This window comes from Streptomyces sp. NPDC059787, from assembly GCF_042732315.1.
Taxonomy (GTDB): domain Bacteria; phylum Actinomycetota; class Actinomycetes; order Streptomycetales; family Streptomycetaceae; genus Streptomyces; species Streptomyces atrovirens.
Map to the genome: position 1 here is coordinate 303,333 of NZ_JBHWHX010000002.1, position 55,915 is coordinate 359,247.

A 55,915-nucleotide genomic window follows, 5' to 3' on the forward strand; every position below is an offset into this window, starting at 1 on the left:
GTGTCGGTCGGCTGGTCATGTCAGCCGGTCGTGTCGGTCGGCTGGTCATGTCAGCCGGTCGTGTCGGTCGGCTGGTCATGTCAGCCGGTCGTGTCGGACGGCCGGTCATGTCAGCCGGTCGTGTCGGGTGGTCGGTCGTGTCGGACGGCCGGTTGCGTCAGGTGGTCGTGTCGTTCCGACGGCCGCTCAGGATGGCAGGGGGACCGGAGCACGGCGGTCAGTCACCGGTGCCGAAGTCGGTCCAGCCGGTGTCGTCGCCACCGCCACCACCGATGGCGGGTGCTCCGTGGCGGGCGGTGTCCGGCGCCCGCCGTCTCAGCGCGAAGAGTCCGGGCTCACCGGGCTCCTCGTGGGGCAGGCGGAGGACGGCGGCCGCCTCGTCGGCGTCCACGAGGTCGGCGAGGGCCGCCACCGTGCCCGGATCGCTCAGCCACAGCTGTCCCCCGGGTGCGGCCCGCAGGAACGCGGGGACCTCCTGCCAGTAGGCCTCACGCTGCCAGTCCCGGTTGACGCCCAGCAGGTTGCCGCAGGCCACTCGGTGATCCTCCCGGTCCTGCGGGCGGACGACGACCGCCCCGGAGCTCGTCGGCGCCAGGGTGTGGCCGATGAGGCCGGTCAGGACATCGGACACCGGCGCGTCCCCCTCGGCGGCGACCGAGATGCGCGCCCGGTGCAGCCGCCCGGTGTAACGCCGTGCGGCCGCCTCGTACAGAGCGTGTGCCTCCCGGGCGAAGGGGTCGCCCGGTACGGGGGTCCCGTATATGGGGTCGGGCGGCCCCGGCACCGCGAGCGTCCCGAACGCCTGCGCCCTCATCGTCAGGCCCTCGGCGAGTCCGGCGGGGGCGGAGCACGGTTCGAGACACACGCTGACCACCGTCCGCCGCGGTTCCGCGGCCAGCTGGGCCCATACCCGGTCCCAGGAGGGGTCGTGGGCGTCGAACCGGGAGACCGCGGTCGCGATGCGTTCCGCTCCCCAGAACCGGGTCAGGGTCCGGCAGGTGATGCGTTTGCGGATCTCGGCGATCGCACCCGGCCCCGGTACGAACGGGGCGAGCAGACGCTCGATCTCCGCGGTGTCCTCGATCCGGGTCCCCGTCACGTGCGCCGGGAACCGCGCCAGAGCGGGAAGCCCGTCCCGCGCGGCCCGGACCGCGGCCGCCGCGTCGGCGCCGTACCACTGGGCGATGACGACGGTGTCGATCCGCCCGCTCGCCGGATCGCCGATGAAGCGCAGGTCCCAGCGGGCGGTGGTGCGGTCCGTCCAGAGGGCCGCGAGCCAGGTCCGCTCGGCGGCGACCCGGTCCGCCCTGCGCCGGGCTTCGGAGAACTCCGGGTAGAGGCCCCCGGGCAGCGGGGCGGGACTCAGGGAGAAGGCGGCGTGGGCCCAGTGCTCCCCGCTGGGGGCGCCGCGCAGCAGAATGCCCCGCGCGCCCTCCGGAGCGGCTCCGGCCATCCGCGTTTCCCTCCCTGATCCCCGGGCTTCCCCGGGGCCCCGTTGCCTCGGTGACTGCTGGTCCGCCTCAGGTACCGGGCTGCGTACTGCCCGCCGGGGCGCCGCCCGCGGGCCCCCAGGTGCCCGTGGTGTCGAGGCCCGGCGCCGGCGCGGACCTCGCCGGGTCGGCCTGCACCGGCGGCAGTCCCTGCGGGAAGGCGTAGCCGACGGGTACCACGACCTGGTCCACCGCCGTGGCCAGCCCCTCCCGGCACGCCGCGTGCACCGCCTCCCGCATGGCCCGCACGCCCTCGGTCCGCAGCATGATCCGCTCGGGGCTTAGACGGCCCATGACGGACGCGATCAGATCGGTCACGAACCCGCCGATCAGGGCGTACCCGCGACGCGAGCGCCACATCTGCCACCCCAGGTAGAGGCTCGTACCGTACGAGAAGACCGAGACGTAGACCTGGCACTTGCCCTCCGAGAGCACCAGGCGGCTGCGGACCTGATCGCGGCCCAGTCCGGTCGCGATGACCCGTTCGGCGCGGTCGACGGGGATGTGGCGACGCGCGAGCGTGCCCGCGATGGAGACGTACGCCGAGTCGAGGGATCCGCTCCGGTCCGCCAGCAGGACCCGCCATTCGGCGATCGGTTCGACCAGGCGCATCCCGAGCAGGGTCACCCAGAAGGCGGCGCCCGAGGCGATGTACGCCAGCGTGGCCATGACGGCGAATCCCTCGCCGCTGCCCGCGACGAGGAGGAACAGCCCGAAGAAGAAGAGGGGCAGGAACGCCAGGACCGAGGCGAGGAAGGCGTAGACGAACAGCTGGAGCAGCTGCCGCCAGTGGACCGAGTCGTCGAGGGAGGTCTCCACCGGTATGTGCAGCAGATTCTTGTCGAGATACGCGGCGTTGGCGTCCCCGCCTCTCCATCCCGGCAAACTCGTGTATCCGTTGTCGTTCATCTGTCCCCCTGAGTGGTCACGGATCCGAGGTAGCGAGGATTACCCATGTCTGACGGAGCGTCACACACCTCCGAAGGTCTCGAAACCGCCACGATCCACGCCTCCGAGCAGTGACGTACCGCGGCCGGCGCGCACCCGGGATGTGACCCTCGCGTCCGTGACGGGGGGAATAAGCGCCGGGCACGGCACGTATTCCCAGGTCGTCGCCCGGGACGGAATTTGCGATCACGCAGGGCCGATCGCACCGTGCTAGTGTCGGTATCAGTTGCAGGTGTGGTTGCCAGCGGGTTCATTTCCTACGGGTTGATCATCACGGCGACACGGAATTCACGCAGGGTGAATTCCCGATACCGCCTCCGAAGGAGAAAAGACATGGCTACCGGCACCGTGAAGTGGTTCAACGCGGAAAAGGGCTTCGGCTTCATCGAGCAGGACGGCGGCGGCCCCGACGTCTTCGCCCACTACTCGAACATCGTCGCCCAGGGCTTCCGCGAGCTGCAGGAAGGCCAGAAGGTGTCGTTCGACATCGCGCAGGGCCAGAAGGGCCCGACGGCCGAGAACATCGTTCCCGCCTGACACCGGCGCCGACGCGTACTTCGCAGCTGGGGCCCGCACCTCTGGGGTGCGGGCCCCGGCTCGCTGCGTTTCCGGGCGTGTGACGGGGCGGCTCCACCACGTCACCGGCCGGTGACGTATTCTCCGTCGGCCTCTCCGTCGGCCCGGCCCCATCGACTTCGGCTCGTCTCGAGATTCTCTGCGCCGCCCATGTGCTGCGGGAATTCCTTGGTACGCGCCCCATCAAGGAAGGTTCCGCATGAAGCGTGCCCGCACGTCCCGCACCCATGACCGTTCCGGAGGAGGCTCCGGCGCGCCCCGCTCCGGCGCCCCTCGTTCCGGCGCCCCTCGTTCCGGCGGTCCGCGCCGTTCCAAGGGTTCCGGGAACCGGCCGGCCGCACGGGCCGTACAGGGCGAGTTCGCGCCGCCGGAGACGATCACGCCCGCGCTGCCCGCCGTCGAGTCGTTCGCCGATCTCGACATGCCCGCGCGGCTGCTGGACACGCTCGGCCGCGAAGGCGTGACCGCGCCGTTCCCGATCCAGGCGGCGACGCTGCCGAACTCCCTGGCCGGCCGTGACGTACTCGGCCGGGGCCGTACGGGATCGGGCAAGACCCTCGCCTTCGGCCTCGCCGTACTGGCCCGTACGGCGGGACGGCGGGCCGAGCCGCGGCGACCGCTCGCCCTCGTCCTCGTCCCCACCCGTGAGCTCGCCCAGCAGGTCACCGACGCGCTCACCCCGTACGCCCGCGCCGTGGGCCTGCGGCCGGTCAGCGTCGTCGGCGGGATGTCCATCGGCCGGCAGGCCGGTGCGCTGCGCACCGGGGCCGAGGTGGTCGTCGCGACGCCCGGACGGCTCAAGGACCTGATCGACCGGGGCGACTGCGTGCTGGACGACGTCGGCATCACGGTCCTCGACGAGGCCGACCAGATGACCGACATGGGCTTCATGCCCCAGGTCACAGCCCTGCTCGACCAGGTGCGCCCCGACGGGCAGCGGATGCTCTTCTCGGCCACCCTGGACCGCAACGTCGACCGCCTGGTCCGCCGCTACCTGACGGACCCGGTGGTCCACTCCGTCGACCCGTCGGCGGGCGCCGTCACCACGATGGAGCACCACATACTCCACGTGCACGACGAGGACAAGCACCGGACGACCACCGAGATCGCGGCGCGGGACGGCCGAGTGATCATGTTCCTCGACACCAAGCACGCGGTGAACCGGCTGACCAAGCACCTCCTGAGCAGCGGTGTCCGTGCCGCGGCCCTGCACGGCGGCAAGACCCAGCCGCAGCGCACGCGGACCCTGGCCCAGTTCAAGAGCGGGGACGTGACGGTGCTGGTGGCGACCAACGTCGCCGCGCGCGGAATCCACGTCGACAACCTCGACCTGGTCGTCAACGTGGACCCGCCCAGTGACCACAAGGACTACCTGCACCGCGGCGGCCGTACGGCCCGCGCCGGGGAGTCCGGCAGCGTCGTCACCCTGGTGACGCCCGGTCAGCGCCGCGACATGAGCCGGCTGATGGCCTCGGCGGGCATCACCCCCCTGATCACCCAGGTACGTTCGGGCGAGGCCGAGCTGAGCCGCATCACGGGCGCCCAGGAACCTTCCGGCGTCCCGGTCGTCATCGCCGCGCCGCCCGCGGAAAGCCCCCGCGCCGCGTCCTCCCCCTCTCCCTCCCGCAGCCGCCGGGGCCGCCGGGGCCGCGCCGGCCAGGGCCGTCCCGCCGGCCAGGGCCGCCCCGCCGGTGAGGAGGGCCGCCGCAGGACACAGCGACGCCCCGGCTCCGGCCCGGCCGCCTAGAGCCGCCGGAACCGCGAGCCCCCTGTCGGTCCGCTCTCCGCTGTCGCGGGAGGACGACAGGAGGACGGGCGGAGAACCGCGACGACGGAGACACCAGGGCCCTGCCGGCACACGCCGGCGGGGCCCTCACCGTCGTACCGCCGCCTCACCGCCGGGAGGACCTCGCGGGCACGGTGCTCCGGAGCGAGGACGGGTTCCGTACGCGGGCGCCGCCATGGACGGGGTTCCCCCGCCCGGTGGTGAGGTGCAAGCTGGAAGGGAGGCCGCCTCGTCATCCCGGGTGCGGGCTCGGGACACGCGGTCTCGCCACTCCGAGTGGGCCCCCGAGGGCCCGGCAGGAGGGAAGCGAGATGACAGAGCAGGTCACCACCGGTACGCGCTGGCACCTGGCCGGCGACTGGTTCGACGTGTGCAAGTGCGCCATACCGTGTCCCTGTACGTTCGCCCAGCCCCCGACCTACGGCGACTGCGAAGGCGTGCTGGTCTGGCACATCCGGGAGGGCAGCTTCGGCGACGTGCGGCTCGACGGCCTCAACGTCCTGATGCTCGGCTCCTTCACCGGCAACCCCTGGACCGGCACGCACACCGACCCGTACGCCGCGGTCTTCCTCGACGAACGGGCCGACGAGCGGCAGCGCGCCGCGCTCGGGGCCGTCTTCGGCGGTGAGGCGGGCGGATGGCCCGCGCAGTTCGGGGAGATGTTCCACCCCGAGATGCGCGGCATGGACGTCGCTCCCGTCCACGTGGAGATCGACGAGGACCTCGCGACGTGGCGGGCGGAGATCCCCGGCCGGGTCACGGCCACGGCAGAGGCGCTCACCGGCCCGACGACGCCGGACGGCGCACGGGTCCAGGTGCACAACGCGCCCGGCGCCGAGGTCGGGCCGGGCCAGGTGGCCACCTGGGGACGTGCCACCACCGACCGCGCCGACGCCTTCGGCTTCTCCTGGGAACGCTCGGGGAAGTCGAGCAAGCACTTCCGGTTCGACTGGAGCGGACCGGAGTGAAGGACCGGGGCGGCTCGCTCACATTCCGGGCATCGGGGGCACCGTTCCCGTCAGGCCGGGCAGCAGCCGGTCCTGGAACGGGGCGAGTACGGCCAGGACGAGGAACGCCACACCCACGATCCGGGCGAGCAGCGGGCCGCGGGACCACAGCTTCTCCACGAAGACCACCACGGCCAGTCCCGCCATCGCCGCCACGTTCATCACGCCGAGCGGGACCAGGACGGCCATCAGTCCCGCACAGCAGCCGACGCAGTAGGCGCCGTGGTGGACGCCCACCCGCAGGTCGCGGGCCGGCCGGCGGAACGCGGCGTACCGCACCAGCTGCCCCATGGGGTCGCGGCAGTGCCGCAGACAGACGTTCTTGAGGGGGCCGAGCTGGTACAGGCCCGCGAGCAGGAAGGCCACCGCGCCGATCCAGCGTCCCGCCGTCGGACGGTCGTCCACCAGGTCGCCGGTGAGGGCCAGGGCCGCGTAGGCGAGGACCCCGAAGGCGGTCCACACCAGCAGGTACCCGCCCACGAACCCGGCGGTGCGCGCGGCCCGCGCCCGGCCGGAGGACCGCCGGCCGATCCCCCGCACCCAGGTGAGGGCCACCGGTGCCATGGACGGCAGCATCATGGCCGCCGTCATCGTCACCCACAGCAGCAGGAACAGCGGCAGTGCCATCCCCATCGTGCCGGGCCCGACGCCCATGTCCCGGGCCTGCCCGACGGTGAGAATCCAGGCGGGCACCGCGATCAGGACGACCAGGAACCAGGCGACCGCGAGCTCCCGGACCGGCAGCAGACCCCCGCCCGCCCCGGTCGGCGCGGCCGGCCGGGCGGGAGCGAGGGGGGAGGTCCGGCTGTGACGCATGGGCGTGTACTCCTGCCGCCGTCTCCAGGACAGCACGCATTCCCGCGCGCCGCGACCTCGCGCCGCGCGGCCGGGGAGCGTGAGGAGCCCGTCGTGTCAGGCGGGGATCCAGGCGGGCCACCGGGGCGGGACGTTGCCCGCCGGGCAGAGACCCGAGTCGCCGGGGTAGCCGTCCAGGGTCCCCCGCGTCGCGAAGAACCACCAGGCCGGCCAGACCGTCACGACGACCACCAGCAGCGCCGGCAGGAGGACCCGGAGCGCCGTCGCCGGCACGCGCGGTGCCAGACGCCGGCCGGCCGCCCACGCCGCGAGCCCGAAGACCGCTTCGGCTCCCACGACGAGAGGGAGCAGGACGTTGAGTTCGAACCGTCCGCCGGCGTCGAAGCCCGCGTCGCAGTACGCGCGCGCCCAGACGGCCAGTGACCAGGCGGCACCGCCCACGGCGGCTCCGAAGAGCGCGGAGACCGCCCCGGGCAGGCAGGAGCGGGTGCGCGGTGCGTCCAGTGCTGTGTCCACGCCATGACACAACACCGGACGCTCCCTCACGTACAGCCGCGTCCAGCCCTGCCGTGTTCAGGCCGCCGGCCTGAGCGGGGTGACCGGGGCGGCCGGGGCGTGGACCAGGGCGCGGCGGCGGCTCGGAACGCCGAGGGTCGGGTTGGCCACGCTCCAGGCGGCGCCCTTGCAGACCAGCTCCTTGTAGAGGGCGGCGAGGCGTCCGGTCAGGGCCACGTCGACGGAGCGGTCGTCGGCGGTGACGTACTGGATCAGGCCCTCCTTGCGGCCCAGCGAGACGCACTGGTTGAAGTAGCGCAGCGGCGTGTTCGGGAGCTTGCCGCCGGTCAGGCGGGCCGCTATGGCGTCGGCGGCCTGCCAGGCGGTGGGGACGCCCGAGGCGCACGACATCCGCAGCGGCTTGTCACCGGGCCCCTGGACCAGCGCCGCGTCGCCGATGGCGTACACCTCCGGGTGCGAGAGGGAGCGCATGGTGGAGTCGACCACGATCCGGCCGGTTCCGGTGGTCTCCAGGGTGGTGGCCCTGGCGAGCGGGTGGACGGCGAAGCCGGTGGTCCACAGGGTGACCGCGGCCGGGAGGGAGCGGCCGTCGGCGGTGGTGACGCGGTCGGCCCCGACGGCGGTGACGGAGGTCCGTTCGTGCACCGTGACGCCGAGCCCGTCGACGACCTTGCGCAGGTGCCGGCGGCCCTTGGCGGAGAGCCAGTCGCCGAGGTCGCCGCGGACGGCGAGGGAGACGTCGAGGTCCGGGCGGGACTCGGCGATCTCGGTCGCGGCCTCCAGGCCGGTGAGTCCGCCGCCGACCACGACCACGGGCCGCCCCGCGTCCAGGCCGGCCAGGCGCTCGCGCAGCCGGAGGGCGCCGGGGCGACTGGCGATCTCGTGGGCGTGTTCGGCGACACCGGGGACGCCGTGGGTGTCCCAGCCGCTGCCGAGGGCGTACACGAGGGTGTCGTACGTCAGCTGCTCGCTCCCCCCGGTGCCGTCGGTGACGGTGACCGTCCTGCGGTCGGCGTCCACGCCCGTCACCTTCGCGAGTACCGGTTCCACGCCGGTGCCCGCGAACATCTCGCCGAAGGGGCGGGGCCTGAGCTCCTGGCCCACGGCGAGCTGGTGCATGCGGACGCGTTCGACGAAGTCGGGCTCGGCGTTGACGAGGGTGATGGCGACGTCTTCGCGGCGCAGCCGCTTGGCCAGGCGTCCGGCGGCGATGGCTCCGGCGTATCCGGCTCCGAGGACGATGATGCGGTGCTGCATTTCCCTGCTCCTGTCGTCGGCTCTTCGGCGGGTCGCCCCTTGAACCGGGCGGCCCGCCGTTTCCTGACAGGAGCGGGGTGTGGCGTGTGTCACACGGTGTTCAGAAGGCGACGAGCAGGGGTTCCCCGTGGTCGGCGGCAGCCCAGAGCCGGGTCGCGCGTTCCAGCTTGTCGGGGTTCACCTGGCTGCGGATCGCGGTGATGCCCTCGGGGGTGACCGCGAAGCACATGATGCCGACGATCCGGCCGTCGAGGACCGCCACCAGGGCGGGGTCGCCGTTGGCGGTCGTGGCGTGGACGCCGGGCGAGCCGCCCACGATGGCGCGCTTGGCCTTGCCCGGCTTGAACAGGCCCCGCATGAACGTCGCGACCGCGAGCGCGCCCTCGAACGCCTTGGCGCGGGCCGGGACCTTCCCGCCGCCGTCGCCGACCGCGACGGCGTCCTGGGTGAGCAGCCGCACGAGCGGCTCGGTCCGGCCGCTGGTGGCGGCGGCGAGGAACTCGTCGACGACCCGCCGGGCGGCGGCCTCGTCGATCTCGGTACGGGCCTTGCCGTCCGCGACGTGCTTCCTGGCCCGGTGGAAGATCTGCTGGCTGGCGGCCTCGGTGAGGTCGAGGATCTCGGCGATCTCCCGGTGCGGGTAGTCGAAGGCCTCCCGCAGCACGTACACCGCCCGCTCGTTGGGGGAGAGACGTTCCAGCAGCACGAGGACGGCGTACGAGACCGACTCGCGCTGTTCGGCGGTGTCGGCGGGGCCGAGCATCCGGTCGCCGGCGAGCAGCGGCTCGGGGAGCCACTCGCCCACGTAGGTCTCGCGCCGGGCGCGGGCCGAGGTGAGCTGGTTGAGGCACAGGTTGGTGAGCACCTTGGTCAGCCAGGCCTCGGGGACCTCGATGCGGCCGGTGTCGGCGGCCTGCCAGCGCAGGAACGTCTCCTGCACGGCGTCCTCGGCCTCGCTCGCGGAGCCGAGGAGGCGGTAGCCGATGGCCTCCAGACGGGGCCTGGAAGCCTCGAACCGGTCCACGTCCTGCACGGTCAGGGCCATGCTCCGGATCCTAGCCCGGCCCGGTCCCCGGCGGCGCGGGCGGCGGCTCCGGACGCCTGCCGGGACTCCTGCGAAGAGCACCCGGCGTTCCCGCCGGGGACGAACGCGTCCCGGGGCTGCTCCGGCGCGCACTTCCGGTGGACCCCTTCAGCACCGTCGAGCGTCCCTGACGGCCCCGGGTGAACGCCGGTCCCTCCGTGACGTGGTGGTCGCGGAGGGACCGCGGGCTCAGCGCACCGGGAAGCCGAAGGTGTAGCCCTGCTCCTTGAGCCAGGGCAGGACGCGACGCAGGGCGTCGACGGTCTGGGCGCGGTCGCCGCCCGCGTCGTGGAAGAGGACGGTCGGCCCGTTGGAGATCTCCCGCTGGACGGTGGCGACGATGGCGTCGGCGCCCGGCTGCTCGAAGTCCTTGGTGTCCACGTTCCAGCCCAGCGGACGCATTCCCTTGGAGGCGGCCAGTTCGCGGCTGTAGGGGGTGAAGGCCCCGCCGGGGGCGCGGTAGTACATCGACCGTACGCCCCCGGACGCCTTGACGATCATGTCCTCGGCGTCGAGGATCTCCTTCGACTGGTAGGCCTCGGACTTCTTGTCCATGGTGGTGTCGTGCGACACCGTGTGGTTGCACAGCCGGTGCCCGGCCGCGACGACCTCCTTCACGAGGTCCGGGTGGGCCTGGGCCTGGATCCCCGTCACGCAGAACGTGGCCTTCACCCCGTACTCCCGCAGGATGTCGAGGACTTCGGGGGTCCAGGCGGGGTCGGGGCCGTCGTCGATGGTGATGTTGACGCCGCGGGCCCCCGCGTCCGAGGCGTGCGCGATGCTCACGTCGACCGGCTTGGCGTCACCGCCCGGCGTGGCGGACGCGGTCGCCTTCGGCGACGAACCGCCCACGGGGTCGGCCTGCGCGGTCCACACCGAGGCGCCGACGGCGAGCACCGTCACCCCGAGCGCCGCCCCGACCAGCTTGCCGTACCAGCCCCGCCCGCCACCGTGCCGTGCCATGTCCGTCCCGCCCTCGCGTAGTTGCCCGTCGGCCCCGCTCACCCCGGGCCCACCTGACATGACGGAGTCCGGTGCCCTCGGGATGCGTCCGTTACCGATCACGGACAATGCCGGGGGAGTTCGCGGACAACTCGACGGGCGGCGGCCGGACATGACGCGGTACGGCGGTGGAGTCCGCGTCGGCCCGTAGTGCGTACGCACCAGGACACGGGGCGGCTGGTCCGGGCGCACCAGGGGAGGACGGCGGCGGAGGACGATGCCCGCCGGGGGCGCCGGAGGGAAGTGTGGGAGGCGCGCGGATCCCGCGCGTTCCCCTCCCTCAGCGGTGTCTGGAGTGATCGGCAAGTGGCGACGTATCTGTACCGGATCGGACGGTGGGCCTTCCGGCGGCGCCGGCTCGTGGGCGGTGTGTGGCTGGGCGTCCTGCTGCTGGCCGTGGTCGCCGCGGCCGTGGCGCCGGCCGGGGAGGAAGAGGAGCTCTCCATGCCCGGCACCGAGTCGCAGAAGGCGTTCGACCTGCTGGACGAGCGCTTCCCGCAGAGCAACGCCCAGGGCGCCGAGGCCCGCCTGGTGTTCCGGGCCCCCGAAGGGCAGCGGGTGACGGCCACGGAGAACAGGGCGGCCGTCGAGGACACGCTCGGTTCGCTGGACGGGGGCGGCCAGGTCGCGTCGGCCGCCGATCCCTACGAGACCGGCGCCGTCAGCGAGGACGGCACCATCGCCTACTCCACGATCACCTACACCGTGGGCGCTCTCGACCTGACCGAGGCCACGAAGAGCGCCCTGGAGGACGCCGCGGACCGGGGCCGGGACGCGGGGCTGACCGTGGAGATCGGCGGCTCGGCCCTGGAGGCGGAGGAGGAACCGGGCGGTACGACGGAGATCGTCGGAGTGCTGGTGGCGGCGGTGGTGCTGGTCCTCACCCTCGGGTCGCTGGCCGCGGCCGGACTGTCGCTGCTGACCGCCCTCCTGGGCGTGGCCATCGCCTTCGGCCTGGTCACCGCGCTGGCCGTACCGCTGGGCCTGACGTCCACCGTCGCCATCCTGGCGCTGATGCTGGGGCTGGCGGTCGGCATCGACTACGCGCTCTTCATCACCTCCCGCTTCCACGACGAGCGCGCCCGGGGCAGTGTGCCGGAGGAGGCCGCCGGCCGGGCGGTGGGCACGGCCGGGTCCGCCGTCGTCTTCGCCGGCGCGACCGTCCTCATCGCCCTGGCCGGGCTGGGAGTCGTCGGCATCCCCGAACTCACCAGGATGGGCCTGGGCGGTGCGGGCGCCGTGGCCCTCGCCGTACTCGTCGCGCTGACCCTCACCCCCGCGCTGTTCGGCTTCTTCGGCCGGCGGGTACTGCCCCGCGCCTTCCGCAAGGCCGGCCGTACGGCCGGCGTCCGCCCGCACGCGGTGCCCGCCACGGCCGGCCGGCCCGGGCTCGCCATCCGCTGGGCGCGGTTCGTGCTGCGCCGGCCGGTCGCCGTGCTGGTGACCGCCGTACTCGGTCTCGGCGCCGTCGCCGCACCGGTGCTGAGCCTCGAACTCGGGCTGCCCGGGGACGAGTCCAAGTCGGTGCAGACCACCCAGCGGCGCGCCTACGACCTGCTGTCGGAGGGCTTCGGTCCCGGCTTCAACGGCCCGCTGACCGTGGTCGTGGACACCGCGAAGTCCGTGGACCCCCGCGCCGCCACGGACCTGGTCGTCAGGACCGTACGGGACGTGGACGGGATCGCGTCGGTCGGCGACCCGGTGCTCAGCAAGGCCGGGGACACGGCCCTCCTCACCGTCGTACCCGGGACCGCGCCGAACAGCGGCGAGACCAAGGACCTGGTGTACGCGCTGCGGGATGCGGGTTCGGAGGCCGGGGCCGACACGGGCGCCGGCGTCTTCGTGACCGGCAGGACCGCGCTGAACATCGACATCTCCGAGGCCATGGCCGACGCCCTCCTTCCCTACCTGACCATCGTCATCGGCCTGGCGGTGCTCCTGCTGCTGGTGGTCTTCCGCTCGGTCCTGGTCCCGGTCAAGGCCGCGCTCGGCTTCCTGCTGTCGGTGGGTGCCGCCTTCGGCGTCCTCGTCGCCGTCTTCCAGTGGGGCTGGGCGGCGGACCTGCTCGGCATCGAGCAGACCGGACCGGTCATGTCGCTGATGCCGATCCTCGTCATCGGCATCGTCTTCGGCCTCGCCATGGACTACGAGGTCTTCCTCCTCACCCGGATGCGGGAGGCCCACGTCCACGGTGCGTCCCCCGGCGAGGCGATCGTCAACGGGTTCCGGCACAGCGGACGCGTGGTGGCCGCGGCGGCGATCATCATGATCAGCGTGTTCGCCGGATTCGTCGGGATGAGCAGCCCGACCATCCAGACGATGGGCCTCGGCCTGGCCTCCGCCGTCGCCTTCGACGCCTTCGTGGTCCGGATGGCGATCGCCCCCGCGGTCCTGGCGCTGCTCGGCCACCGGGCCTGGTGGCTGCCCCGTATCCTGAACCGCGTGCTGCCGAATGTGGACATCGAGGGCGAGGCACTGAGCAGGCGGGACCCGGCCTCCGCGACCCGGCCGGACGCGGTGGTGCCGCCGCTCCCCGCCGGCCGCCGGCCATGACACACACACGTGACGGCCTCCCGCGGCCACGTGCCACGTGGCCGCGGGAGGCCGCGATCGCGGCGACGGCGTTCGTGCTCTGTCTGCTCGGCGGCGTGGTGCAGGTCGACGACACGCTGGCACCGCCGTCCGCCGCCGCCTACGTCGTCGCCGTGGCGTCCTGCGCCGTGCTGCCGGTACGGCACCGGGCGCCCCTGGCCGCGCTGGCGGCCACGACCGCGGTCGGTGTGCTGGTGCCGCCCCTGGGTCTCCTGCTGACCCCGCTCATCGTGGCCCCCGCCGTGATCACCGCCTACTCCTACGTGCTCGCCGCGCGCACCGAACGCCGCGCGGCGGGCGCGGTGCTGTTCGCTTCCGCGGTGCTGGCCGCCACCACCCCTCTGTCCGGGGGCTTCTCGTGGAAGGACGCGAGCAGGATGGGAGTGATGGCGGCGGTCCCGCTGGTGGCAGGCGTACTGGGTCACTCGGTGCGGAACCGGCGGGCCTATCTGGAGGCCGTGGAGGAGCGGGCCCGGCGGGCCGAGGAGAGCCGGGACCGGGAGGCGCGCAGACGGGTGTCCGAGGAACGGGTGCGCATAGCGCGGGAGTTGCACGACCTGGTGGCCCATCAGATCACCCTGGCCAACGCGCAGGCCACGGTCGCCGCCCACCTCTTCGACACCCGCCCGGAGCAGACCCGCAAGAGTCTGAGGGAGCTCGTCGAGACCACCGGTCACGCGCTCGACGAGCTGCGGGCCACGGTCGGTCTGCTGCGGCAGTCCGGGGACGCGGCCGCGCCCGCCGAACCGGCGCCCGGACTGGCCCGGCTCCCCACGCTCCTGGAGTCCTTCCGCCGCGCGGGCCTGGAGGTGTCGGTGCGGCAGGAGGGCACGGCCAGGCCGCTGCCGCCGGGAGTGGACCTCACCGCCTACCGCATCGTCCAGGAGGCCCTGACCAACGTGACCAAGCACGCCGGTACCGGCAGTGCCCGGGTGCGCCTCGTCTGGAACCGCGATCGCGTGACCGTCACCGTCGCCGACGACGGCAGGGGCACCCGTACGGGGCCGGGTACGGCCACGACGGCGGACCGTCCGCCCGGTCACGGTCTGATCGGGATGCGTGAACGGGCCACCGCGGTAGGGGGACGGCTCTCCGCGGGCCGGCGCCCGGAGGGCGGCTTCCTCGTCTCCGCCCGGCTGCCCCTCCCGCCCGCCAGGGAAACGGAGCGGGGGACCGACGGAGCGACAACCACCGAGGAGGACCGGATGGCCGACGGACGGACGGGCGACGGAACGGCCGGGGACGCGCCATGACGCTCCGGGTGCTGCTCGCCGACGACCAGGCCCTGCTGCGCGGGGCCTTCCGGATGCTGCTCGACAGCGCCGACGACATCACCGTGGTCGGTGAGGCCGGCGACGGCAGGGAGGCGGTGCGGCTCACCCGGGAGCTGCGCCCGGACGTGGTGCTCATGGACATCCGGATGCCCGAGGTGGACGGTCTCACCGCCACGGCGGAGATCTGCGCGGACCCGGAACTGCGTGCCAGCCGCGTCCTGATCCTCACCACGTACGAGACCGACGAGTACGTCGCCCAGGCGCTGCGCGCGGGGGCCGGCGGCTTCATCGGCAAGGGCATCGGGGCCGAGGACCTGGCGGACGCGGTGCGGACGATCGCCGACGGCGACACCCTGCTGTCCCCCGCCGCGACCCGCTCCCTGGTCGCCCGTTTCCTGGCCACACCGGACGCCGTCCCGCCGCACCACGCCGAACGGCTCGCCGTGCTCACCCCGCGCGAACGCGAGATGGTGGCCCTGGTCGCGACCGGCCTGTCCAACCAGGAGATCGCCGAGCGGATGCACCTCAGCCCCTTCACCGTCCGCGCCCACGTGCAGCGCGCCATGACGAAGCTGGAGGCCCGCGACCGGGCCCAGCTCGTCGTCATCGCCTACCGGACGGGCCTGGCCCACGCCGGCCCCGACCGGTTGTCGTAGTCCTCCGGAAGTGCGAGGGCCGAGTGGGCGGGGCGTACCGGCGCGGAGGGCATGGTGACGAGGCCACGCAGCATGGCGTTGCGCCGCTCCAAGGACCCCGCCGTGGTGGGGAAGAGCGTGGCCGCGCCGTTGTCGACCAGTGCCTGGTTCAGGTCCACGAATCCGCGGAGGCCGCGTTCGTGGGCGGCGAGTGCCGCGGTGTGGTCCCGGTGCGTGGCCAGGGCGTGGGCGAGCATGTAGGCACCGACCAGGGCGAGGCTCGACCCCTGTCCGGTGAGGAACGAGGGCGCGTACGCGGCGTCGCCGACGAGCGCGACACGGCCCTGGGACCAGTGGGGCATACGGATCTGACCGGCCGTGTCGAAGAACAGGTCGTCCGCGTCGCGCAGGGCGGCGACCATGCCGGGGACCTCCCAGCCCGCGCCCGCGAAGGTCCTGGCGACCAGCTCCCGCTGGGCGTCGGGGTTCCGGAGGACGTCCGACGGCGGCTGCGGCCGGTGGAAGTTCAGGAAGGCGTGCAGCGCGTCGCCGGCGCCCCCGACGGCGTAGAGGGCCGCGGCCTTCCCCGGGGTGTTCCACATCACGATCTCGCGGGAGAGCCCGAGGGTGTTCGGCATGGTGAAGAGGGCGAAGCAGTAGCCGAGGTGGCGGTGGAACCGCTCCTCGGGGCCGAACAGGAGCTCCCGGGTGTGCGAGTGCGTGCCGTCGGCGCCGACCACCAGGTCGAACGTACGCCGTCGCCCACCGCGGAACGTGACGTCGACCCCTTGCCCGGACTGGTCGAGGGTGTCGACGGAGTCGTCGAAGAGGAACTCCACGTCGTCGCGGACCAGCGCGTGGAGGCTCGCGGTCAGCTCCCCGCGGCGCACCTCCAGGTCCTGCCCCTCGACGCTGCCGGCGACGGCGTGCGCCTTGACCGAGGCCACCTCACCGCCGTCGGCGTCCAGGAACGTGGCGCGACGCGAGTCGATGTGCGCGTCCCGCAGCCGCGGCAGTATCCCCATCCGCCGGACCACCTCGATCGCGGTCCCGCGGACGTCGATCGGGTAGCCGCCGTCGCGCGGTGCGCCCGCCTTCTCCACCACGGTGACCGCGAACCCGTACCGGTGCAGCCAGTACGCCAGGGCGGTCCCGGAGATACCGGCCCCGGAGATCAGAACCGTGCGCTTCCTGGTCATGCCTGGACCTCTTTCTTCGTGATGCGGACGACGGGCAGGGACAGTGCGGCGACGAGGCCGGCGACGGCGAAACCGGTGACGAAGGCCGATTCGGCCGTCAGGCCCGTCACCGGGTCGGTCCCGGCGTCGAGGATCGCGGCGCCGGCCTGGGCGCCGAGGGCGATGCCGATCACGCGGGTCACCACGAGCAGGCTGGTGGCGATGCCGGTGTCCTCGGCCTCGACGGCGGTGGCGGTGCCGGCGAGCAACGCCGTGGTGCCGACGCCCGCGGCGAACGCGGTCAGCACCTTCGCGAGGACGAGCTGCCATGCGGCGGTGTGCACCGACGCCAGGGCGATCAACGTGGCCGCCGTGACGACGGTGCCCACGACGACCACGGCACGCGGACCGAAGCGCCGTGCCGCGAGACCGCCGACCGAGTCGCTCACCGCCCCGGCGACGGCGCCGGGCAGCAGGAACAGCCCGATGTCGGTGGTGCCGGCCCCGAAGCCGTACCCGTCGGCCGGGACCGCGAACAGCTGCGGGAGCAGGAGGACCACCATCCCGAAACTGGCGGTGATGACGAAGGTGAGCACGAACGCGTCCCGCATCGCGGGCTTCGCCAGCATGCGCAGATCGACCATCGGCGCGGCCGACCGGCGCTCCACGACGACCCACCCGGTCGCGAGGGCGGCCACGGCCACCACGAGGGCACCGGCCGCGAGGGGCGGCAGGCCGGAGCCCGTCACCGTCACGAGCCCGACCATGAACGCGAGCAGCGTGCCGCTCAGCAGGACCACGCCGGGCCAGTCGATCCGGTCGTCCGGCCGGATCGGCGGATCGTGCGGCATCAGCCGGGTCACGGCCAGCGTCGCCGCGACGACCGCGATCGCCGGCAGCGCGAACATCCAGTGCCAGGAGAGCCCTTCCGCGATCGGCCCGGCGACCGCCGTCCCCACCATGCCGCCGCCCGTGAACAGCGCGACGACCACCCCGATCGCCACCTGCGACTCCCCTGCCGGGAGGTGTTTGCGCACCAGGATGAAGGAGAGGGGCAGCGCGCCCACCATGACGCCCTGCAGCACCTGACCGAGCAGCAGCACCGGCAGGTTCGGCGCCAGTCCGGCCAGCAGACCACCGGCCGAGACCAGGGCCGCCAGCCGGACCAGCACCCGCTTCCCGCCGTACCGGTCACCGAGTTTGCCCGCGACGGGCGCGGTGACCGCGCCGGTGACGAGTAACGCGTTGGCGACCAGGGCCCCTTCGCCGGGACCGACCCCCAACTCGTCCTGCAGCAGCGGGAGCGCGGGCTCCACCACCGACTGCAGGGTGCCGAGGGCGAGCGCCAGGAAGCCGAGGGCGCCGATCGACAGCCTCCCGATACGGACCGGGGAAACCACAGTTCGGGACATGGACGTCCTTCATGTCGTCGGGTGAGGGTGAACGCGCGAGATGCACGCGCCTCCCACACTCCCCTCCGGCGCTCCGCCGGGCATCGTTCCCCGACGCCGTCCTGTCCTGGTGCACCCGGACCAGCCACCCACGTGCCCTGGTGCCTGCGCACCACGAGGATCGCGCTGTCGGCCCGGGAGGTGACGGCCCGTCGGGAGCCGTGCTCCGTTGTCGGACCCGTACGTCATGATCTCTTCGTGGAGCGTTCGAGCGCGGTACGGGGAGACGGGATGACGGCGGGCGAGCTGCTGACGGCGCGGGCCGGGACGGCGGCCCTTGACGACCACGGCGTGGCGACCGCGCTGGGCGGTCTCGTGGACGGCTCGGGGTACTGGAGCGGCAAGGGGGCGCTGGCCGGTATCGAGCGGACGGGGCGCTACCTGGCCGGGCGGGAGGGACAGGGGGAGGGGCCGGGCAGGGCGGGGGAGGGATCCTGGTCGCGGTTCATCGGGCGGATCGGTGCCGTGGCGCTGCGCGCCGCCGTGGAGCCCACCCGCGACGAGCGGCGCCGGCGGCTGCTCGCGCTGCTGGAGATCTGGGCGGACAGCCCCTTCGCCGATTCCCGCACCCGGATACGCACGGGGCTCGTGCGGGTGGCCGAGGGCGGCCCCGAGGCCGTCCGGGACGAGCGGGGGGCGGCTGTCGCGGTCGGCTGGTCCGCCGGAGGGCTGCGGAAGTTCGTCGACCTGCGGGCGGGGGAGGCGGATCCGCCGGGCCTGGGGACGATCGAGGAGGTGACCGACGTCCCGCGCGGGGGATGGGGCGGTGCGGGGCAGGTGCGCCGGCTGGTGGACCTCGTCCGGGAGCGCGGGCCGGTGCCGTGGGACCTCGACGCGGTGGCCGTGCTGCGGGACGGTACGGGGATGGGCCGGGCGGCGGCGTCCTTCGCCCTGGCGGGGATGCTCGCCGGGGGGTATCTGCCGCACCTCGACGACCGGGAGCGGAGGATCCACCGGCTCAAGGTGGCCGAGGTCGAGGACGGCGTCCGCGAGCCCGGCCGGATGCGCCCGCTCGACCGCCTCGAACTGCTGGCGGACGTACTGCCCGAGGACCCCGCCGAGCTGTGGGAGCCGCAGGGCATGCGCGCGGTGGCGGAACGGATCGCGCACGCCTGGCGGGAGCGGTACGGCAGGCGGACCGTGGTCCCGGAACGCACCTTCGACACGTTCATCGAGGTGGATCGGGCCCGGCTGTCGGCGGGCCGCTTCTGCGCGGTGTTCACCGACCACGCCTCGATACGCGGTATCGGCTCGAACCTCGACACCTGGATCCGGAACAGCGACTTCCGTCCCTTTCCGACCGCCGCCGAGGGCTGGGACCTCATCGACTTCGAGGACACCCTGCACGTCGTCGTGCCGAACCTCTTCCGGGTCTACGCGGAGCTTCCCGCCGGTGACCCGGTCCGCGCCGGGGCACCCGGCCTCGTACGGGCGCTGCGGGAGCGGCTGAACCACCCGGGCCTGCTGCTGGACGCCGGCCACCTCCACCCCACGACGGGACGCGGGGTCGCCGATGTGCACGACAGGTTCGGCTCGCGTCCCTACGCCGGCCCGGAACCGCTGGACGTCGCGAGCGTCGACGACGGACTGACCGTGGTCGTGGACGGCGTCGTCGACCGCAGAGGCATACGGTCCGGGCCCAAGCTGTACTTCCGCCCGGCGTTCTACGGCGACGACGAACGTTCCCGGACGCTGCGGGAGGCACGGTCGGACTCCCCCTACGACCCCGACGTCGAGCTGGTCGAGTGGCTGCGCGGACCGGCCTGCGCACGCATCGTCGAACGGATCGAGGACTCCTCGCCGCCCCCGGGGACGTACGAGACGAACCCGGTGCTCTCCGCGCCCGACGTACTGGGACGGGCCGCCGGCGGACTCGGCGTCGACGAGGACGCGGCGGCGCTCTACCTGCAACTGTTGACCCTGTACGCGCCGAGCGACCGCGACATCCGTACGTGGAACGGCTGGAAGCCCGCCCGGCACCAGAAGGCCGCCGCCGTGCTGGCCGAGCACGGCCTGGCCGTCGAGGACAGACGCGCGCGTGCGGGCCGCGGGCTCTTCCTGCCGGGCGAGTGGATCCACGCCGGCAAGCCCTACCAGCCCATGGAGGCGTGGAAGGCGGAACTGCTCGGCGTGAAGCGCTCCTACAACGGCCGGCTGGAGAACCCGCTTCCCCTCCCGACCCGTACCTTGCCGGAGTTGTTCGCCCGGGCGTGGGAGCTGGTCGAGGGGGGACGGGGGCCTTCGGCGTGAGACCTCGCGCCCCGGCCCTCGCGGCTCGGCGATCCCGACCCCCCGGCCGGGGGCCCGGGCGACGGGGAGACCGTACGGATCACCGGCCGGCGTCCGCCAGGTCCCGCCGCGTACGGATGTGATCGTGCACGGGCTCTGCCCCCGCCCCCTCACCGGGGCCGGGTGGGCGCCCGGCGGCCGGGAACCACAGGTGCCGTGTCTGTTCCGCCCGGCGGTCCGGGCGGTAGCTTGGTGGACAAGGCCCCTGAAGAAGGGCGGACGCGATGCCGTGGTTCGTATGGCTGCTCGCCGCCGCGGCACTGGGTGTCGCCGAGTTCTTCACCCTGACACTCGTCCTCGGGCTGCTGGCGGGCGCCGCGTTGGTCGCCGCCGTGGTCGCCGGGGTGGGAGTCGGCCTTCTCGGCCAGCTCCTGGCCCTGGCGGCGGCAGCGGCGGCGGGCCTCCTCCTCGTCCGTCCCGTCGCGCTGCGCCACATGGCACAGCAGCCCCTCATGCACGAAGGCAGTGACGCGCTGATCGGCAAGCGGGCCGAGGTCGTGCAGGAGGTCACCGCGACCCGCGGCCTGGTCAAACTGTCCGGCGAGGAGTGGTCCGCCCGCGCCTACGACGAAAGCCTCGTGATCCCGGTGGGCGCGCTGGTGGACGTCATGGAGATCGAAGGCGCCACGGCCCTCGTCTACCCCCGCGAACTCCTTCCGTGAACGGCTGAACACACAGCAACGGAGGCACTGTGGATCCAGTTGTCGTCCTCACCCTCGTGGCCGTCATCGTCGTCGTCTTCCTCATGGCCTCCGCCGTGCGGATCGTCCCGCAGGCGCGCCGCTACAACATCGAGCGGTTCGGCCGGTACCGCCGGACGCTGCAGCCCGGCCTGAACCTGGTCCTGCCGGTGGCGGACCGCGTCAACACCAAACTCGACGTGCGCGAGCAGGTCTACTCGTCCGACCCCAGACCGGTGATCACCGAGGACAACCTCGTGGTGAACATCGACACCGTGCTGTACTACCAGATCACCGACCCGCGGTCGGCGGCCTACGAGGTCGCCGACTACCTGCAGGCGATCGACCAGCTCACCGTGACCACGCTGCGGAACGTCATCGGCAGCATGGACCTGGAGGAGACCCTCACCTCGCGTGAGGAGATCAACTCCCGGCTCCGCGCCGTCCTCGACGACGCCACCGGCAAGTGGGGCATCCGGGTCAACCGCGTCGAGATCAAGGCCATCGATCCACCGGCCACCATCAAGGAGGCGATGGAGAAGCAGATGCGGGCCGAGCGCGACAAGCGCGCGGCCATCCTGCACGCCGAAGGGGAACGGCAGGCCAAGATCCTCACCGCGGAAGGCACGAAGCAGAAGGACATCCTGGAGGCGCAGGGCACGCAGCAGGCCATGATCCTGCGTGCGGACGGCGAGGCGAAGGCGGTGGAGCTCGTCTTCCAGGCCGTCCATCGCAACAACGCCGATCCGAAGGTCCTGGCCTACAAGTACCTCGAGACGCTCCCGCACCTGGCGAGCAGCGACAACAACACGTTCTGGGTGATCCCGGGGGAGCTGACCGAGGCGGTCCGGACCGTCACCCGAGCCTTCGGTGATCAGCCGACGGAGGGTCCTCCCCGGACCGCGCGACCGGAGGAGGCGGCCACCGCCGACGCCACCCCGGCCGAAGGCCGGCCTCCGGAGCTCGACGCCGCCGCGGCCGCTCACGAGGCCGAGAAGCAGGCCGCCGCCGCGGTGAGCGACGCCAAGGCGGAGGCCGTCGAGGCCGCGCAGTCGTCCCGGACGCCGCACCGGGGGCAGACGTCCGCTGGCTGAACCCACAGGGCCCGCCGGGAGGCGTCCGGGACTCCCGGCCGGACCGCGCACGTCACTCACGGCGCCGCCCGTCGCCGCCGCCCGGCGGGGAACCCGGGGTGCGTCTCGCGGGCGTCGCCGGCGCTGAGGAACAAGTCGTCGGAGCGGCCACCGGGTCTCTGTGCGCCGTCCACGGCGCGCAGGGCCGGCGCCCGGGCGCTCGCTCCTCGCCGAACCTCGGATGCGTGTGGCCTTCCCGCGGGGCACGGCTACGAGCGCAGGGCGTCGACCGGTTCCATGCGGGAGGCCCGCAGTGACGGGTAGAGGCCGGCCAGGAGCCCCACCAGGGCTCCGGCGACCGGGGCTCCGAGGGCGAGGCGGACGTCCAGGACCGGTGTCCACTCCTTGACGGCGGAGACGGTCACCACGACGACCATGCCCAGGGCGGCGCCCACGACGCCGCCGAGGAGTCCGATCGTCGTCGACTCCACCAGGAACTGGCCGGCGACCTGACGCCGCGAGGCCCCGAGGGCGCGGCGCAGTCCGATCTCCCCGATCCGCTCGATGACCGTCACCAGCGTCACATTGGCGATACCGATGGCCCCGACCACCAGCGAGACCAGCCCGAGGACCAGGAACAGGCCGTCGACGTCCCCCTGCACTCCCTCGCGGGCCCTGACCGGATCGGCCGGTGCCGTCACGGTCAGGGAAGCCTCGGCTCCGGGGGCCAGCGCGATCGGCGCCTGGCGGGCGACCTGGCCGGCCGCGCCGAGCGCGGTGTTGATCAGTACCCGGGTCACGGTCCCCAGCCCCATCCGGTCCGCGGCCGTCGTGGGCGGCAGGATCACCGCGGTGGCGAGCTGCTGTTCCCGCTCCACTCCGCCGAGTATCCCGATCACCGTGTACGCCCGGCCCTTCAGGAAGACCGCGGGAGCGTCCTCGACCGAGCCGATGCCGAGGAGCCGCGCCGCCTGGTCGCCGAGGACCGCCACCCGGTCGTGCCGGGCGATGTCCCCGTCGTCGAGGAAGCGCCCGGCGGTCATCCCGCCCCGTACCGCGGCCGGCAGCGTGGGGGACGCGGCGACGACCGCCATGGTCTGACCGCTGACCTCGCCGGGAGCGACCACGTCGTTGGCGCGCACCTCGACGCCCGCGGTCTCCTGGGAGGCGGCGATCGCCGCCACCGACTCGACCCCGGCCAGCCGGCGCACCGCGTCGACCCCCGACCAGTCCACGAGCGGACCGGAGCCGGCCGAGGCCACGGAGGGCACCCCCACGGTGACCGAGGTGGCGGTCAGGGCGTCGAACCGGCCGACGATCTGGTTGCCCGCCGTGGACGAGATCCCGATGGTGATGACCAGGGTGGTGATGCCCAGGACGGTGCCCAGCGTGGTCAGGGCGGAGCGCATCGGGCGGGCGAGCACTCCCGCCAGCGCTTCGGACCACAGGTCCCTGACGTCCATCCAGGGGCGCTCGACGGCCTCTGCGGCCCGTGGTCCTCCCGCGTCCTGTGCCGTGCCCGCGTCCTGTGCCGTGCCCGCGTCCTGTGCCGTGCCCGCGGGAGCCGCGGCTCGCGGGGCGCGTGTCCGGGACCTCATCGGTGCTCCTCGGTGAGCCGTCCGTCGCTGATCCTCACCCGCCTGTGGGCACGCCCGCTGACCGCCTCCTCGTGCGTGATCACCACCAGGGTCATGCCCTGCTCGCCGAGCCGGCCGAAGAGGTCCAGCACCGACTCGGTGTTCTCGCTGTCGAGGTTGCCGGTGGGCTCGTCGCAGAGCAGCAGGGCGGGTTCGCTCATCAGCGCCCGGGCGATCGCCACCCGCTGTCTCTCACCGCCGGAGAGCCGGTCCGGCCGGAAACCGGCCCGGTGCGCCAGACCCACCCGTCGCAGTGCCCGCTCGGCCCTGGTGCGGCGGCCGGCCCGGCCGCGTCCGGGGCGCGGCCGGCGGTAGGCCTCGGCCAGCATGACGTTCTCCTCCACGGTCCGGTACGGCAGCAGGTGGAAGGACTGGAAGACGAACCCGATCCGGCTGCCGCGCAACGCGGTGCGCTCCAGGTCGCCGAGCGCGTTGGTCTCCACCCCGTCGAGCCAGTAGGTGCCCGAGGTGGGTCGGTCCAGCAGCCCCAGGGTGTTGAGCAGCGTCGACTTGCCGGAACCGGACGGGCCGACGACCGACAGGTGCTCGCCGCGCCGGACGGTCAGGTTCACCTCGCGCAGGGCGTGCACCGGCGGTTCGGAGTCGAAGGTCCGGCCCACGCCGGTCAGTCGGATGACCGTGTCCGCGTCGGGCACGACGGGGGACGGCGGACCGGTCGTCGGCGGACCGCTCATCGCCCGACCACCACCTGGTCGCCGGGCTTAAGGGCGGCACCGGACGACGGGGTGACCTCCACCCGACCGTCCGCGGAGAGCCCGGCCTCGACGGCGACGTCCACCGCCTCGCCGCCGCGCACGACCTGCACCCGGGCCTTCCCGCCGGCGGACGTGTGCAGCGCGGCGAGGGGCACCGTCAGCACCTCGCCCTCCGACGAGCCCACCTCGATGGTGACCTTCGCGGATTCGGCGGCGTTCTTCGCCAGCGTCCCCGCAGGCACGGAGATCTGCACCGGTACGGGAGCCGAGCTGTTGTCGCTCCCGCCGTCCGAGATCCCCTGCTGCTGGCCGGCGTCGGCCGGGTCGTCCTTCGGCACGTCGCCGCCGAGTGCCACCACCTCGCCGTCCGCCGTCGTGCCGTCGGTGGTCTCCACCCGGGCCCGCATGCCCTTGTGGAGCAACTCGGCCTCCTCGGCCGGGACCACGGCCCGCACCACGACCTTGGAGCCGGTCACCGTGGCGACCGGTCCGGAGGGGGTGTCTCCCGTCTTCACGGACACCTTGTCCAGCCGGGCCGGCAGTTCCGGCAGGAAGACCACCTCACCGGCGGGGACCTTGGTTCCGTAACCGGCCCGGAAGGCGGAGAGCGCGGTGTTGGCCGCGTCCAACTGCTGCTGTGCCGACTTGAGTTCCAGCTCGGCGGCGTCCCCGCCGGCGCCCGACCCGTCTCCGGAGCCGCCGCCGGGTTCCTCGGAGCCGCCGGATTCCCCGGAGCCGTCGCCGGGCTCCTCGGAACCACCGGCTCCCCCGGATCCGCCGCCCGGGCTCCGCGCCGCGAGGAGGGCCTGCTGCGCGGTGGTCACCGCCGCTTCGAGCGTCCCCAGCTGCTGCTTGTCGGCGACGGTGGGCTCCATGGCACGGTAGCCCTTGCTCTCGTACCAGCGGCTCACCGCCGCGGCGTCCGACTGCCCGTACGTCCCGCTCGCCGAACCGGGGTTGAAGCCCAGCCGGGCCAGCGCCCGCTGGAGCTGCTCGACGTCGTCCCCGGAGGCGCCGGGTCCCAGCGTCCGGTACATCGGCACGGTGCCCCGCAGCACCAGGACCGGTCGCCCGCTCACCTGCATCAGCACATCGCCCTCCTTCACCTCCGCCCCGGCCGCCGGTGCCTTGGTGACCCGCTGGGCGACGCTGTCGCCGGCCCCCGCGTCGCCGAACCCGGAGTCCGGGGAGCCGACGGGCCCGGCCAGGGTCACGCTCTGCGGCGAGTCGAACTCCACCGAGCCCTGGGCCACCACGCTCGCGGTGAGCGAGCGCCGCTCGGCCGTGACGGTGACGGGACCGGCTTCCGGCGGCCGGTGCGAGGCGGCGGCGTCCGCGGGCGACTGCATCCGCGATCCGGCGAACCAGCCGCCCGCCCCGACCAGCGCCACCGCGGCGACGACGACCGTCAGCTGTCCCGAACGGGTGCCGGTCAGCCTGCGGAACCGTCCGGGACGGGCGTCGGCCGGCTCGGGGCGCTGCCTCACCCGGCACCGCCACCGCTGGTCGGGGCCTTCAGGAACTTCGGGAAGTAGGCGGCCCGGAACTCCTTGCCGCACTCCAGGTCCCGCATCGCCAGCTCGATGTCCTTGGTGAGCAGCGGGAGGGCTTCCTCCTTGCTCATGAGCTCCTTGGCGTTCCCGTTCTCGTCGACGGCGGGGATGGCGTCGACCGGAGCGGAGTCGAGCGCCTGGAGCCTGACCATCTCCCCGACGCCGGTCGGCTGCGTGGTCGTGACGGAGATGCCTTCCTTCCTCAGGCACGAGGCGTACGACTGCGCCAGCGCGACCAGCTCCGGGTCACCGTTGAGCGCCTGCGCGTTGGCCTGGTTCCGGTTCGTGGCCTCGGTGCCCCGCTCCTGGGCCGACGAGGAGCCGTAGACCTTCTTGTCGGCCTCGCCCTGACAGCCGGTCCAGTTCTTCTCACCGGCCTTCGGGTCGGGGATGGCGCCCAACGCCTCGTTGTACGCGGCCTTCTGCTCGGGAGTGAGCGTGTCCACGTAGTCCGCGTTGGGCGTCCTGTCCGAGTTCTGTTGGGCGGCCGCACTGCCCGACGCGCCGGCGTCGTCGGGGTAGACGATGCCCGCGTAGACGCCGAAACCGTACTTCTGCCGGTACTTCTTCGTCAGCGCGTAGTCCGCCCCGTAGGTGGTCCAGGAGGCGGCGGGATCCTCGGGGGCCACGGGGGTGTAGGTGAATCCCTGCTTCTTCATGCAGGCCGCGATCGCGTTCTCCAAGAGGTACTGCTTCTTGAGATCGGCGTTCGCGTCGGCGGGGACGTCGAGCTGTCCCGACGATCCGGCCGTGGTCTTCTCACCGTCCGACGCGTGGGACTCCGAGCCGGTGCCGGTGCCGGTGTCGGTGCCACAAGCCGCCAGCAGCGGCAGCAGACCGACCGCCGTCGCGGCGGCCAGTCTCCGGACAGTGCGGGAACGAGTCATCTACTTCCATCCGATCGGGAGGGAGGGGGGATTCCGCCTGCGGACGCAGGAGAACGCGGAGTTGACAGTGGTGCCGGCAGTTCATGGCCCCGGGGCCGGTACATGACCGAGCTGTAACGGCCGTCCGCCGTGACGGCCGGCCCCGAGGTCCGGCGCCGGTCATACGGGCGGCCCGGTGACGAGGTCGCCGTTCTCGTCGTAGGGCCAGGCGTTGGCGACGCATCCGTGCAGGCCCTTGATCTGCTGCATCATCACGGGGGCCAGTCGCCCGGCGCCTCCGCAGGTCACGTGCCCGTGACCGAGGAAGTGCCCCATCTCGTGGTTGATGATCAGCGCCCGGTAGTCGTGGATCGGCCCGTCGAAGGTGGGCGAGCCCTTGACCCAGCGCTTGAGGTTCACCACCACCCCTCCGGGAACCTCGCAGTTGTACTCGCCTCCGGTGTCCTGCTGGATGCCCGCCCAGCACAGGGCGTCCGCCGTCGCCGGTGTCGCGATCCTTATCGTGATGTCGTGCGGCGATCCCGCGCCCACCAGCTGGAACGCGTTGTCCGGGTCGTGGGTCCAGCCCCGCGGGGCGGCGAGTATCCCGGCGATCTCGTTCGCCGCCTGGGACGGCGAGACGTCGAGGCCGGTCTCGACCTCCACGACGTAGCGCACCGGGCGGGAACCGCTGCCCACCGTCTTCCCACTGGCCTGCGCGGTGACGAACGTCCCGCTGCCCGTCGGGGGGACGTCGATCCCGGTCCGGCTCGCAGAGGGAGAGGGGGAGGGGGAGGAGGAAGGGGAGGCGGAGGGGGGCGGTGTGGGTGTGGGAGTGGGGGTGACGTGGGTGCTCCGCGGGTGCGGCGCACCGCTCGGCGCGTCGCTCCGCCCGCCTTCCAGGAGGTACGCCGTCGAACCCAGCAGGCCGACGGCCACCAGCAGGCCGATCAGCAGGCTCCGGCCCCGGCGGCGCGGCCGCCCCCGGCGATGGGAGGACCGGCGCCGGCGGCCGGCGCGGTGACCGGCCGCGGTGCTGCCGGTGGGGGGTGCGGATTGCCGCTGTCGTGCCGAATGCATGGCAGTTCAATCTGGTGATCCCAGATGATCCCCATGAGCCGAGACCGTCACGGAAGGATAACGACGCCCGCGTTCCCCGACCCGTGTGATCGTTGTGTAACGGCGGTCGGAGAGGGGCCTTCCTCGGGACGGTCGTCTCGTCCGGCCTGCTTACACTGCCGAAATGCCACGGGTTCTGATCGTCGAAGACGACCTGGATGTCCGCAGGGCCGTCCAACTGGGTCTGCGGCACCAGGGGCATGAGGTCTTCGCCGTGGAAACGGGGGAGGAGGGGCTGGAACAGCTCCGCCCCTTCCGGCCGGACGTCGTCGTGCTCGATCTCATGCTGCCCGGTATGTCCGGTCTGGACGTGTGCCGCCGGATCAGGGACCGCGACCAGGTGCCGATCATCATGGTGACGGCCCGGGGAGACGACGTCGACGTGGTCGTGGGACTGGAGACCGGTGCGGACGACTACGTGGTGAAGCCCGTGCAGGCCCGGGTGCTCGACGCGCGGATACGGGCCGTGCTGCGCAGGCAGGACGCGTCGCTGCCGGACGGCACCCGTCCCCGGGCGGAGACGCACGGGGAGCTGGTCGTCGACCGCGCCGGGCTCGTGGTGACGCACCGCGGCGAACCCGTCGCCCTCGCCCCCTCCGAACTGCGGCTGCTGCTGACCCTGTCGGCCTCGCCCGGTCAGGTGTTCAGCCGCCAGCAGCTGCTGGAAGCGGTCTGGGAACACAGCTACCACGGCGACATACGGCTCGTGGACGCCTGTGTGAAGCGACTGCGCAACAAGCTCGGCGAGGGCAGGAATCCCCGTTACGTGCAGACCGTACGCGGATTCGGTTACCGCTTCGGCACCTCATGAGCGACCGGACGTCCGCGCGGACACGGAGGACCGTACGGACGCGGAGGACCGCCGGGGAGCGGAGGACCGCACCCGGGGTCCCCACGGCCGAAGAGCCCCCCACCGCCGTACCGGGTGCCGGCCCCCGGCGGTTCCTCCGGGCGGCCCTGGCCCGCATCCCGCTCCCCCTGCGCGGTCTGCGCCCCCGCCTGCTGACGTCCTTCGTCCTGGTGGCCATGGCCAGCTCCCTGGGCACCGGGGCCCTCGCCTTCCGCGAGGCGCGCACGGGGGTGCTCCAGCAGAGCCAGGACTCCGTCATCAACCAGTTCCGTACGAGCGTCGACGGCGTCGCGCCCTCCATCCCCCTCGCCCCGGACCGGTCGGACCTCCAGTTCGCGGTGGACCAGGTGGTGCGCGCGAACCGTTCGTCGGGCTGGCGGATCATGGCCACGTACGGCGGTCACCGCGCCTACGCGCCGAGCGCCGGTTTCGTCGAGCCGAGCCCCGAAATGCTCCGGTCCGTCCGGGACCGACGTGCCGCGGTGTTCCAGCGGATGAACGTCGACGGGCGCCCTCGTCTCGTCGTCGGCATGCCTGTCACGTACACCTGGGGCGAGGGCCTGGAGACCAGGCTCTCCGGAGTCGTGATGTACCTGGAGGTCCCGCAGACCACCGAAGAGGGGTACGTCGAGGCCATGGTCAGCGGCATCGAGCGGGCCACCCTGGTGGCGCTGTGCCTCGCCGTCGTCCTGGCGCTGCTCGCCGCGAGCGGCGTACTGCGTCCCGTACGGGCGCTGCGCCGGGCGACGCGCCGGATGGCCGCGGGGCATCTCGACGTCCGGCTGGACGTCACCGGCTCCGACGAACTGGCCGACCTCTCCCAGTCCTTCAACGAGACGGCGGCCGAGCTGGAGCGGACCGTACGGGAGCTGCGTCGCCTGGAGGCCCAGGGGCGCCGCTTCGTGGCGGACGTCTCCCACGAGCTGCGCACGCCGCTGGCGGCGATGTCGGCGGTCACCGACGTGCTGGACCTGGAGGGGGAAGGGGAGACCGGTGAGGCGCTGCGGCTCATCAGCGAGGGAACGAACCGGCTGAGCGGACTGGTGAACGACCTGATGGAGATCTCCCGCTTCGACGCGGGTGCGGCCGAACTCAACCGGGACGAGATCGACCTGGCCGAGTCCGTACGGCGCACCGTCGCCTCCCGGTGGCGGCAGGAGCAGGTGGAGACCCGGCTGCCCGGGCCGGGTGAGCTGCGTGCGCGCGTCGATCCGCGCAGGCTCGACGTGGTGACGGCCAATCTGATCGGCAACGCGCTGCGGCACGGAGCGCCGCCCGTGCGGCTGACCATGGGGGTACGGGTGGACGGGGCGGGCATGGCGTGGGCCGTCATCGAGGTGACCGACAACGGACCGGGGATCGCCGAGGAGGCCATGCCGCACATCTTCGAGCGGTTCTACAAGGCGAGCACCTCACGGGCCAGGAGCGAGAGCAGCGGGCTGGGTCTGGCCATCACGGCGGAGAACGTGCGCCTGCACGGAGGGCGCATCCGGGCGGCGAACCTGCCCCGGGGCGGCGCGGTGTTCACGGTCGAACTCCCGCTGCACCGCGACGACACCGACACCGAGGCCGACGGGGGCACCCGGTGAGGGGCTCGCGGACGGCAGCGCTGCTGGCCGGGCTCACGGCCGTGGCCGCGGTCGCGCTCACGGCGTGCGGAGTCCCCCCGTCCGGTGTCATCGAGACCGGTGCGCCGGCGAGCGGCATGGTCTCCCACAGTGCGACACCACCCTCGACGCCCACCACCATCTCCCTCTTCTTCCTGCGCGACGGGGAGTTGGTGCCCCATCCCCACCGGATCGACGACGCCGGGAATCTCGAGGCCGTCGTACAGCTGCTGTTCGAGGCGTCGGCCGCGAACGAGGTCCCGGAGGCCACCACGGAGCTGCCCCGCCTGACGGAGCCGCCACGGGTGGCGATCGCCGACGACGGCATCCTCTCCGTCCGGCTCCCCGGTGAGACGGCACCGCTGAGCCGTCGGGCCATGCTCCAGCTGACGTGCACGGTGAACCACGTGGCTTCGTCGGTCCCCACCGCCGTCCCCCGCGCCGACGCGGAAGCCGACGGCGACACCGCGCGCCGTTCCGCCGCGCCCGCCGGCCTCCATGTGTTCGGGGACGGATGGGCGATGACGCAGTCGGACGACGAGTGCCCCGTCGTGTCCCCTCCGCAGGAGCAGCCGGAAGCGCTGACTCCGCAGGAGCCCTCCGGCTGACCACCGGACGGCCCCCGCCCAGGACCGGAACCGGCCTTCCGGCCACGGCCCCCGCCTGACCGCGCGGTGGCAGGCCGGCCGACCGCTTTCGGGCATATGCCTCACTCGTTCCTGTGAGGCCTTCTACACTCACCGTCACGTGACGCACCGAAGTGGGGGCCGGATGGCGCTGAACGAGACGGCGGGGCAGGGGGACGGCACCGTGGCGGGACCGACGCTGGAAAGCCTGCTGTCGGTCATGGGGGCCGGTGCGCTGGAGCCGTACACGACTCCCCGCGGCCTGGGGGTCGTGGTCGAGGGAGTCACCGTGCTGGACCCGCTGGAGGCGGGGCCGCCCCGGGGGCAGGTGGTGCTGGCCGTGGGCGTCGATCCGCACTCGGCCGCCGCCGTCGACGTCGTGCGCGAGGCCGCCGCATCGGGCGCGGCCGCGGTGGTCTTCGGGCCGGGAAGGCCGGGGCGGCCCCCGGAGGCGCTGCGGGCGGCCGTCGAGGACGCCGGTACGGCGGTGCTCTTCCGGACGGCGTGGTGCGGCTGGACCGAGCTGGTCGGCGCACTGCGGGCCGGTCTGGTCCTGTCCGGGGTCCCCGCCGATCCGGCGGTGGCGGCCGTGCTGCCGGGCGACCTGAACGGGCTGGCCGACGCGGTGGCGGTCCTGGTGGGCGGCGCGGTGACGATCGAGGACGTGGAGTCCCGGGTCCTGGCGTACTCGTCCACGAAGGAGGACGTGGACGAGTTGCGCCGGCTGACGATCCTCGGCCGCCGGGTGCCGGAGTGGCGCGTGGCCGCCATGCGGGAGGCCGGGTTCTTCCAGGCGCTGTGGGGCTCGGGGGACGTCATCCACCGGCCGGCGCACGGGGAGAACCCCGAACGTCTGGTGGTGGCGGTCCGGGCGGGCGGGGAGATCCTGGGATCGATCTGGGTGGCGGCCGCGGGCGGTGACCTCCCGCCGCACGCCTCCGACACACTGCGGTCGGCGGCGCGGGCGGCCGCCGCGCACCTGCTGCACCACCGGTCGCACCGCACGCACGCCCGACTGGTCGAGGACACGGCCCGCGCGCTGCTCGACGGACGGGGATCCGCCGAGGTGCTGACCGAACGCACCGGGATACCGGCGCACGGGCACTGCGCGGTCCTGGCGGTACGCCCCGGAGCCTCCTGCAAGGGGGAGGAGACCGGGAGGCTGTGCGCCCTGCTGTCCGTGTGCTGCGGCGCGAACGGCCTCACGTCGGTGGTGGTGCCGGTCGACCAGGGGGCCCTGGTCCTGGTGGGCGCGCTGCACCAGGACGTGCGGCGGGCCGTCGAACAGGTCGCACGCCTGGGGAAGTCACTGGTGCGGCAGGTGGCCGACGCGTTCGGGCCGGAGACGAGGGTCGGTCTGGGCACGGTGGCCGACACCCTGGCGGCCCTGCCCGGGTCCCGCCGGTCGGCGGACCTGGCACTGAGGGCCCTGCTCTCGCCGGGAGAGCACCGCACCGTCGCCTCCGCGGACGAGGTGGCCGAGTCGATCGCCCTGAACCAGATGCTGGACACGCTGACGGGACCGGCCCCGGCGCCGGAGACACCGGTGGCACGCCTGGTGGCGTTCGACGCCGGGAACGGCGGGGGCACCCTGGTGCGGACCCTGCGGGTGTACCTGGACCACTTCGGGCATGTGCCGGACACCGCCCGGGCGCTGGGGGTGCACGCGAACAGCCTGAGGCACCGGATCAGCCGGATCACCGAGGTGTCCGGGCTCGACCTCCGCAGTCCGGACGCCCGGCTCCTCGCCCAGTTGCAACTGCGCCTCCTCGAACGCGGGGGCCGGGAGGCGTGAGCGCTCGGGCGCCGCCACGAGGAAGGGACGGTTCCTTCGTGCCCGGGCACAACGGCGGCCCCGCCACGTCCGCGGTTTCGCTCCACGGCGAGAACCGCGCGGCGGAACACCGGGACTCCCGACGAAGACACCCGTACCGCCGCGACGGGAGTCTGGTGGTCCGCCCCACGGCCGTCGTGCGGCGGTGAGACCCCGGTTCAGGGAGGGTGCACGATGAGTGGTTCCGACAAGGCGGACCGGCGTGAGCGGATTCTGCGGGCAGCCGTACAGCAGGGACTCCTGGAACCCGAGACGGCCGTACTGGCCGGGTTCGTCGACCTCGACGGCGTCAACGAGACCGTCACGTCCCTGCGGAGCGCGTTCCCCGACTCCCTCCGGGTCCTGCACGCGTTCGCGGCCAAGGCGAACTGCCTGGTCCCCGTACTCGAGGAACTGCGCCTGAGCGGCATGGGCTGCGAGGTCGCCAGTGCGGGCGAACTCGCCCGGGCGCTGGAGGCGGGCTTCGAACCCGCGCACATCGTGTTCGACTCGCCGGCCAAGACGCGGGCCGAACTGGCCCGGGCGCTGAGCCTCGGGGTCACGGTGAACGTGGACAGCTTCCAGGAACTGGCGCGGCTGGACGAGATCCTGGCGACCCGTTCCCCGGCCTCACGCATCGGTGTGCGCGTCAACCCCCAGGTCGGCGGTGGATCGATCTCCGCCATGAGCACGGCCACCGCGACCTCCAAGTTCGGCATCCCGCTGGAGGACGGGGGCAACCGGCAGCGACTGCTCCAGGCGTACCGGGACCGCCCCTGGCTCACCTGGGTGCACACGCACGTCGGTTCGCAGGGCTGCCCCCTGCCCCTGATCGCCCGGGGTATCGCGAAGGCCGTGGAGTTCGCCGAGGAGGTCAACGCCCACCTCGGCCGCCGGCAGGTCACCGGCATCGACATCGGGGGCGGACTGCCGGTCAACTTCGCCGACGACGAGACGACGCCCGGCTTCGACACCTACGTGGACCACCTGCGCGAACACGCGCCGGTCCTGTTCTCGGGCGCGTACGGGATCGTCACCGAGTTCGGCCGCTCCGTGCTGGCCAAGAACGGCTTCATGGCCGCGTACGTCGAGTACACCAAGACCGTCGGCGGGCGTCCCGTCGCGATCACCCACGCCGGCGCACAGGTCGCCACGCGCACGGTGTTCGCCCCCGACGCCTGGCCCCTGCGGATCGAGGCCCACGACCCCCACGGCCGGGCCAAGCACGGCCGGCCCGTGCGGCAGGACGTCGCGGGCCCGTGCTGCTTCGCCGGCGACCTGCTGGCACGCGACCGGGCGCTGCCCCTCCTCGACGTCGGCGACCTCGTCGTCGTCCCGGACACCGGCGCCTACTACTTCTCCACGCCCTTCCACTACAACAGCCTGCCCGAACCCGCCGTGCACGGTGCCCGCGTCGACGCCGAGGGCCGGGTCACCTTCCGGCTGCTCCGCCCCGCACAGGCCGCCCACCAGGTCCCGGCCCTCGCCGGACGGTGACCCCGGCTCTCCCGCGTACCCCGCCGGAACCCCGACCGCAGCCGCTCGGGCCGGCGCGACCCGAGCGACCGTGCCCGGCTGCCCGGGGAGAACCACCACACCGAGGAAGGCAGGTGCAACCGCCATGAAAGTACGGCGCGCCCGGTCAGGGTGCTCCACGGAGAAAGCGGCACCCCCGGGCCGGCGGGGGGTCACCGGACGACGGCTGTCCGCCGCGGGGGCGCGCTGCGGCCGGGCGACGCGTGACACCGCGCGGTGGATCTCACGACGCCGCCGCATCGCGGCCGACCAGTTCCTCCGGGGCGCGTGCTACGGAGCGGGCACGGCCGTGGTGGGTCTGCTGGCGGTGTGGGCACAGACCCGCTGACGGCGAGGAAGCCCCGGACCGACAGTCCGGGGCTTCCTCCACCGCCGGCGGACGACGCGGATCGAACCCGCGCTCCCCGCCGGGGCACCGAGGGCGCCCGGGCCTGCCGTACGGACTCGGCGCGCACCGCGCCCGCCGGGGATGCCGCCGGCCGCACCGCGCCCCCGGGGGGAGGCGGGACGCCCGGTGCGGCCGGACGGCGGCTGTGCCGCGGGACGCCGGGGCGGTCACCGGGAGAGGGCGTCCGCCGCGTTGATCCGCCGGCCCGCTGACGTGCCGTGGCACGCCGCACACCGACCGGACGAGTGCGACACCCACGGCATGCCCGTCGGCCCGTCCCGTCAAGTCGCCTTAATACGTTCCTCAGTTGTCACCCGCATGCCATACGCTGCGTCTCCGGCGGCGTTCGAACACCCGTCTTCGGGTGAGGGGGAACACGCGGCCGTTCGTTTTCGTCCGGTGCACACCGGGCTTCTTCTGTGGGGGTTCACATCACTGTGCGCAGGCGCAGCATCGCGACCGCGACGGCACTCGCGGTCGTCCTCAGTTCCGCCGCCCTGGTGGGGGGCGTGGCGAGTCCGGCATCGGCCGACTCGGCGAAGGTCCTTCCGGTGAAGTCGGTCGGCGACATGGTCGTCGACGGCGTCCACCAGCGGGTCTACGTCTCCGATCCGACCGGCGGCACGATCGTCGTCACCGACTACAGCGGCACCGTGAAGGCGACACTGACCGGCCTTTCCGGCGTGACCGGCCTGGCACTGTCCGCCGACTCCGGGCAGGTGTACGCGGCCGTGAAGAACGGCAACCGGATCGTCTCGGTGGAGACGAGCACGTACACCCGGACCGCGAGCTACCCGGTGGGCGTGGCTCCCGGCGACCTGGAGGTGGTGGACGGCCGGATCTGGTTCGCCCACGGCACGGACTTCGGTTCGCTGGACACCTCCGGCCCCGAACCCGTCGTCCGCCTCGCCCAGCGGGGCGACGTCGACTTCTACGGCGCCTTCGGGATGTTCCTGGCGTCCGACCCGGCCGTCCCGGGCGTCCTGGTGGCCGGCAACGGCGGCGACCTCGCCGTCTACGACGTCTCGGCCGACGGGGCCGCACTGCGGGTCAAGGGTTCCATGGACACCGCCGTGAAGCAGCTGGACCTGACGCCCGACGGCAAGCAGGTCCTCACCTCGTGGGGCGACCCGGGGTACGGCTACGGCCTCGGCTCCTACTCGACCGCCGACCTCACCGAGCAGCCGGGCTACCCCGTCGACGCCTACCCGAACGCCGTACGGGTCGCGCCCGACGGCAGCGTCGCGGGCGGCAGCGACTCCTCCTACGACCCCGACGTCCACATCCACCGCCCCGGTGACCCGGTGCCGGTGCGGGAGTACGACTTCCCCAACACCGGCAACAGCAGCGGAGCGGACCTCCTTGTGACCGGAGCGCTCGCCTGGGCGCCGGACTCGAGCCGGGTCTTCGCCGTCTCCGTGAACACCTACGGCACCCACACCCTGCGTGCCCTGACCGATCCCACCAAGGAGCTGCCCGCCCTCAAGGTGTCGGCCCCCGCCAAGTCGGAACGGGCCAAGAAGCTCACCGTCACCGGCAAGCTGACCTCCAGGACGCCGCTCCCCTCCGGCACCGGCCTGAAGGTGACCCGTACGGACGTCGAGTCGCCGAAGGGCAAGGCGCTGGCCGCCGTCAGGACGAAGGCGGACGGCAGCTTCTCCTTCACGGACACACCGCCCGCCGGCGGCAAGGTCACCTACAAGGTCTCCTACGCGGGCGACGCCACGCACGCCCCGGCCTCCGGCTCGGACGCGGTGGACGTCTCCCGCAAGGGGACCGCGCTGAGCCTGAACAACAACGGCAAGCTGTACTCGTACGGCAAGAAGGTCACCTTCACCGCGCACCTCGGCACGACGTACAAGAACCGCACCGTCTCGATCTACGCGGACCCCTTCGGCTCCGACAAGCCGAAGAAGCTGCTGAAGACGGGCAAGGTCAACTCCAAGGGCGACCTGTCGACGACCGTCACCATGACCCGCGACACCACCGTCTCCGCGGTCTTCACCGGCGACGCCCGCTACGCCTCGAAGACCGTGAAGTCCACGGGGTACGCCCAGGTGAAGGTCTCCACCGCCGTCTCCAGGCACTACAAGACGGGCAGGATCGGCTCCACGACGTACCACTACTTCCGCAAGAACACCGATCCGGTGTTCACCACCACCATGAACTACCACAAGGGCCGCAAGCAGCGCTTCCAGCTCCAGGTCCACTACCAGGGCAAGTGGTACGACACCACTTCCGAGTACTTCGCCCTCGGCACCAACGGCAAGTCGGCCGTGCGCCTGGAGGCACCGGGCGAGTCCGGCATCCGCGCCCGCATGCGCTCGTCGTACGTCAACGGCTCCTCCGGCGACACCGTCAACTCCACGACGCACGGCGCCTGGAAGTACTTCACCTTCACCAAGTGACCCGCCCCGGCCGTGTCGGCACGGTCCCGCATCCCGCGGGGCCGTGCCGTGCGGCCGATGTGCTTCCCCGGCCGGTCCTACGGGCGGATCAGCGCAGTCCGGCGAAGAGATCGTTCTCGGGCAGGGCCGCGCCGGTGGCGTCCTGGACACGTACGAAGGTCTCCACGCCCATCAGCTCGCCGAACCTCTCCTTTCCCATCTTGAGGAAGAAGATGTTCTCGCCCTGACTGGCATGCGCGGCCAACGCGTCGAACTTCTGACCGCTGAACGCGGTGGTGTCCACCCACGTGGTGATCTCATCGTCGGGGAGGCCGATCCCGGCCATCGCGGCGGCCTCGGCGGGATCCGGCTCCGGCATGTCCGGATGGAACTCGCGCATGATCTCGCCGAACCGCTGCATCCCCGAGCGGGGCATCGTGGTCCAGTACACCTTCGGTGTCAGCGCGGTCGTCTCCAGCGCCGCCATCGTGATGCGGTGGGCCTGGATGTGGTCGGGGTGGCCGTAGAAGCCGTTCTCGTCGTAGGTGACGACCACATCAGGCCGGTAGTGCTCCATGAGTTCCGCGAGTCGGGCCGCGCCTTCCTCCACCGGGGTCTGCCAGAAGGATCCGGGGGCGTCGTTGCCCGGCCAGCCCGCCATCCCGGAGTCGGCGTAGTCCAGCATCTCCAGATCGCTGACCTTCAGGACGTCGCAGCTCGCTTCGAGTTCCTGACGACGCATCGAGACGACCGCCGCCGGATCGTGCCCGGGCTCGCCCGGCTTGACACCCCCCGGCCCGTCACCGCAACCGCCGTCGGTACACGTCACGAGAACCGTGCGGATGCCTTCCGCCGCGTACCGCGCGAGGACGCCTCCGGTTCCGGTGGCCTCGTCGTCGGGGTGGGCGTGTACTGCCATGAGCGTCAAGGGCCGGTCAGTCATGAAACAGTCCTTCTGCAGATATAAGTCCTGGCTCGAGTACGCGGCGGGCGTGCCGCGGTCCCGGAGCCCGGATCCTGGTGGGGGCGGACGACCTCGCGGCCTCAGTGCTCCCGCCGTCCGGCGCCGGCCCCTCGGTCGGTGCAACCGCGCCGGACGCACCGGCTGTTCCCGGCGCGGCCACTCGGCCTTCGAGCGTCGGCGTTCGACGCGACCGGGGGACAGGCGCGACCCGCACGTCTCAGCACCACGTCGGATTCGGCTTCCGTCCGACACCGGCTGTGGGATTCCGATCGGTGTGCGGGCCCGGGGAGGCGCGGAGCGGCTGAGCACGGCAGTTGCGGTCGCGCATGGCTGCCGGGCCCTCGCCTCGGCTCGGGAGATCGCAGAATGTGGGATCACCCCTACGGACTTCGACCTCCACGAGAAGTGGTTCGGTGCAAGAGGCGGCGAGCACGATGCGGTGCCATGGCCGAGGCCGGGCGCGTCGGATTCACGGGTTCTCCGACACGGAAAAAGAACCCGTCGCAGGTCGCGCACCAGGACACACCCCGCCCGGACAGGGCGTCCTCCGTGGGCAGGCCGGGCTTGCGGTAGCCGGAGCCCGTGGCGACGATCACCGTCCTCGCGCGGTGGACGGACCCGGAGGTGCCGGTGACGGTCTTGATGTCGCCTGTCAGGTCGACCGCGACGATGTCGTCGTCGATCGTCTCGGCCCCGAACCTCTCGTCCTGGGTGCGCATGTTCGCGATCAGGTCCGGGCCGTCGACGCCCTCGGGGAAGCCGGGGAAGTTCTCGGCCTCGGTCGTCGTGGTGAGCGCACCGCCGACGAAGACGGCTCAGCCGAAGACGAGCGGTCGGAGCTGGGCACGAGCGGTGCAGAGCGCGGCGGTGCAGCCCGCGGGGCCCGACCCGACGACGATGACCTCGCGGGCGTCCGTGGCCGTGCTCATGACCGCGGCTCCGGCGCGATCTCCTTGATCAGGCCCTCGACCAGCACCTTGATCTCGTCGCGGATCGGGCGGACGGCCTCGACGCCCTGGCCGGCCGGGTCCTCCAGCCGCCAGTCCAGGTACCGCTTGCCGGGGAGGACCGGGCAGGTGTCGCCGCAGCCCATGGTGATGCAGACGTCGGACTCCTTGACCGCGTCCACGGTCAGCGTCTTGGGCACCTCGGCGGAGATGTCGATGCCGACCTCGCGCATCGCCTCGACGGCGGCCGGGTTGACGTTCTCGCCCGGGTTCGAGCCGGCGGAACGGACCTCCACGCGGTCCCCGGCCAGGTGGGTCAGCCACGCGGCGGCCATCTGCGAGCGGCCGGCGTTGTGGACACAGACGAACAGCACGGAGGGCTTGTCGGACATCAGGAGGTCTCTCTTGTCTCACGTCGGCATCAGGCGCCAATGACATCAGCATCCGGTGATGTCAGTCGCCACTGATGTGAAAGTATCAGTACATGATGACGTCGGTCGACACTGACCTGATCCGGGTTCTGGCGGACCCGCTCAGGCTGCGGATCGTGACCCTGCTCGCCCAGGAGACGCTGTGCACCACCCACCTCGTGGAGGAGACCGGTGCCCGGCAGACCAACCTCTCCAACCACCTGAGAGTGCTGCGCGAGGCCGGGGTCGTCGAGACGGAGCCGTGTGGCCGCTACACGTACTACAGGCTCCGCCCGGACGTCATCGCCTCGCTCGCCGGCCAGTTCGCCGACCTGGCCGAGTCCGCCCGTAGCGCCGCCGAGAACAGGAGGGTCTGTCCGTGACGCGCACCGAAGCACCCGCGACGACCGCCGAGGAGTCCTCCGTCGTCGCGAAGCTGTCGACGCTCGACCGCTTCCTCGCCGTCTGGATCCTCGTCGCCATGGCCGTCGGGCTCGGGCTGGGGCGAGCCGTCCCGGGTATGAACGACGCCCTCGCGCACCTGGAGGTCGGCGGCATCTCCCTGCCGATCGCCCTGGGCCTGCTGATCATGATGTATCCGGTCCTTGCCAAGGTGCGCTACGACAGGCTCGACGCCGTCACCGGCGACAAGAAGCTGATGGTCTCCTCGCTGGTCGTCAACTGGCTGGTCGGCCCGGCCGTGATGTTCGCGCTGGCCTGGATCTTCCTGCCGGACCTGCCCGAGTACCGCACCGGCCTGATCATCGTGGGACTTGCCCGCTGCATCGCCATGGTCATCATCTGGAACGACCTCGCCTGCGGCGACCGCGAGGCCGCCGCCGTCCTGGTCGCCCTCAACTCCCTCTTCCAGGTCGTCGCGTTCGGCCTGCTCGGCTGGTTCTACCTCGACCTGCTGCCCCGGTGGCTCGGCCTCGGTGACGGACAGGGCCTGGACGTGTCCGTGTGGAAGATCGCGCTCAACGTCGTGGTGTTCCTCGGCGTCCCGCTCCTCGCCGGATTCCTCACCCGCCGTATCGGCGAGAAGAAGATGGGTCGCGAGAGCTACGAGCGGAAGTTCCTGCCGAAGATCGGCCCCTGGGCGCTGTACGGCCTGCTCTTCACGATCGTGATCCTCTTCGCCCTCCAGGGGAAGACCATCACCTCGCAGCCCCTCGACGTCGTGCGTATCGCGCTGCCGCTGCTGGCGTACTTCGCCGTGATGTGGGCCGGGACCTTCCTGCTGGGCAAGGCGATCGGCCTCGCCTACGACCGCACGGCCACCCTCGCCCTCACCGCCGCCGGCAACAACTTCGAGCTGGCCATCGCCGTCGCCGTCGCCACCTTCGGCGTGACCTCCGGCCAGGCCCTCTCCGGCGTCGTGGGACCGCTCATCGAGGTTCCTGTCCTGATCGGTCTGGTCCACGTGTCCCTGGCCTGGCGCAAGAAGTTCGCCCTGTCCGCCGTCACCACCCCCGGGAGGGACTACTGATGTACCGCCTCGACTGCCGCGTGAGGGGAACGACCGGCATGGCCGTCGGCGTCTGCCACGACCACACGCTCGTGGCGCACCGGGCCGTGCGCCGGGGGCCGCTCCTCGGGCGGTCCGCCGGGGTGACGGCCCGCACCGTGCGGTGTACCACGTGCGCTGCGGCGCAGGCGGCATGACCCGGCACACCGACGCGGCGATGACGGGCGTGGTCGAGCGGGGTCACCGGACGGCCAGCAGTTGCCCCATCGCTGCCAGCACCGAGGGCTCGACCCGGTAGTAGACCCAGGTGCCGCGCCGCTCGGAGGTCAGCAGGCCGGCCTCCTTGAGCTTCTTCAGGTGGTGGGAGACGGTCGGCTGGGAGACGCCGACGTCGGAGATGTCGCACACGCACGCCTCGCCGCCCTCGTGCGAGGCGACGGCCGAGAAGAGACGCAGCCGTACCGGGTCCCCGAGCGCCTTGAACATGCGCGCCGTCCGCTCGGCCTCCTCGGCGGTGAAGGGGCGCTCGCTCAACGGCGGGCAGCACGGTACCGCGGCGTCGGGGGCCTCGGGTTCCAGGAGCGGCAGTGCCTTGACGTTCGACATGCGTCTATGTTGACACATGTCGAACCAAGGTGCCCGGGGTCAGTGGGTGCGAAGGCGGGCGGCGAGCCGGCCGGCGACGCGAGCGGCGTCCCTGCCGACTCCCCGGAGGGAGTTCGAGGAGAGGCTGCGCTGCCACTCCGGTCCGACGTGGGCGAGGCCGGCGTGGGTGGTCGATACGCCCTCCCGGTGCCGCGGACGGCCGTCGGGGTCGAGGGCGCCGACCGGTCGCAGGTAGTCGAGGTCCGGGCGGTAGCCGGTGGCGAGGACTACGGTGTCGACCTCCTCGGTGCCACCGTCGGCCCACGTCACCTTCATGCCCTCGATCTCGCTGAACACGGGGCGCACGTCGGGGGCGCCGGCCGCGACGGCGGCGCGGTAGCGGCCGTCGTCGATCACCGACTGTGTCGGTGGCGTGCGCAGGAACCGGCCCACGGGCAGCACGTCGACCCCTGTCCCCTTCAGCCACCAGTGCAGATCCCGGCCCAGTACGCGCTGCCGGGCGAAGCGGGCCGGATGCCGCGCCGCGAGGGTGACGCGGGCATGCGCGGCCAGTTCGGCGGCGATCTGCACGGCGGAGTTCCCGGCCCCGACGACCACCACCCGCTGCCCCGCGAAGGGCTGGGGCGCTCGGTATTCGGCGGCGTGCAGCACGGTCCCCGCGGAGTTCTCCAGCCCTGGAGGAACGGGGCGACAAGGGCGACCGAAGGTACCGGAAGCCGCCACGACACCCCGGGCGGAGAGGCGACCGCCGTCCTCCAGGGCGAGGGTGAAGATCCCGTCCGCGGTGCCCACCTCCCGCACGCGCGCTCCGGTGTGGATGTCGGCGTCCAGGCGGTCGGCGTAACGCAGCAGGTAGGCGACGACCTCGTCCCGGTGCGGGTAACGGTCCGGATCGCCACCGAACGGCAGGCCGGGCAGTGAGCTGTGGCCGGCCGGGGAGAACAGGGTGAGGCTGTCGTAGTACCGCGGCCACGACCCGGAGGCCTGTTCCGACGCCTCCAGGATCACTGGCTCCAGCCCTTGCCTGCGCAGTGCGTGTGCGGTGGCCAGGCCGGACTGGCCACCCCCGATCACCGCGACGTCTACGTACTTCATGGCTCGCGCCCTCCCGATTTCGATGAATGTCTATCTTGACGCTCATCGAAACAGGTGTCATGCTGGCGGCGCAATCCATCGACGAATATCGAAGCAAGGAGCCGAAAAATGGCCGCCGCCTGGATCCGTGGCGTCTTCACCCGCTCCACCGCCCGGTACCTGGCCGGCGTCCACTTCTGCGACAGCTGCGCCCAGGTGTGCGACAGCGCCTGCCGGGCCCGGGCCCGGCGCCGCAGTGCACAGCTCGCGTCGGCACCGCACGCCCCCCTCCGCTGAGCCGTCCACCGCTCCGTCTCCGCCCATCCGAGCAACTGACCGAAGGAAGCACCGCCATGGAGAAGCAGAACCTGCCCGTCGTGGTCGTCGGAGCCGGCCCGGTCGGCCTGGCCGCCGCCGCACACCTCGTGGAGCGCGGCATCGAGCCGCTGGTGCTGGAGGCCGGCTCGTCGGCCGCGACAGCCGTACGGGACTGGGCGCACGTCCGCCTGTTCTCACCCTGGGCCGAGGTCACCGACCCCGCCGCCGAGAAGCTGCTCGCCCCCACCGGCTGGGTCCGCCCCGACGGGACCACGTACCCGACCGGCGGCGACTGGGCCGAGCAGTACCTCCAGCCGCTCGCCGACGTCCTCGGCGACAAGGTCCGCTACGGAGCGACGGTCACCGGCGTGGCCCGCGCCGGCCGCGACCGGATCGTCGACTCCGGCCGCGAGGAGCAGCCCTTCACCGTACACATCGAGACGGCGGACGGCGCCGAGGAGCGGATCACCGCCCGCGCCGTCATCGACGCCTCCGGCACCTGGTCCACCCCCGGCCCGATGGGTGCGAACGGAATTCCCGCCCTCGGTGAGAAGAGGACGACCGACCACATCACCTACCGCGTCCCCGACCTGAAGGACCCGGCCGTACGGGCCCGCTACGCCGGCAAGCGCACGGCGGTCGTCGGCTCCGGCGCCTCCGCCTTCACCGCCCTCGCCCTGCTCGCCGACCTGGCCGGGGAAGAGGCGGACACGCACGCGGTCTGGATCCTGCGCCGGGGCATCGGCGACGCCACGTACGGCGGCGGCGAGGCCGACCAGCTCCCGGCCCGCGGCGCCCTCGGCCTGCGCGCCAAGGCGGCGGTGGAGAAGGGACACGCCGACGCCGTCACCGGATTCCGCACGGAGGCGGTCGAACGGGACGGCGACAGGCTGGTCCTCGTCGCCGAGGACGGCCGCCGCCTGGACGCGGTCGACGAGGTCATCGTCCTGACCGGGTTCCGCCCCGACCTCTCCTTCCTCTCCGAGCTCCGCCTCGGCCTCGACGAGCGCCTCCAGGCCCCGACCGCGCTCGCCCCGCTGATCGACCCGAACGTCCACTCCTGCGGCACCGTCTACCCGCACGGCGTGAAGGAACTGTCCCACCCGGAGCAGGACGTCCACCTGGTCGGCATGAAGTCCTACGGCCGCGCCCCCACCTTCCTCGCCATGACCGGCTACGAGCAGGTCCGCTCCGTCACCGCTGCCCTGGCCGGAGACCACGAGGCGGCCGAGCGCGTGGAGCTGACCCTGCCGGAGACCGGCGTGTGCGGCGGCGCCGGCCTGTTCGACGAGCCCGACGCCGCGCAGAGCGACGAGGGCGGCGGCTGCTGCGCCGCCCCTGCCACGCTGCAGATCGGCGTCGGCGCCCCGGCCGCCTCCGGCGGCTGCTGAAACCCCACCCCCGTTCCAGGAGGTTCACCATGTCCCGCGTACAACTCGCCCTACGGGTCCCGGATCTCTCCGCTTCCATCGCCTTCCGCACGAAGCTCTTCGGAGTCGAGCCCGCCAAGCTCCGCGACGGCTACGCCAACTTCGCCATCGCCGAACCCCGCTCGAACTCGTTCTGATCGAAGGCGAGCCGGACGCGGCGACACGTATGGATCACCTCGGGGTCGAGGTCGACAGCACGGAAGCCGTCCACGCGGCCACCACCCGGCTGAGCGAGGCGGGCTTGGCGACGGCCGAGGAGAACGACACGGCCTGCTGCTACGCCCTGCAGGACAAGGTCTGGGTCCACGGCCCCGGCCAGGAGCCCTGGGAGGTCTACGTGGTCAAGGCCGACGCCGACACCCTGACCAAGCAGAGCGCCGGCCCCGCCGACGCCGACGCCGAGGAACCGGCCGACGCTGCCGGATGCTGCTGACCCGTCGACGGCCAGCCTTCACACCGGCGAGGCCGTGACCGGAACAGGGGACCGGTCACGGCCTCGCGCCGCCCTGCCCGCCCTGTGCGTCACCCAGATCACCGGCTGGGGAATCGTCCACTACGCATCCCCCGTCCTGAACCCGAGGACCACCGCCGACACCGGCTGGTCGACGACCGCCACCACCGGCGCCTTCTCCGCCGCCCTGATCGTGTCGGCGCCTGCGCCGGTATACCCGTCGGCCGCATCCTCGACCGTCGTGGTCCGCGTACGGTCATGACCGTGGGCTCGGTCCTCGGGGTCACCGCCGTTCTCGCCATCGCCTACAAGATCAGTAATGGTGCGGTTGTGGTGCGGCACCCGCTCACCGGTCTGGACAACAAAGAACCCCCGGGTCACTGACCTGGGGGTCTCACATGGAGCGGGTGACGAGAATCGAACTCGCGCTCTCAGCTTGGGAAGCTCAGGTGATCCAGGGCCTGTTGGGCATCTGACCTGCGGTAGAACACATCAGTGATCCATCGCCGCGCTGATCGGCTTCCCGGTGTTCCCCGTGGCTCCCCGCTCCACCTGGCACGCGTCCGGCACGGCCGATTACTGATGTCAGGAAACGTCACCCAGTGACGCGAGGCGGTTCCTGTCGTAGAAGCTGTTCATCCACTGAGCACCAAAGATCTGTTTCCCTGTGGCACCCGGCTCCGTGGCTCCGGCGAACCAGAGGAGCGTTTCAACTTCCTGCTGGGTCGCCCCGCCGGCCCAGCACGCCAAGAGGTGCAGGTCGCCGTTGCTCAGCCTGATCACGGCCTTGTGCACCCGGTCCGACTGCTCACCCTCGTACGTATTGAGCACGTGGAGCGCAAGGTGCACCTCGTTCTCGGCGAAGGTCATCCGACAGAGGTCGTGTACTTCAGCGGACACAGGCACAGCGCCAGGATGGAGTACTTCGACGGCGTTCGGCGATGGAGCCGACCGCCTCGGCCCAAGCGGGTTTCCTCCTCTGCATCCGTTCTGGGGCGGCCGGAGACAGCGACCTTCTTGGGCGGGCTGAGGTGGCAGCGTGGTCTGGAGCAGTGCAGTGCCGAGGTCCGTGGCAGCTTGCGTTATGCATTTGGAGGTATATACCGTTGATTGCATGACGGAGCGGTGGGAGATCGAGATCGAACCCGAAGTGCGAGATTGGCTGGAGCTGCTTCCGTTCCGTCTCTACCGGCGGGTCGAGGACAAGACGGACCGACTGCTGGACGAGCCGACGACCCTCGGCGAGCCGTACTCGCGACACCTGGGTGGCAAGCTGCGTGAGCTCCGCTTCGAGCTGGACGGCGAAGCCGTACGCATCCCGTACTGGCTCGCGCCAGGACAACGGATCGTGCTGCTGACGGTCTTCCGTAAGACGAGGATGCGTGAGGCGGCGGAAGTCGATCGTGCGCATCAGGCCCAGAAGGTCTGCGAGGCCGAGCACGGTCATGCCCGGCACACGTACGAGCGGCGCAAGGAGAGCTGATGAATCACAGCACGTGGAGGACGCGCCGGGCCCGGCAGCTTGCGGGTGAGGCGGTGGAGTACGACCAGGAGTACGTCGACGCGCGGCTGGCCGGCGATCTCGGGCAGGCGGTCTACGACCGTCGGATCGAGCTCGGCCTGTCCCAGACGGAGCTGGCCGAGCGGGCAGGGATGACGCAGCCCCAGATCTCGCGGATGGAGGGCGGCGACACCGTGCCGACTCTCCCGCTGCTGCGGCGTTTGGCCAAAGCCCTGGAAGGCACGCTGAACCTGACCATCGACGAAGGCGACTCGCATGTCACCTTCACCCCGCACGCCGCCTGAGCCCTCGACAGACGAACCGCCGGCATGAACTCCGAAGGGCACCTACGAGTCCGTAGGTGCCCTTCCACTGTGCCCCCGGCAGGATTCGAACCTGCGACACCCGCTTGGGGAGAGAGGCTGGGGCAATGGGTCGGTGTCCTGCCGCTTCGTGGACCGAGCTGACGGGCACGGACACACTCGCCAGTCACCCTTGTTGACCGCTGCTGACTCCTGCATCTGGCACGGTTGTGGCACGGCGGCCTGTTCGGTTCGAAGCAACTCAGGTGAGGCTTTCGGGTGATGACATCCAGGCGAAAGCGTCGGCTGTCCGGGTAGCCAGCGATCCGCGCTGCCAGGAATCGGTTATGTCGGTCCAGCGACCGAGGCGGGCGCTGCGCGCGCCGTGGTCTGCTGCTTGGTCATAGTGGAGAGTGAACCTGTAGACCCTGCCTTCCTCGGAAATCACCTGGCCGTCCTCGTGGTCGGGTCCCTCCTGCAAGAGGTCGACGACGATCGTTCGGTCCGGATCAAGTCCCTGAGCCTTCAGAAGCTCCCGCAACCGGATCCACAGGTCGTAGTCGCTGGTCCGCAGGAGATCGGTGTACTGAACGACGATGCTTGACACCATGACCTCATGATCGATCCGGAAAGCGGCGAAGGGAAGCAGGCCGCTGAGAAGCTGGTGGTAGCCATCAGCTTGGGAAGCTGCGATCATTTCGAGCTGGCTCGGGCGTTGACCTGGGCGGACGGTCCGGGTGTCGCCTCGTCGGCCTCGGCGGCTTTCACCGTGAGTTCCCGCTGTTCCCCGCTCGATCTGGTGCGCTTGTGGGGCGTCAAGGCTGATGTGGAGCTTTACGAACTGGCACGTCTGCGAACTTCTCAGAGGTGTTGCTTGGCTGCGCTGACGAGTCGGCTGATGTCGTCACGGGTCCGTACCCTGGCATCGTCGAGTTCGGCTCTGCTGCCTGTCTTGGACAGCGCCGTAACGTCTGCGAGCACGTCCTCCGCGGCCCGACTCAGCGTCTCGTCATCGGTGAGCATCTGCACTCGGAACAGCGCCTCTTGGGCGTTGGAGCGTAGGTCGTAGGCGCGGATCCGCACCGTGTCAGGGTTCTCCGGTGGTGGCTGCTCGTGCTCGCAGAACCAGAGGTGAACCAGGCAGCGGCGGTAGTTGACCAACGCGCCGGCGTAGGCAGAGTAGGCATCGAGTCGCTCCTGCCGGAGCTTCTCGCGGCGGGTGAACTGGTGGCTCCTGTCGGTGGTGCGCTGCTGGAACGCCAGGGTGATTCCCGAACCAAGCAGCGTCCCCAGGACGGCTATGCCGCTGGCGATGATGGTCTCCACATCCCAAGCTGATCATGCATCACCGTCTTTCGCAGGTCATTAGGTGCCACCTCGTCGGCCTTCACCGCGATTCCCTGCTCGGTCTGGTGCGCTTGTGGTGCGCGGCTAGCGACTGATCGGAATCTCGTAGACGATCTCGCAGAGCGCGGCGGGCACGACGATGTCCGCGGTCTCCACGGGGCGGCCCTGGTCGCTGTAGTACGTCCGCCGGATGTGCGTGACGAGCGCGCCCTTCTGGATGCCCAGGAGTGAGGCCTCCTCGGCGGTCGCCTGCCGGGGCTCCGGCTGCTCCACGGCGTGGCTGACGGTGATACCGATCTCCGCCATGCGGTTCACGACCCCTGCCCCGGCGTGCGGCCCTCCCTCGGGGAGGACGACGAGCGTGCCGGCGGTGAGGTCGTACGGCTCCCAGCTCGTCGACAGCTGCACCGGCCTGCCGTCGGCGAGGAACTCGTACGCGGTCCGCACGCACAGCTCGCCTTCGGCGATACCGAGACGCGCCGCGACCTCCGCCGGTGCCGGAACCTTGGCCTCGGTCCGGCTCTCCCAATCGCCTTGCCTGCCCACGGCCTTCATGTCCGCGCGGAACGGGGAGCCGCTGGGCTGCTCGCGCGCCGGCGACCGGACCACCCGTACGCGCTGCCGGGGCTCGGCGACGTAGGTGCCGGAACCGGCGCGGCCTTCCAGCACCCCTTGGGAGATCAGCAACTCCTGTGCCCGGCGCACCACGTTGTCGCCGACGCCGTACTCCTGGCCGATCTGGGCGCGGGAGGGCAGTCGATCCCCCGGCTCCCACTCGTGCTCCGCGATCCGCCGCCGGAGCTCGTCGGCGATGCGGAGATAGGGCGGTTGCTCAGGCATATGGAAAATCTAGTCCACTAGCTCTAATCTAGTTAACTAGCTTCACTCAAAGTGATCGCCGCTAACCGGAGGGCTGCCCTGTGCCTGCTTCCAAGGTGCGCGCGGAGGCCATCGCAGCCCGGTTATCGGCCGTCGGGCTCGCCACGCGCGTGGAGGAGCGCGACGACTGCACGGCCATCGAGGCGGAGGTGCCGGGACCACTCTCCGCACAGTCATGGCGGGAGGTCCTGGAAGCGGTGGCCACGGCCGACCGCTTCGGCCTCCTCGCCACCAGTTCGAATGACCGCACCCTCTGGGCGGTCGTACGCAAACGGTCCCCGCGACGGGCGATGTCGGGGGACCGGGTCATCAGCGATAGGGGCTGAACACCGTGCTCAATCGTATCCGCCGTACCGCCTCGCGCCTCAGGGAGCGGTACCTCCACAAGGGCCGGCACCGCCGCTCCGAAACGCCTGCGCGGCCGGTGGCCATGTCCCCGGAAGTCGCTTACGGCGCAGTGCTGTTCCTGCATCGGCACCGCGAGCACACGGGCGTTTTCGTGGGGGAGGAAACGGCGCTCGTCCGCCCGTACGTACTGGCCAGTGAGGCACGAGCACGGCACCGCTCGGCGGCCGTGAGCTGCGCTCCCCTCGCCAGCCCTTGGTACGCCTCGGTGGGTGACCGCTGATGCCTTCCCGCCAACAACCCCACACCACCCAACCCGGGCCCAACTCCTACCGGTCGACCTCCTGCCGCATCGGCACACACCACGCCTGCGCGGAGTCGTCCCCGGTCACCGCACCGGTCGACGTACCGGTGATCTATGAAGCCTGCGACTGCTCGTGCCACACCATCGCCGAGTGCCCAGTACCGACAGAGGCGGCACGGTGAGGGGGTCGGCGCTCAGTGGTGCGGTGCTCTCCCCCGTCGAGATCAGATCGCCGAGCGAACGGTCAGCAGCGGCGGCGGCTTCATGGTCGCCGGACAGCGCATCCAGCTCGGCCGCGGCCATGCCCGCCAGAGCGTCACCGCCCACCTGGGCAAGCAAACGATCAGGATCTTCCATGGCCAAGAGCTGATCACCACCGTCCCGCGTGTCACCGGGAAGGATGTGATGGCCCGCAAGTCCGGCGAACACAACCGCCGTAAGGTCGTGTGATCACCGAGTCAGGAAGGCTCGGGAGACTTCGCGGACGGCCACTTGGCCAGCCGGGCACGGGCCTCCCGCGTAATGACCGGCCACGGGTCGTCAACCAAACGCGCAACTGCCGAGCGCGGCGAGCGTGGGTGGCCTGCGACAAGCCGTCGCACAGAGTCATGCGGATCGTCGACCAAACATTCCAACACCTCAGACGGGGCAGTTGCGCTTGCTCGCCACCCGGTCCCGCACCCGCCAGTCGGGATCCCTGACCAGCTCGGCCAGGATCTCCGGCGGCACTGTCCTGTTATGCGCAGCCCAAAACCGCATGTCGGGATGGTTGCGCACCAGGTCCCACCAGACGGGCAGCGGCAAGGCTGCCCGGGCCGAGCGGTTGGCCTCCGCCGGGTCCTCGCTCTGCCGCAGCCGGATGAACTCCTCCGCAGAGGTGATCTCAGAGAAACGGTCCGCCATGGCAACCAGTAAGCCACGATGTCTAGGTCAGACGTCAAGCATCACCTGATGCTGAACCGTCAAGCATCAACCGAGACTCGACAGGTCGGTAGGTGTAGTTCTCGGGCCCGCGTCGAAGTCGTACTCCAGGACGTACGAGGCGGCGTCCAGTGTCATCTCGTTGACCTCGACGGGGCCGCCCTCGTCCGTGAAAGCGGTGCGGCAGATGAGGATGACCGGGGTGCCCGGAGACATGCTCAACTGTGCCGCCTCGTCCTTCGACGGCATGCGCGAGCGGATCTCCTCACGGAAGTGCACCGGTTCGTGGCCGAGTTCGGCGAGTCTGGCGTATGTTCCGCCCGGACCGGTGTCCTCCTGGGCGATCGGGGACGCGGCGACCAGGTGCATGGGGAGGTAGCTCGTCGAGAGCAGGACCGGCTTGCCGTCCAGGACGAAGCGCCGGCGCCGCACGCACGTCGTCCCGTCGGCGGGCAGGTTCAGCACCGCGTTGATGCGGTCGGTTGCTGTCTCCTCGGAGACGGTGATCCGGTCGACCTCGAGTGCCCGGTTCTCGATGTCCACCGACCAGATGGAACGGCCGTTGCCCCACTGGTCGCGGGCGAGTCGCTCGATGCTCCGGCGTCGGATCGGGCGGAAATCACGGACGAACACGCCTGCGCCCTTGCGGGCTTCGGCGACGCCTTCGTCCCGGAGGACGCTCAGGGCCTGTCGGGCCGTCATGCGGGCCACGCCGTGCGTGGACATGAGGTCGTTCTCTCCCGGAAGCCGATCACCGGGACCGTACTCGCCCGACTGGATCGCCTCGCGTAGGGAGTCCGCGATCCGCTGGTACTTGGGCCGACGGTCGTCGTCGGTAGTCGCCATTCCAGAACCCTCCTCGCTTCTCTAGACACCTTAGGCCATAGGTCGGGGCCTTGCTCGCTGCGCGTAGCCGCTCATGACCTCACAGTTGACATCTCTAGAGATGTGATGGAAGTCTTTAGATGTCTAGAGAGGTTGGAGCGGGTCCCATGAGTGTGGGAGTCCGTGTGCCGCGTTCGGCTCCTCTCTCGAAGACCGGGGCGGCGGTGTCGTCATCGAGTTCTGTGGGAGCCGATCGAGATGTCTCGACGGCCGGAAACGGCGCCGCCGTGATCGCGACGGTGGCGGCAGGGAGTGAGCGCGGATGGCCTTTGTGATCGACCGGTGTGCCTGTGAGGAGTCACCGCGGATCGGGATGATGGTGTTGCAACCCGTTCCGGAGTCCGTCCCCCGGGCCAGGCGCTGGTTTCGCAGATTCATCGCCCCCTACCGCCCGATGTGCTCGGTCGACGACTGTGTGCTGATGATCTCGGAGTTGGTGACCAATGCGGTCCTCTACGGGTGTTCGGACGAGCCGTGGGTCGTACGGGTCGAGTGGTTCCGGGAGGGGACCTCGCTGCGCGTGGAGGTTCACAACCCGGGGTTTCCGGCGAACGTGAGCCTCCGCCGGCCGGCCGCGGATGACGCGCACGGACGCGGGTTGCTTCTGGTCGACTCCATCGCCGCGTCCTGGCACTCCGGTCCCGGCCGTTCCGGAGGAACGGTGGTCTCCTTCGTGATGTCTGACGCCTGGCCTGCGACGTGAAGGGGTCTCTGCGGACCGGAGCCGGACGTCACCTTCGTCGATGCCCGGCCGTCGCGGCCGAGGGGGCGACGCGCCTTCTGGCGCGGATCTGGCACGCGGCGAGTGATCACAGAGCACAGCAAAAAGGCCCGGGTCTCTGACCTGGGCCTTCTTCGTGGAGCGGGTGACGAGAATCGAACTCGCGCTCTCAGCTTGGGAAGCTGATGTTCTACCATTAAACTACACCCGCGTAAGATCCAGACCCCGTCGAATCGATGGTGTCCGGACGCTCGATCACTCTACCCCATGTCAGGCCCCCGGTGTTCAGGACCCGGGGGTCTGACTGTGTTTCAGGGTGTGGATGCGGCTGCGGGGGGCACCTGTTGGGGCGTACCGTGAAGCCGTGGTGCGAGTGCGGGGTGCCGCCTGGAGGGTCGTTCCTTTGATCCCGTAATGTGGCTTTTGGCGTCAGGGCAGTTGGCCGGACGCGGCCTCTTGGGGAAGGGACTCTTGGACTTGATGGAGCGCACCGTCGTCCGCTGTGCCGATGGGCACGTGTTCACCGCCACCTCGTTTCCGATGCAGCAGGCCGAGCGACTCGGCCCCGGCCGGCTTCTGCGGTGTCCGCGCTGTGCGCGGCTTCGCAGCGTCGTGCCGGTGAGTCTTCAGAAGCGCTAGCAAGCGGTAGTAGCGGGCAGCAGCGAGGGCGCGCGGGGCGGCCGATTGTGGCCGGTCCGTGCGTCTTGCGTATCCTCGGGCCCGTGCTTCTCTCAGACAAGGACATCCGGGCCGAGATCGACGCCGGACGGGTGCGTATCGATCCCTACGACGACGCCATGGTGCAGCCGTCCAGCATCGACGTACGCCTCGACCGCTACTTCCGGGTGTTCGAGAATCACCGGTACCCCCACATCGACCCCTCCGTGGAGCAGGCGGACCTGACCCGGCTCGTGGAGCCCGAGGGGGACGAACCGTTCATCCTGCACCCCGGTGAGTTCGTGCTGGCCAGCACGTACGAGGTCATCACGCTCCCCGACGACCTCGCCTCGCGGCTGGAGGGGAAGAGCTCGCTCGGGCGGCTCGGGCTGGTGACGCACTCCACCGCCGGGTTCATCGACCCCGGTTTCTCCGGGCACGTGACCCTCGAACTCAGCAACCTCGCGACGCTCCCGATCAAGCTGTGGCCCGGTATGAAGATCGGGCAGCTGTGCATGTTCCGGCTCAGCTCGCCGGCCGAGCACCCGTACGGCAGCGAGCGGTACGGGTCGCGGTACCAGGGGCAGCGGGGGCCGACGGCCTCGCGGTCCTACCTCAACTTCCACCGGACGCAGGTGTGAGCGGCATGCGCGAGAACCTCAGCTACGAGCAGTTCGGCGTCGCCGTCCGTGAGCTCGCCCAGACGATCGCCGACGACGGGTACGAGCCCGACGTGGTGCTGAGCATCGCGCGCGGCGGTGTCTTCGTCGCCGGTGGGCTCGCCTACGCGCTCGACTGCAAGAACATCCACCTGGTGAACGTGGAGTTCTACACAGGGGTGGGGACGACTCTCGAGATGCCCGTCATGCTCGCGCCCGTGCCCAACGCCATCGACTTCACCGACAAGAAGGTGCTGATCGCGGACGACGTCGCCGACACCGGCAAGACGCTCAAGCTCGTACGCGACTTCTGCCTCGACGCCGTCGCCGAGGTGCGCAGCGCCGTGGTCTACGAGAAGACGCAGTCGCTGGTGAAGTGCGAGTACGTCTGGAAGCGCACCGACGAGTGGATCAACTTCCCGTGGTCCGTCCAGGAACCCGTGGTCAAGCGGGACGGCCAGGTGCTCGACGCCTGAGAGCGGCATGAGGAAGGGGGCTCCCGGCACCGGGAGCCCCCTTCCTCATGCGTGGGCCGGGGTCAGAACGTGCCCAGCTTCACGATCGACAGCAGGGCGACCAGCTGGATCGCCGAGGCGCCCAGGGCCTTCGGCCAGGGGAGGTCGTGGGAGCGGGACACCATGACCGTGAGCAGGGCGCCGGCCGCCACCCAGGTGGCCCAGCCGAGGATCTGGACGAAGGAGGCGTCGCCGCCGGCGAACATGGCGAAGACCAGGCGGGGCGCGTCCGTGATGGACATGATCAGCATGGAGAGGCCGACCGTGGGCTGCCAGGCGCCGTTGCCGCCGAGCTGGCGGGCCAGGGTGTGGGTGACCACGCCGAGGATGAAGGCGCTGAGCACCATCGCGACGGACGTCGTCAGGACGATCGGGATCGCGTTCGACAGCGTGGCGTTGATCGCGTCGTCGCGCGCGGTGTCGAAGCCGAAGACGGCGAGCAGGCCGTAGAGGAAGGTGACGACGAGGGCGGGGCCCCACATCGAGTGGTCGCGCATCTGGTGGAACGTCTGGGCGGGGGACAGGACGATGCCCTTGAGCAGGTCCTTCCAGCGCAGGCGGGGGCCGGCCGGGCCGGGGGGCGGGGCCGCGCCGGCCTGGTAGGTGTCGCCCTGGTTGTAGGGGTCCTCGTTGATCGAGAAGGCCTGGGTGTGCCCCGGGTTGTTGGCCGCGTACGGGTCGTGCGGGGCGCCCTGGGCGCCGTGCGGGTACGCGCCGTCGCCGAAGTACTCCGGCTCGCCGTGACCGCCGTGACCGCCGTGACCGCCGGGTCCGCCGTGGCCGCCCGGGCCGCGGTTCGCCTGCGGCCAGCCGCCACCGCCACCGCCGCCGTACGACGGCTGCTGCGGGTACGGCTGCGGCGCCTGCGGGTAGCCGTACGACGGCCCCTGCGGCGTCTGCTGCCCGTGCGGGGGGTGTTGCGGTCGCGCGTGAGGAGCGCCGTTGTTGTCACGGCCGCGTCCGATCCTGAATCCAGCCACGTCATCGAACGTACCTGGTCCCGGACGTTCACGTGCCGGACCCCGGCATTCGGGCCCGGCTTTGCTGCCGAGCTGTGACATCCCCTAAGGGAACGTCAGCCGGGTCGTCCGTCCTCCGTAGGGGCCTGTGGGGGCCCGGTCCTACGGAGGACGGAGACCACGTCGGTGGAGGGTCAGCCGTTGACGTGGAAGCCGAGCATCGGGTAGCCCGCCGACGACAGGCCGGTGGCGACGAGGCCGATGCCGCGTCCGGCGGGGTCGATCTTCAGGCCGTCGGAGTTGAAGACGACGGCCTGGCCGTTGGAGTCGTTCTCCCACGGCATGCCGACGGTCAGGTCGGCCTTGCCGTCGCCCGTGACGTCGGAGAGGAGGACCTCGCCGCCGAAGCCGTCGCCCTCCTCGTTGCCGCCGGGGACGCCCGGGGTGTCCTGGTCCAGGGACTGGGAGCCGGTCTCCTGGAGGCCGTCGGCGCCGCCGTAGACCACGGAGACCATGCCGGTGTCCTTGTCGTCGCCCAGGTCCTCGCCCGGCGCGCCGATGACGAGGTCGTCGTGGCCGTCGCCGTCGATGTCGCCGAGGGAGACCTCGTAGCCGAAGTTGTCGCCGGTCTCGTTGCCGCCGGGGATGCCCGGGGTGTCCTGGTTGACGCGCTCGATGCCGCCCTCGGGGCCGTACGACGTGCCGTAGACGACGTCCACCGACCCGCCCTTGGCGGTGCCCGGGGTGTTCGTGGCGGGGTCCCACGAGTTGCCGATGACGATGTCGCCGTAGCCGTCGCCGTTCACGTCGCCGATGTCGGAGATGATGCCGGCGGGGAGCTTCCGGGCGCCCGAGGCGGTGGCGCCGGAGGAGGAGCCGGGCAGCCAGTAGTTGGCGTTGTACGAGTAGTCGCTGTCGCTGTCGCCCTCGTAGCCGTCGACGACCAGGTCGGTGCGGCCGTCGGCGTCGGTGTCGCCGGGGGTGAGGTTGAAGATGTCGAGGCCCTGCACCTTCAGGACGGGCGTCGTGACGGTGTAGCGGCCGCCGGTGGAGCCGGACTTGGAGAATCCGCCGCGGTAGATGTCGACCGTGTTCATGTCCGAGGAGATCGCGAGGTCGGCCTTGCCGTCGCCGTTGTAGTCGCCGGCGGCGACCACCTGGCCGAACCAGTCGTGGGCGGAGGGGGTGGGGTCGTGCACGGTGGTGCCGCCGGACAGGCCCCCGGAGCCGCCCCACAGGATGACGACGGTGCCGCCGTTGGCGTCCGAGCCGCCGTCCTCGCCGGGGGCGCCCACGGCGAGGTCGGCGTAGCCGTCGCCGTTGAAGTCGCCGGGCGCGGTGTGGGCGCCGAACTGGTCGTCCTTCTCGGCGGCGCCCGGGACGCCCGCGCTGTTCTGGGTGAGGGTCTGGATCTTGCTCGCGCCGGCGCCCTGGGGGGAGCCGTAGAGGATCGACACGGCGCCGGCGCCGCTCTGGCCGCTCACGGAGGCGAGGGGGGCG

The 55,915-nt window shown here is 71.7% G+C and carries 50 protein-coding genes, 1 tRNA gene and 5 pseudogenes (1 of these 56 running past the window's edge); 28 read left to right on the top strand and 28 right to left on the bottom strand.

The genetic code is table 11. From position 1 onward, the window contains the following. Window positions 1–217: 217 nt before the first annotated feature. A complete protein-coding gene (locus ACFV5H_RS03360) occupies window positions 218–1,453 on the bottom strand; it encodes a hypothetical protein (RefSeq protein WP_385192517.1) in 1,236 nt (411 codons plus the stop codon). 67 nt (window positions 1,454–1,520) lie between these two features. Next, window positions 1,521–2,399 carry a hypothetical protein gene (locus ACFV5H_RS03365; RefSeq protein WP_385192520.1) on the bottom strand — a complete coding sequence of 293 codons (879 nt, stop codon included), beginning with the start codon at window positions 2,397–2,399 and terminating at the stop codon, window positions 1,521–1,523. A 372-nt stretch (window positions 2,400–2,771) separates the two neighbouring features. Here ACFV5H_RS03365 and ACFV5H_RS03370 point away from each other — a divergent pair, with 372 nt between their 5' ends. The 3 genes from ACFV5H_RS03370 to ACFV5H_RS03380 all read left to right on the top strand — a co-directional run bounded on the left by ACFV5H_RS03370 (window position 2,772) and on the right by ACFV5H_RS03380 (window position 5,768). Continuing rightward, the gene (locus ACFV5H_RS03370; RefSeq protein WP_030819851.1) at window positions 2,772–2,975 is read left to right on the top strand and encodes a cold-shock protein; all 204 of its coding nucleotides are present in this window, start codon (window positions 2,772–2,774) and stop codon (window positions 2,973–2,975) included. Between the two features lie 238 nt (window positions 2,976–3,213). Further along, window positions 3,214–4,761, top strand: coding sequence for a DEAD/DEAH box helicase (locus tag ACFV5H_RS03375; RefSeq protein ID WP_385052383.1), 1,548 nt, complete (start codon window positions 3,214–3,216; stop codon window positions 4,759–4,761). 350 nt (window positions 4,762–5,111) lie between these two features. Further along, complete coding sequence (locus tag ACFV5H_RS03380) at window positions 5,112–5,768, top strand: DUF1326 domain-containing protein (protein ID WP_385052380.1); 657 nt, start codon at window positions 5,112–5,114, stop codon at window positions 5,766–5,768. An 18-nt stretch (window positions 5,769–5,786) separates the two neighbouring features. Here ACFV5H_RS03380 and ACFV5H_RS03385 read toward each other — a convergent pair whose 3' ends face one another. The 5 genes from ACFV5H_RS03385 to ACFV5H_RS03405 form a co-directional block, all read right to left on the bottom strand. Next, the gene (locus tag ACFV5H_RS03385) at window positions 5,787–6,623 is read right to left on the bottom strand and encodes a DUF2182 domain-containing protein (RefSeq protein ID WP_385052378.1); all 837 of its coding nucleotides are present in this window, start codon (window positions 6,621–6,623) and stop codon (window positions 5,787–5,789) included. Window positions 6,624–6,719: 96 nt separating this feature from the next. Beyond that, window positions 6,720–7,139: a hypothetical protein gene (locus tag ACFV5H_RS03390; RefSeq protein ID WP_385192522.1), complete on the bottom strand. Its 420-nt coding sequence runs from the start codon at window positions 7,137–7,139 to the stop codon at window positions 6,720–6,722. Window positions 7,140–7,196: 57 nt separating this feature from the next. Continuing rightward, entirely contained in the window at window positions 7,197–8,396 is a 1,200-nt protein-coding gene (locus tag ACFV5H_RS03395; protein ID WP_385052372.1) for an NAD(P)/FAD-dependent oxidoreductase, read from the bottom strand. 100 nt (window positions 8,397–8,496) lie between these two features. Then, window positions 8,497–9,441, bottom strand: a complete 945-nt coding sequence (locus ACFV5H_RS03400; protein ID WP_385192524.1) for an RNA polymerase sigma-70 factor — start codon at window positions 9,439–9,441, stop codon at window positions 8,497–8,499. A 228-nt stretch (window positions 9,442–9,669) separates the two neighbouring features. Next, on the bottom strand, window positions 9,670–10,443 hold the full coding sequence (locus ACFV5H_RS03405; protein ID WP_385052367.1) for a polysaccharide deacetylase family protein: 774 nt from the start codon (window positions 10,441–10,443) through the stop codon (window positions 9,670–9,672). Window positions 10,444–10,788: 345 nt separating this feature from the next. On the opposite strand from ACFV5H_RS03405, the gene ACFV5H_RS03410 reads away from it, so the two are divergent. Genes ACFV5H_RS03410 through ACFV5H_RS03420 form a run of 3 tightly spaced genes read left to right on the top strand, consistent with a single transcriptional unit; the run spans window position 10,789 to window position 15,004 of the window. Continuing rightward, window positions 10,789–13,035: an MMPL family transporter gene (locus ACFV5H_RS03410; protein WP_385192527.1), complete on the top strand. Its 2,247-nt coding sequence runs from the start codon at window positions 10,789–10,791 to the stop codon at window positions 13,033–13,035. Beyond that, complete coding sequence (locus tag ACFV5H_RS03415; protein ID WP_385192530.1) at window positions 13,032–14,327, top strand: sensor histidine kinase; 1,296 nt, start codon at window positions 13,032–13,034, stop codon at window positions 14,325–14,327. The genes ACFV5H_RS03410 and ACFV5H_RS03415 overlap by 4 nt, the downstream gene beginning before the upstream one ends. Continuing rightward, window positions 14,324–15,004 carry a response regulator gene (locus ACFV5H_RS03420; protein WP_385051317.1) on the top strand — a complete coding sequence of 227 codons (681 nt, stop codon included), beginning with the start codon at window positions 14,324–14,326 and terminating at the stop codon, window positions 15,002–15,004. Before ACFV5H_RS03415 ends, ACFV5H_RS03420 begins: the two co-directional genes overlap by 4 nt. Here the strand turns inward: ACFV5H_RS03420 and ACFV5H_RS03425 are convergent. Both ACFV5H_RS03425 and ACFV5H_RS03430 read right to left on the bottom strand, forming a co-directional pair. Beyond that, window positions 14,959–16,182, bottom strand: coding sequence for an FAD-dependent monooxygenase (locus ACFV5H_RS03425; protein ID WP_385192532.1), 1,224 nt, complete (start codon window positions 16,180–16,182; stop codon window positions 14,959–14,961). The two genes, ACFV5H_RS03420 and ACFV5H_RS03425, sit on opposite strands and share 46 nt — an antisense overlap. Continuing rightward, entirely contained in the window at window positions 16,179–17,573 is a 1,395-nt protein-coding gene (locus tag ACFV5H_RS03430; RefSeq protein WP_385051321.1) for an MFS transporter, read from the bottom strand. Before ACFV5H_RS03430 ends, ACFV5H_RS03425 begins: the two co-directional genes overlap by 4 nt. A 237-nt stretch (window positions 17,574–17,810) precedes the next feature. On the opposite strand from ACFV5H_RS03430, the gene ACFV5H_RS03435 reads away from it, so the two are divergent. The 3 genes from ACFV5H_RS03435 to ACFV5H_RS03445 all read left to right on the top strand — a co-directional run bounded on the left by ACFV5H_RS03435 (window position 17,811) and on the right by ACFV5H_RS03445 (window position 21,675). Beyond that, complete coding sequence (locus tag ACFV5H_RS03435; protein ID WP_385192535.1) at window positions 17,811–19,862, top strand: hypothetical protein; 2,052 nt, start codon at window positions 17,811–17,813, stop codon at window positions 19,860–19,862. A gap of 263 nt (window positions 19,863–20,125) precedes the next feature. Next, on the top strand, window positions 20,126–20,563 hold the full coding sequence (locus ACFV5H_RS03440) for an NfeD family protein (RefSeq protein ID WP_385051324.1): 438 nt from the start codon (window positions 20,126–20,128) through the stop codon (window positions 20,561–20,563). A 29-nt stretch (window positions 20,564–20,592) separates the two neighbouring features. Beyond that, window positions 20,593–21,675, top strand: coding sequence for an SPFH domain-containing protein (locus ACFV5H_RS03445; RefSeq protein ID WP_385192537.1), 1,083 nt, complete (start codon window positions 20,593–20,595; stop codon window positions 21,673–21,675). Window positions 21,676–21,923: 248 nt separating this feature from the next. On the opposite strand, the gene ACFV5H_RS03450 is transcribed toward ACFV5H_RS03445, so the two are convergent. The 5 genes from ACFV5H_RS03450 to ACFV5H_RS03470 all read right to left on the bottom strand — a co-directional run bounded on the left by ACFV5H_RS03450 (window position 21,924) and on the right by ACFV5H_RS03470 (window position 27,506). Next, window positions 21,924–23,252 (bottom strand): ABC transporter permease, encoded by a 1,329-nt coding sequence (locus tag ACFV5H_RS03450; RefSeq protein ID WP_385192539.1) that lies wholly within the window; start codon window positions 23,250–23,252, stop codon window positions 21,924–21,926. After that, entirely contained in the window at window positions 23,249–23,986 is a 738-nt protein-coding gene (locus ACFV5H_RS03455; RefSeq protein WP_385051330.1) for an ABC transporter ATP-binding protein, read from the bottom strand. Before ACFV5H_RS03455 ends, ACFV5H_RS03450 begins: the two co-directional genes overlap by 4 nt. After that, window positions 23,983–25,494, bottom strand: coding sequence for a peptidoglycan-binding protein (locus ACFV5H_RS03460; RefSeq protein ID WP_385051332.1), 1,512 nt, complete (start codon window positions 25,492–25,494; stop codon window positions 23,983–23,985). The genes ACFV5H_RS03455 and ACFV5H_RS03460 overlap by 4 nt, the downstream gene beginning before the upstream one ends. Next, window positions 25,491–26,447 (bottom strand): hypothetical protein, encoded by a 957-nt coding sequence (locus tag ACFV5H_RS03465; protein WP_385192542.1) that lies wholly within the window; start codon window positions 26,445–26,447, stop codon window positions 25,491–25,493. The genes ACFV5H_RS03460 and ACFV5H_RS03465 overlap by 4 nt, the downstream gene beginning before the upstream one ends. A gap of 159 nt (window positions 26,448–26,606) precedes the next feature. Further along, a complete protein-coding gene (locus ACFV5H_RS03470; RefSeq protein WP_385192544.1) occupies window positions 26,607–27,506 on the bottom strand; it encodes a DUF3152 domain-containing protein in 900 nt (299 codons plus the stop codon). 163 nt (window positions 27,507–27,669) lie between these two features. On the opposite strand from ACFV5H_RS03470, the gene ACFV5H_RS03475 reads away from it, so the two are divergent. The 6 genes from ACFV5H_RS03475 to ACFV5H_RS03500 all read left to right on the top strand — a co-directional run bounded on the left by ACFV5H_RS03475 (window position 27,670) and on the right by ACFV5H_RS03500 (window position 36,773). Continuing rightward, a complete protein-coding gene (locus ACFV5H_RS03475; RefSeq protein WP_385051338.1) occupies window positions 27,670–28,356 on the top strand; it encodes a response regulator in 687 nt (228 codons plus the stop codon). Then, window positions 28,353–29,984, top strand: a complete 1,632-nt coding sequence (locus ACFV5H_RS03480; protein WP_385192546.1) for a sensor histidine kinase — start codon at window positions 28,353–28,355, stop codon at window positions 29,982–29,984. Before ACFV5H_RS03475 ends, ACFV5H_RS03480 begins: the two co-directional genes overlap by 4 nt. Then, window positions 29,981–30,610, top strand: coding sequence for a hypothetical protein (locus ACFV5H_RS03485; protein WP_385192548.1), 630 nt, complete (start codon window positions 29,981–29,983; stop codon window positions 30,608–30,610). The genes ACFV5H_RS03480 and ACFV5H_RS03485 overlap by 4 nt, the downstream gene beginning before the upstream one ends. Before the next feature lie 139 nt (window positions 30,611–30,749). Continuing rightward, window positions 30,750–32,423: a PucR family transcriptional regulator gene (locus tag ACFV5H_RS03490; protein WP_385192551.1), complete on the top strand. Its 1,674-nt coding sequence runs from the start codon at window positions 30,750–30,752 to the stop codon at window positions 32,421–32,423. A 213-nt stretch (window positions 32,424–32,636) separates the two neighbouring features. Beyond that, window positions 32,637–33,938, top strand: coding sequence for a diaminopimelate decarboxylase (locus tag ACFV5H_RS03495; protein ID WP_385051345.1), 1,302 nt, complete (start codon window positions 32,637–32,639; stop codon window positions 33,936–33,938). 864 nt (window positions 33,939–34,802) lie between these two features. Further along, a complete protein-coding gene (locus ACFV5H_RS03500; protein ID WP_385192553.1) occupies window positions 34,803–36,773 on the top strand; it encodes a YncE family protein in 1,971 nt (656 codons plus the stop codon). An 88-nt stretch (window positions 36,774–36,861) separates the two neighbouring features. Here ACFV5H_RS03500 and ACFV5H_RS03505 read toward each other — a convergent pair whose 3' ends face one another. The 3 genes and pseudogenes from ACFV5H_RS03505 to ACFV5H_RS03515 form a co-directional block, all read right to left on the bottom strand. After that, window positions 36,862–37,695, bottom strand: coding sequence for a PIG-L family deacetylase (locus ACFV5H_RS03505; RefSeq protein WP_385051349.1), 834 nt, complete (start codon window positions 37,693–37,695; stop codon window positions 36,862–36,864). A gap of 506 nt (window positions 37,696–38,201) precedes the next feature. Beyond that, window positions 38,202–38,645 (bottom strand): annotated as a pseudogene (locus tag ACFV5H_RS03510) (NAD(P)/FAD-dependent oxidoreductase); the annotation flags it as partial. After that, window positions 38,642–39,055, bottom strand: a complete 414-nt coding sequence (locus ACFV5H_RS03515) for an arsenate reductase ArsC (protein WP_385051351.1) — start codon at window positions 39,053–39,055, stop codon at window positions 38,642–38,644. The gene ACFV5H_RS03515 and the pseudogene ACFV5H_RS03510, both read right to left, overlap by 4 nt. Window positions 39,056–39,147: 92 nt before the next feature. Between ACFV5H_RS03515 and ACFV5H_RS03520 the strand changes: the two genes are divergently transcribed. Then, on the top strand, window positions 39,148–39,456 hold the full coding sequence (locus ACFV5H_RS03520) for an ArsR/SmtB family transcription factor (protein ID WP_385051353.1): 309 nt from the start codon (window positions 39,148–39,150) through the stop codon (window positions 39,454–39,456). Beyond that, window positions 39,453–40,562, top strand: coding sequence for an ACR3 family arsenite efflux transporter (gene arsB / locus ACFV5H_RS03525; protein ID WP_385192556.1), 1,110 nt, complete (start codon window positions 39,453–39,455; stop codon window positions 40,560–40,562). Before ACFV5H_RS03520 ends, arsB begins: the two co-directional genes overlap by 4 nt. Window positions 40,563–40,781: 219 nt before the next feature. Here the strand turns inward: arsB and ACFV5H_RS03530 are convergent, their stop codons facing one another. Continuing rightward, window positions 40,782–41,147, bottom strand: a complete 366-nt coding sequence (locus ACFV5H_RS03530) for an ArsR/SmtB family transcription factor (RefSeq protein ID WP_385051357.1) — start codon at window positions 41,145–41,147, stop codon at window positions 40,782–40,784. Window positions 41,148–41,186: 39 nt separating this feature from the next. Beyond that, window positions 41,187–42,242 carry a flavin-containing monooxygenase gene (locus ACFV5H_RS03535; protein ID WP_385192558.1) on the bottom strand — a complete coding sequence of 352 codons (1,056 nt, stop codon included), beginning with the start codon at window positions 42,240–42,242 and terminating at the stop codon, window positions 41,187–41,189. Between the two features lie 108 nt (window positions 42,243–42,350). On the opposite strand from ACFV5H_RS03535, the gene ACFV5H_RS03540 reads away from it, so the two are divergent. The 4 genes and pseudogenes from ACFV5H_RS03540 to ACFV5H_RS03555 form a co-directional block, all read left to right on the top strand. Continuing rightward, window positions 42,351–42,518: a hypothetical protein gene (locus ACFV5H_RS03540; protein ID WP_385051361.1), complete on the top strand. Its 168-nt coding sequence runs from the start codon at window positions 42,351–42,353 to the stop codon at window positions 42,516–42,518. A gap of 56 nt (window positions 42,519–42,574) precedes the next feature. Then, on the top strand, window positions 42,575–43,930 hold the full coding sequence (locus ACFV5H_RS03545) for an NAD(P)-binding domain-containing protein (RefSeq protein ID WP_385192561.1): 1,356 nt from the start codon (window positions 42,575–42,577) through the stop codon (window positions 43,928–43,930). A 29-nt stretch (window positions 43,931–43,959) separates the two neighbouring features. Beyond that, window positions 43,960–44,402 (top strand): annotated as a pseudogene (locus ACFV5H_RS03550) (ArsI/CadI family heavy metal resistance metalloenzyme). Beyond that, window positions 44,386–44,726 (top strand): annotated as a pseudogene (locus ACFV5H_RS03555) (MFS transporter); the annotation flags it as partial. The pseudogenes ACFV5H_RS03550 and ACFV5H_RS03555, both read left to right, overlap by 17 nt. Before the next feature lie 279 nt (window positions 44,727–45,005). Here ACFV5H_RS03555 and ACFV5H_RS03560 read toward each other — a convergent pair. After that, window positions 45,006–45,290 (bottom strand): hypothetical protein, encoded by a 285-nt coding sequence (locus ACFV5H_RS03560; RefSeq protein WP_385192563.1) that lies wholly within the window; start codon window positions 45,288–45,290, stop codon window positions 45,006–45,008. Between the two features lie 244 nt (window positions 45,291–45,534). Here ACFV5H_RS03560 and ACFV5H_RS03565 point away from each other — a divergent pair, with 244 nt between their 5' ends. Then, on the top strand, window positions 45,535–45,903 hold the full coding sequence (locus ACFV5H_RS03565) for a type II toxin-antitoxin system RelE/ParE family toxin (RefSeq protein ID WP_385192565.1): 369 nt from the start codon (window positions 45,535–45,537) through the stop codon (window positions 45,901–45,903). Further along, window positions 45,903–46,226 (top strand): helix-turn-helix transcriptional regulator, encoded by a 324-nt coding sequence (locus tag ACFV5H_RS03570; RefSeq protein WP_344562878.1) that lies wholly within the window; start codon window positions 45,903–45,905, stop codon window positions 46,224–46,226. Before ACFV5H_RS03565 ends, ACFV5H_RS03570 begins: the two co-directional genes overlap by 1 nt. Before the next feature lie 259 nt (window positions 46,227–46,485). Here the strand turns inward: ACFV5H_RS03570 and ACFV5H_RS03575 are convergent, their stop codons facing one another. The 3 genes from ACFV5H_RS03575 to ACFV5H_RS03585 all read right to left on the bottom strand — a co-directional run bounded on the left by ACFV5H_RS03575 (window position 46,486) and on the right by ACFV5H_RS03585 (window position 48,410). After that, on the bottom strand, window positions 46,486–46,920 hold the full coding sequence (locus ACFV5H_RS03575; RefSeq protein WP_385051374.1) for a hypothetical protein: 435 nt from the start codon (window positions 46,918–46,920) through the stop codon (window positions 46,486–46,488). 164 nt (window positions 46,921–47,084) lie between these two features. Then, on the bottom strand, window positions 47,085–47,549 hold the full coding sequence (locus ACFV5H_RS03580; RefSeq protein WP_385192568.1) for a hypothetical protein: 465 nt from the start codon (window positions 47,547–47,549) through the stop codon (window positions 47,085–47,087). Window positions 47,550–47,654: 105 nt separating this feature from the next. Then, the gene (locus ACFV5H_RS03585) at window positions 47,655–48,410 is read right to left on the bottom strand and encodes a GntR family transcriptional regulator (RefSeq protein WP_385192571.1); all 756 of its coding nucleotides are present in this window, start codon (window positions 48,408–48,410) and stop codon (window positions 47,655–47,657) included. Between the two features lie 80 nt (window positions 48,411–48,490). Between ACFV5H_RS03585 and ACFV5H_RS03590 the strand changes: the two are divergent. Further along, window positions 48,491–48,768: pseudogene (locus ACFV5H_RS03590) on the top strand (hypothetical protein). Between the two features lie 543 nt (window positions 48,769–49,311). Further along, window positions 49,312–49,548, top strand: a pseudogene (locus ACFV5H_RS03595) (IS481 family transposase); the annotation flags it as partial. 189 nt (window positions 49,549–49,737) lie between these two features. Here ACFV5H_RS03595 and ACFV5H_RS03600 read toward each other — a convergent pair. Next, window positions 49,738–50,001, bottom strand: coding sequence for a hypothetical protein (locus ACFV5H_RS03600; protein WP_385192574.1), 264 nt, complete (start codon window positions 49,999–50,001; stop codon window positions 49,738–49,740). Window positions 50,002–50,067: 66 nt separating this feature from the next. Further along, a complete protein-coding gene (locus tag ACFV5H_RS03605; protein WP_385192576.1) occupies window positions 50,068–50,865 on the bottom strand; it encodes a GntR family transcriptional regulator in 798 nt (265 codons plus the stop codon). A 301-nt stretch (window positions 50,866–51,166) separates the two neighbouring features. Here ACFV5H_RS03605 and ACFV5H_RS03610 point away from each other — a divergent pair, with 301 nt between their 5' ends. Next, window positions 51,167–51,607, top strand: a complete 441-nt coding sequence (locus tag ACFV5H_RS03610) for an ATP-binding protein (protein WP_385192579.1) — start codon at window positions 51,167–51,169, stop codon at window positions 51,605–51,607. Window positions 51,608–51,762: 155 nt separating this feature from the next. Here the strand turns inward: ACFV5H_RS03610 and ACFV5H_RS03615 are convergent. Further along, a tRNA-Gly gene (locus tag ACFV5H_RS03615) sits at window positions 51,763–51,836 on the bottom strand. 511 nt (window positions 51,837–52,347) lie between these two features. Here ACFV5H_RS03615 and dcd point away from each other — a divergent pair. Together dcd and ACFV5H_RS03625 are read left to right on the top strand one after the other, a co-directional pair. Continuing rightward, a complete protein-coding gene (gene dcd / locus ACFV5H_RS03620; RefSeq protein ID WP_030827650.1) occupies window positions 52,348–52,923 on the top strand; it encodes a dCTP deaminase in 576 nt (191 codons plus the stop codon). Continuing rightward, window positions 52,920–53,417, top strand: coding sequence for a phosphoribosyltransferase (locus ACFV5H_RS03625; RefSeq protein ID WP_217127216.1), 498 nt, complete (start codon window positions 52,920–52,922; stop codon window positions 53,415–53,417). The genes dcd and ACFV5H_RS03625 overlap by 4 nt, the downstream gene beginning before the upstream one ends. Before the next feature lie 62 nt (window positions 53,418–53,479). Here ACFV5H_RS03625 and ACFV5H_RS03630 read toward each other — a convergent pair whose 3' ends face one another. Beyond that, window positions 53,480–54,517 (bottom strand): Yip1 family protein, encoded by a 1,038-nt coding sequence (locus ACFV5H_RS03630; protein ID WP_385051386.1) that lies wholly within the window; start codon window positions 54,515–54,517, stop codon window positions 53,480–53,482. A gap of 92 nt (window positions 54,518–54,609) precedes the next feature. Beyond that, a protein-coding gene (locus ACFV5H_RS03635; protein ID WP_385051388.1) for an FG-GAP-like repeat-containing protein crosses the window boundary here: on the bottom strand, window positions 54,610–55,915 show its 3' portion. It continues 152 nt past the right edge of the window; 1,306 of the gene's 1,458 nt are visible here — the last part of the coding sequence; its start codon lies off the right edge, out of view; it ends in the stop codon at window positions 54,610–54,612.

Coding starts and splice junctions, on each gene's coding strand:
- ACFV5H_RS03360 (WP_385192517.1), bottom strand. CDS start 1,453: ATGGCCGGAGCCGCTCCGGAGGGCGCGCGGGGCATTCTGCTGCGCGGC.
- ACFV5H_RS03365 (WP_385192520.1), bottom strand. CDS start 2,399: ATGAACGACAACGGATACACGAGTTTGCCGGGATGGAGAGGCGGGGAC.
- ACFV5H_RS03370 (WP_030819851.1), top strand. CDS start 2,772: ATGGCTACCGGCACCGTGAAGTGGTTCAACGCGGAAAAGGGCTTCGGC.
- ACFV5H_RS03375 (WP_385052383.1), top strand. CDS start 3,214: ATGAAGCGTGCCCGCACGTCCCGCACCCATGACCGTTCCGGAGGAGGC.
- ACFV5H_RS03380 (WP_385052380.1), top strand. CDS start 5,112: ATGACAGAGCAGGTCACCACCGGTACGCGCTGGCACCTGGCCGGCGAC.
- ACFV5H_RS03385 (WP_385052378.1), bottom strand. CDS start 6,623: ATGCGTCACAGCCGGACCTCCCCCCTCGCTCCCGCCCGGCCGGCCGCG.
- ACFV5H_RS03395 (WP_385052372.1), bottom strand. CDS start 8,396: ATGCAGCACCGCATCATCGTCCTCGGAGCCGGATACGCCGGAGCCATC.
- ACFV5H_RS03400 (WP_385192524.1), bottom strand. CDS start 9,441: ATGGCCCTGACCGTGCAGGACGTGGACCGGTTCGAGGCTTCCAGGCCC.
- ACFV5H_RS03405 (WP_385052367.1), bottom strand. CDS start 10,443: ATGGCACGGCACGGTGGCGGGCGGGGCTGGTACGGCAAGCTGGTCGGG.
- ACFV5H_RS03415 (WP_385192530.1), top strand. CDS start 13,032: ATGACACACACACGTGACGGCCTCCCGCGGCCACGTGCCACGTGGCCG.
- ACFV5H_RS03420 (WP_385051317.1), top strand. CDS start 14,324: ATGACGCTCCGGGTGCTGCTCGCCGACGACCAGGCCCTGCTGCGCGGG.
- ACFV5H_RS03425 (WP_385192532.1), bottom strand. CDS start 16,182: ATGACCAGGAAGCGCACGGTTCTGATCTCCGGGGCCGGTATCTCCGGG.
- ACFV5H_RS03430 (WP_385051321.1), bottom strand. CDS start 17,573: ATGTCCCGAACTGTGGTTTCCCCGGTCCGTATCGGGAGGCTGTCGATC.
- ACFV5H_RS03440 (WP_385051324.1), top strand. CDS start 20,126: ATGCCGTGGTTCGTATGGCTGCTCGCCGCCGCGGCACTGGGTGTCGCC.
- ACFV5H_RS03450 (WP_385192539.1), bottom strand. CDS start 23,252: ATGAGGTCCCGGACACGCGCCCCGCGAGCCGCGGCTCCCGCGGGCACG.
- ACFV5H_RS03455 (WP_385051330.1), bottom strand. CDS start 23,986: ATGAGCGGTCCGCCGACGACCGGTCCGCCGTCCCCCGTCGTGCCCGAC.
- ACFV5H_RS03465 (WP_385192542.1), bottom strand. CDS start 26,447: ATGACTCGTTCCCGCACTGTCCGGAGACTGGCCGCCGCGACGGCGGTC.
- ACFV5H_RS03470 (WP_385192544.1), bottom strand. CDS start 27,506: ATGCATTCGGCACGACAGCGGCAATCCGCACCCCCCACCGGCAGCACC.
- ACFV5H_RS03475 (WP_385051338.1), top strand. CDS start 27,670: ATGCCACGGGTTCTGATCGTCGAAGACGACCTGGATGTCCGCAGGGCC.
- ACFV5H_RS03480 (WP_385192546.1), top strand. CDS start 28,353: ATGAGCGACCGGACGTCCGCGCGGACACGGAGGACCGTACGGACGCGG.
- ACFV5H_RS03495 (WP_385051345.1), top strand. CDS start 32,637: ATGAGTGGTTCCGACAAGGCGGACCGGCGTGAGCGGATTCTGCGGGCA.
- ACFV5H_RS03505 (WP_385051349.1), bottom strand. CDS start 37,695: ATGACTGACCGGCCCTTGACGCTCATGGCAGTACACGCCCACCCCGAC.
- ACFV5H_RS03515 (WP_385051351.1), bottom strand. CDS start 39,055: ATGTCCGACAAGCCCTCCGTGCTGTTCGTCTGTGTCCACAACGCCGGC.
- ACFV5H_RS03520 (WP_385051353.1), top strand. CDS start 39,148: ATGATGACGTCGGTCGACACTGACCTGATCCGGGTTCTGGCGGACCCG.
- ACFV5H_RS03530 (WP_385051357.1), bottom strand. CDS start 41,147: ATGTCGAACGTCAAGGCACTGCCGCTCCTGGAACCCGAGGCCCCCGAC.
- ACFV5H_RS03535 (WP_385192558.1), bottom strand. CDS start 42,242: ATGAAGTACGTAGACGTCGCGGTGATCGGGGGTGGCCAGTCCGGCCTG.
- ACFV5H_RS03540 (WP_385051361.1), top strand. CDS start 42,351: ATGGCCGCCGCCTGGATCCGTGGCGTCTTCACCCGCTCCACCGCCCGG.
- ACFV5H_RS03545 (WP_385192561.1), top strand. CDS start 42,575: ATGGAGAAGCAGAACCTGCCCGTCGTGGTCGTCGGAGCCGGCCCGGTC.
- ACFV5H_RS03560 (WP_385192563.1), bottom strand. CDS start 45,290: ATGACCTTCGCCGAGAACGAGGTGCACCTTGCGCTCCACGTGCTCAAT.
- ACFV5H_RS03565 (WP_385192565.1), top strand. CDS start 45,535: ATGACGGAGCGGTGGGAGATCGAGATCGAACCCGAAGTGCGAGATTGG.
- ACFV5H_RS03570 (WP_344562878.1), top strand. CDS start 45,903: ATGAATCACAGCACGTGGAGGACGCGCCGGGCCCGGCAGCTTGCGGGT.
- ACFV5H_RS03575 (WP_385051374.1), bottom strand. CDS start 46,920: ATGATCGCAGCTTCCCAAGCTGATGGCTACCACCAGCTTCTCAGCGGC.
- ACFV5H_RS03585 (WP_385192571.1), bottom strand. CDS start 48,410: ATGCCTGAGCAACCGCCCTATCTCCGCATCGCCGACGAGCTCCGGCGG.
- ACFV5H_RS03600 (WP_385192574.1), bottom strand. CDS start 50,001: ATGGCGGACCGTTTCTCTGAGATCACCTCTGCGGAGGAGTTCATCCGG.
- ACFV5H_RS03605 (WP_385192576.1), bottom strand. CDS start 50,865: ATGGCGACTACCGACGACGACCGTCGGCCCAAGTACCAGCGGATCGCG.
- ACFV5H_RS03610 (WP_385192579.1), top strand. CDS start 51,167: ATGGCCTTTGTGATCGACCGGTGTGCCTGTGAGGAGTCACCGCGGATC.
- ACFV5H_RS03630 (WP_385051386.1), bottom strand. CDS start 54,517: ATGTCACAGCTCGGCAGCAAAGCCGGGCCCGAATGCCGGGGTCCGGCA.